Annotated in this window: 57 protein-coding genes and 1 pseudogene (2 of these 58 cut by a window edge); 30 read left to right on the forward strand and 28 right to left on the reverse strand. The window is 76.1% G+C overall.

The genetic code is table 11. The features are described 5' to 3' along the window. The 3 genes from ACWPWW_RS06225 to ACWPWW_RS06235 all read left to right on the forward strand — a co-directional run. Positions 1 to 525, forward strand: the 3' portion of a protein-coding gene (locus ACWPWW_RS06225) for a carbohydrate ABC transporter permease (RefSeq protein WP_454049467.1). It extends 573 nt beyond the left edge of the window; only the last 525 of its 1098 coding nucleotides appear in the window; its start codon lies beyond the left edge, outside the window; the stop codon is at positions 523 to 525. Then, positions 522 to 1442 carry a carbohydrate ABC transporter permease gene (locus ACWPWW_RS06230; RefSeq protein ID WP_454049468.1) on the forward strand — a complete coding sequence of 307 codons (921 nt, stop codon included), beginning with the start codon at positions 522 to 524 and terminating at the stop codon, positions 1440 to 1442. The genes ACWPWW_RS06225 and ACWPWW_RS06230 overlap by 4 nt, the downstream gene beginning before the upstream one ends. 89 nt (positions 1443 to 1531) lie before the next feature. After that, complete coding sequence (locus ACWPWW_RS06235; protein ID WP_454049469.1) at positions 1532 to 2566, forward strand: LacI family DNA-binding transcriptional regulator; 1035 nt, start codon at positions 1532 to 1534, stop codon at positions 2564 to 2566. 122 nt (positions 2567 to 2688) lie between these two features. Here the strand turns inward: ACWPWW_RS06235 and ACWPWW_RS06240 are convergent, their stop codons facing one another. Beyond that, positions 2689 to 5958, reverse strand: coding sequence for a proline dehydrogenase family protein (locus tag ACWPWW_RS06240; RefSeq protein ID WP_454049470.1), 3270 nt, complete (start codon positions 5956 to 5958; stop codon positions 2689 to 2691). A gap of 230 nt (positions 5959 to 6188) precedes the next feature. On the opposite strand from ACWPWW_RS06240, the gene ACWPWW_RS06245 reads away from it, so the two are divergent. From ACWPWW_RS06245 to ACWPWW_RS06270, 6 genes are all read left to right on the forward strand, one after another. Further along, positions 6189 to 7013 carry a helix-turn-helix domain-containing protein gene (locus tag ACWPWW_RS06245; RefSeq protein WP_454049471.1) on the forward strand — a complete coding sequence of 275 codons (825 nt, stop codon included), beginning with the start codon at positions 6189 to 6191 and terminating at the stop codon, positions 7011 to 7013. Next, positions 7010 to 7792 (forward strand): aldo/keto reductase, encoded by a 783-nt coding sequence (locus ACWPWW_RS06250; protein ID WP_454049472.1) that lies wholly within the window; start codon positions 7010 to 7012, stop codon positions 7790 to 7792. The genes ACWPWW_RS06245 and ACWPWW_RS06250 overlap by 4 nt, the downstream gene beginning before the upstream one ends. After that, complete coding sequence (locus tag ACWPWW_RS06255; protein ID WP_454049473.1) at positions 7789 to 8769, forward strand: M15 family metallopeptidase; 981 nt, start codon at positions 7789 to 7791, stop codon at positions 8767 to 8769. The genes ACWPWW_RS06250 and ACWPWW_RS06255 overlap by 4 nt, the downstream gene beginning before the upstream one ends. 133 nt (positions 8770 to 8902) lie before the next feature. Then, positions 8903 to 10204 carry a Glu/Leu/Phe/Val family dehydrogenase gene (locus ACWPWW_RS06260; protein WP_454049474.1) on the forward strand — a complete coding sequence of 434 codons (1302 nt, stop codon included), beginning with the start codon at positions 8903 to 8905 and terminating at the stop codon, positions 10202 to 10204. Between the two features lie 65 nt (positions 10205 to 10269). Continuing rightward, complete coding sequence (locus ACWPWW_RS06265; RefSeq protein WP_454049475.1) at positions 10270 to 11304, forward strand: LLM class flavin-dependent oxidoreductase; 1035 nt, start codon at positions 10270 to 10272, stop codon at positions 11302 to 11304. Positions 11305 to 11350: 46 nt separating this feature from the next. Then, positions 11351 to 11713 (forward strand): META domain-containing protein, encoded by a 363-nt coding sequence (locus ACWPWW_RS06270; RefSeq protein ID WP_454049476.1) that lies wholly within the window; start codon positions 11351 to 11353, stop codon positions 11711 to 11713. A 32-nt stretch (positions 11714 to 11745) separates the two neighbouring features. Here ACWPWW_RS06270 and ACWPWW_RS06275 read toward each other — a convergent pair whose 3' ends face one another. The 13 genes and pseudogenes from ACWPWW_RS06275 to ACWPWW_RS06335 form a co-directional block, all read right to left on the reverse strand. Then, a complete protein-coding gene (locus ACWPWW_RS06275) occupies positions 11746 to 12276 on the reverse strand; it encodes a hypothetical protein (RefSeq protein ID WP_454049477.1) in 531 nt (176 codons plus the stop codon). A 29-nt stretch (positions 12277 to 12305) separates the two neighbouring features. Continuing rightward, on the reverse strand, positions 12306 to 13079 hold the full coding sequence (locus ACWPWW_RS06280; protein WP_454049478.1) for a hypothetical protein: 774 nt from the start codon (positions 13077 to 13079) through the stop codon (positions 12306 to 12308). After that, complete coding sequence (locus tag ACWPWW_RS06285) at positions 13076 to 14299, reverse strand: hypothetical protein (RefSeq protein WP_454049479.1); 1224 nt, start codon at positions 14297 to 14299, stop codon at positions 13076 to 13078. The genes ACWPWW_RS06280 and ACWPWW_RS06285 overlap by 4 nt, the downstream gene beginning before the upstream one ends. Further along, positions 14299 to 14562, reverse strand: coding sequence for a hypothetical protein (locus ACWPWW_RS06290; RefSeq protein ID WP_454049480.1), 264 nt, complete (start codon positions 14560 to 14562; stop codon positions 14299 to 14301). The genes ACWPWW_RS06285 and ACWPWW_RS06290 overlap by 1 nt, the downstream gene beginning before the upstream one ends. Positions 14563 to 14821: 259 nt before the next feature. Beyond that, a complete protein-coding gene (gene hemQ / locus ACWPWW_RS06295; protein WP_454049481.1) occupies positions 14822 to 15559 on the reverse strand; it encodes a hydrogen peroxide-dependent heme synthase in 738 nt (245 codons plus the stop codon). Continuing rightward, positions 15556 to 16764, reverse strand: a complete 1209-nt coding sequence (locus ACWPWW_RS06300) for a ferrochelatase (RefSeq protein WP_454049482.1) — start codon at positions 16762 to 16764, stop codon at positions 15556 to 15558. The genes hemQ and ACWPWW_RS06300 overlap by 4 nt, the downstream gene beginning before the upstream one ends. A gap of 91 nt (positions 16765 to 16855) precedes the next feature. After that, positions 16856 to 17833, reverse strand: coding sequence for a carbohydrate ABC transporter permease (locus tag ACWPWW_RS06305; RefSeq protein WP_454049483.1), 978 nt, complete (start codon positions 17831 to 17833; stop codon positions 16856 to 16858). Beyond that, positions 17830 to 18762 (reverse strand): carbohydrate ABC transporter permease, encoded by a 933-nt coding sequence (locus ACWPWW_RS06310; protein WP_454049484.1) that lies wholly within the window; start codon positions 18760 to 18762, stop codon positions 17830 to 17832. The genes ACWPWW_RS06305 and ACWPWW_RS06310 overlap by 4 nt, the downstream gene beginning before the upstream one ends. Position 18763: 1 nt before the next feature. Beyond that, positions 18764 to 20155, reverse strand: coding sequence for an extracellular solute-binding protein (locus tag ACWPWW_RS06315; protein WP_454049485.1), 1392 nt, complete (start codon positions 20153 to 20155; stop codon positions 18764 to 18766). Positions 20156 to 20198: 43 nt separating this feature from the next. After that, positions 20199 to 21845 carry a glycoside hydrolase family 13 protein gene (locus ACWPWW_RS06320; RefSeq protein WP_454049486.1) on the reverse strand — a complete coding sequence of 549 codons (1647 nt, stop codon included), beginning with the start codon at positions 21843 to 21845 and terminating at the stop codon, positions 20199 to 20201. Positions 21846 to 22126: 281 nt separating this feature from the next. Continuing rightward, a pseudogene (locus ACWPWW_RS06325) lies at positions 22127 to 23139 on the reverse strand (LacI family DNA-binding transcriptional regulator). A gap of 82 nt (positions 23140 to 23221) precedes the next feature. Further along, positions 23222 to 23737 carry a flavodoxin domain-containing protein gene (locus tag ACWPWW_RS06330; RefSeq protein WP_454049487.1) on the reverse strand — a complete coding sequence of 172 codons (516 nt, stop codon included), beginning with the start codon at positions 23735 to 23737 and terminating at the stop codon, positions 23222 to 23224. Between the two features lie 124 nt (positions 23738 to 23861). After that, the gene (locus ACWPWW_RS06335; protein WP_454049488.1) at positions 23862 to 24365 is read right to left on the reverse strand and encodes a MarR family winged helix-turn-helix transcriptional regulator; all 504 of its coding nucleotides are present in this window, start codon (positions 24363 to 24365) and stop codon (positions 23862 to 23864) included. Positions 24366 to 24461: 96 nt separating this feature from the next. Here ACWPWW_RS06335 and ACWPWW_RS06340 point away from each other — a divergent pair, with 96 nt between their 5' ends. The 3 genes from ACWPWW_RS06340 to ACWPWW_RS06350 are packed head-to-tail and all read left to right on the forward strand — an operon-like array spanning position 24462 to position 26122. Further along, positions 24462 to 25025, forward strand: a complete 564-nt coding sequence (locus ACWPWW_RS06340; RefSeq protein ID WP_454049489.1) for an NYN domain-containing protein — start codon at positions 24462 to 24464, stop codon at positions 25023 to 25025. Between the two features lie 33 nt (positions 25026 to 25058). Further along, positions 25059 to 25637 (forward strand): DUF1697 domain-containing protein, encoded by a 579-nt coding sequence (locus ACWPWW_RS06345; RefSeq protein ID WP_454049490.1) that lies wholly within the window; start codon positions 25059 to 25061, stop codon positions 25635 to 25637. A 38-nt stretch (positions 25638 to 25675) separates the two neighbouring features. Beyond that, complete coding sequence (locus ACWPWW_RS06350) at positions 25676 to 26122, forward strand: HIT family protein (RefSeq protein WP_454049491.1); 447 nt, start codon at positions 25676 to 25678, stop codon at positions 26120 to 26122. A 24-nt stretch (positions 26123 to 26146) separates the two neighbouring features. Here ACWPWW_RS06350 and ACWPWW_RS06355 read toward each other — a convergent pair whose 3' ends face one another. Then, a complete protein-coding gene (locus ACWPWW_RS06355; RefSeq protein ID WP_454049492.1) occupies positions 26147 to 26968 on the reverse strand; it encodes an SDR family NAD(P)-dependent oxidoreductase in 822 nt (273 codons plus the stop codon). Positions 26969 to 27130: 162 nt separating this feature from the next. Here ACWPWW_RS06355 and nhaA point away from each other — a divergent pair, with 162 nt between their 5' ends. Further along, positions 27131 to 28525, forward strand: coding sequence for a Na+/H+ antiporter NhaA (nhaA, locus tag ACWPWW_RS06360; protein ID WP_454049493.1), 1395 nt, complete (start codon positions 27131 to 27133; stop codon positions 28523 to 28525). A 4-nt stretch (positions 28526 to 28529) separates the two neighbouring features. On the opposite strand, the gene ACWPWW_RS06365 is transcribed toward nhaA, so the two are convergent. From ACWPWW_RS06365 to ACWPWW_RS06380, 4 genes are read right to left on the reverse strand one after another with little or no spacing between them, the layout of a single operon-like run. Next, positions 28530 to 29024, reverse strand: a complete 495-nt coding sequence (locus ACWPWW_RS06365; protein WP_454049494.1) for a DsbA family protein — start codon at positions 29022 to 29024, stop codon at positions 28530 to 28532. A 36-nt stretch (positions 29025 to 29060) separates the two neighbouring features. Further along, a complete protein-coding gene (locus tag ACWPWW_RS06370) occupies positions 29061 to 30092 on the reverse strand; it encodes an NAD-dependent epimerase/dehydratase family protein (RefSeq protein WP_454049495.1) in 1032 nt (343 codons plus the stop codon). Next, positions 30089 to 30601, reverse strand: a complete 513-nt coding sequence (locus tag ACWPWW_RS06375) for a hypothetical protein (protein WP_454049496.1) — start codon at positions 30599 to 30601, stop codon at positions 30089 to 30091. Before ACWPWW_RS06375 ends, ACWPWW_RS06370 begins: the two co-directional genes overlap by 4 nt. After that, positions 30598 to 30789, reverse strand: coding sequence for a hypothetical protein (locus ACWPWW_RS06380; protein ID WP_454049497.1), 192 nt, complete (start codon positions 30787 to 30789; stop codon positions 30598 to 30600). Before ACWPWW_RS06380 ends, ACWPWW_RS06375 begins: the two co-directional genes overlap by 4 nt. A 145-nt stretch (positions 30790 to 30934) precedes the next feature. Between ACWPWW_RS06380 and mqo the strand changes: the two genes are divergently transcribed. The 4 genes from mqo to ACWPWW_RS06400 all read left to right on the forward strand — a co-directional run bounded on the left by mqo (position 30935) and on the right by ACWPWW_RS06400 (position 34982). Next, positions 30935 to 32527, forward strand: coding sequence for a malate dehydrogenase (quinone) (gene mqo / locus ACWPWW_RS06385; RefSeq protein ID WP_454049498.1), 1593 nt, complete (start codon positions 30935 to 30937; stop codon positions 32525 to 32527). A 27-nt stretch (positions 32528 to 32554) separates the two neighbouring features. Then, complete coding sequence (locus ACWPWW_RS06390) at positions 32555 to 33160, forward strand: flavodoxin family protein (protein WP_454049499.1); 606 nt, start codon at positions 32555 to 32557, stop codon at positions 33158 to 33160. 225 nt (positions 33161 to 33385) lie between these two features. After that, positions 33386 to 34108, forward strand: coding sequence for a histidine phosphatase family protein (locus tag ACWPWW_RS06395; RefSeq protein ID WP_454049500.1), 723 nt, complete (start codon positions 33386 to 33388; stop codon positions 34106 to 34108). Continuing rightward, positions 34101 to 34982, forward strand: a complete 882-nt coding sequence (locus tag ACWPWW_RS06400) for an NAD(P)H-hydrate dehydratase (protein WP_454049501.1) — start codon at positions 34101 to 34103, stop codon at positions 34980 to 34982. The genes ACWPWW_RS06395 and ACWPWW_RS06400 overlap by 8 nt, the downstream gene beginning before the upstream one ends. A gap of 37 nt (positions 34983 to 35019) precedes the next feature. Here ACWPWW_RS06400 and ACWPWW_RS06405 read toward each other — a convergent pair whose 3' ends face one another. Genes ACWPWW_RS06405 through ACWPWW_RS06415 form a run of 3 tightly spaced genes read right to left on the reverse strand, consistent with a single transcriptional unit; the run spans position 35020 to position 37254 of the window. Further along, a complete protein-coding gene (locus ACWPWW_RS06405; protein WP_454049502.1) occupies positions 35020 to 36204 on the reverse strand; it encodes a CU044_5270 family protein in 1185 nt (394 codons plus the stop codon). Beyond that, the gene (locus ACWPWW_RS06410) at positions 36201 to 36779 is read right to left on the reverse strand and encodes an RNA polymerase sigma factor (RefSeq protein ID WP_454049503.1); all 579 of its coding nucleotides are present in this window, start codon (positions 36777 to 36779) and stop codon (positions 36201 to 36203) included. The genes ACWPWW_RS06405 and ACWPWW_RS06410 overlap by 4 nt, the downstream gene beginning before the upstream one ends. 19 nt (positions 36780 to 36798) lie before the next feature. After that, the gene (locus tag ACWPWW_RS06415) at positions 36799 to 37254 is read right to left on the reverse strand and encodes a peptidase inhibitor family I36 protein (RefSeq protein ID WP_454049504.1); all 456 of its coding nucleotides are present in this window, start codon (positions 37252 to 37254) and stop codon (positions 36799 to 36801) included. Between the two features lie 85 nt (positions 37255 to 37339). Here ACWPWW_RS06415 and ACWPWW_RS06420 point away from each other — a divergent pair, with 85 nt between their 5' ends. Both ACWPWW_RS06420 and ACWPWW_RS06425 read left to right on the forward strand, forming a co-directional pair. After that, positions 37340 to 37822, forward strand: a complete 483-nt coding sequence (locus ACWPWW_RS06420; RefSeq protein WP_454049505.1) for an NUDIX hydrolase — start codon at positions 37340 to 37342, stop codon at positions 37820 to 37822. Between the two features lie 77 nt (positions 37823 to 37899). After that, a complete protein-coding gene (locus ACWPWW_RS06425; RefSeq protein WP_454049506.1) occupies positions 37900 to 38295 on the forward strand; it encodes a hypothetical protein in 396 nt (131 codons plus the stop codon). Between the two features lie 13 nt (positions 38296 to 38308). Here the strand turns inward: ACWPWW_RS06425 and ACWPWW_RS06430 are convergent, their stop codons facing one another. Together ACWPWW_RS06430 and ACWPWW_RS06435 are read right to left on the reverse strand one after the other, a co-directional pair. Further along, positions 38309 to 39685: an ATP-binding protein gene (locus tag ACWPWW_RS06430; RefSeq protein WP_454049507.1), complete on the reverse strand. Its 1377-nt coding sequence runs from the start codon at positions 39683 to 39685 to the stop codon at positions 38309 to 38311. Continuing rightward, positions 39682 to 40335: a response regulator transcription factor gene (locus ACWPWW_RS06435; RefSeq protein ID WP_454049508.1), complete on the reverse strand. Its 654-nt coding sequence runs from the start codon at positions 40333 to 40335 to the stop codon at positions 39682 to 39684. The genes ACWPWW_RS06430 and ACWPWW_RS06435 overlap by 4 nt, the downstream gene beginning before the upstream one ends. A gap of 93 nt (positions 40336 to 40428) precedes the next feature. Here ACWPWW_RS06435 and ACWPWW_RS06440 point away from each other — a divergent pair, with 93 nt between their 5' ends. Genes ACWPWW_RS06440 through ACWPWW_RS06450 form a run of 3 tightly spaced genes read left to right on the forward strand, consistent with a single transcriptional unit; the run spans position 40429 to position 43530 of the window. Beyond that, on the forward strand, positions 40429 to 41694 hold the full coding sequence (locus ACWPWW_RS06440) for a LolA family protein (protein ID WP_454049509.1): 1266 nt from the start codon (positions 40429 to 40431) through the stop codon (positions 41692 to 41694). Then, positions 41691 to 42665: an ABC transporter ATP-binding protein gene (locus ACWPWW_RS06445; RefSeq protein WP_454049510.1), complete on the forward strand. Its 975-nt coding sequence runs from the start codon at positions 41691 to 41693 to the stop codon at positions 42663 to 42665. The genes ACWPWW_RS06440 and ACWPWW_RS06445 overlap by 4 nt, the downstream gene beginning before the upstream one ends. Next, complete coding sequence (locus ACWPWW_RS06450) at positions 42652 to 43530, forward strand: ABC transporter permease (RefSeq protein WP_454049511.1); 879 nt, start codon at positions 42652 to 42654, stop codon at positions 43528 to 43530. The genes ACWPWW_RS06445 and ACWPWW_RS06450 overlap by 14 nt, the downstream gene beginning before the upstream one ends. A 10-nt stretch (positions 43531 to 43540) precedes the next feature. On the opposite strand, the gene ACWPWW_RS06455 is transcribed toward ACWPWW_RS06450, so the two are convergent. Continuing rightward, on the reverse strand, positions 43541 to 43927 hold the full coding sequence (locus ACWPWW_RS06455; RefSeq protein WP_454049512.1) for a DUF1304 domain-containing protein: 387 nt from the start codon (positions 43925 to 43927) through the stop codon (positions 43541 to 43543). Positions 43928 to 44003: 76 nt separating this feature from the next. Here ACWPWW_RS06455 and ACWPWW_RS06460 point away from each other — a divergent pair, with 76 nt between their 5' ends. The 4 genes from ACWPWW_RS06460 to ACWPWW_RS06475 all read left to right on the forward strand — a co-directional run bounded on the left by ACWPWW_RS06460 (position 44004) and on the right by ACWPWW_RS06475 (position 46141). Further along, entirely contained in the window at positions 44004 to 44354 is a 351-nt protein-coding gene (locus ACWPWW_RS06460; RefSeq protein WP_454049513.1) for an ArsR/SmtB family transcription factor, read from the forward strand. Then, positions 44351 to 44839 (forward strand): SRPBCC family protein, encoded by a 489-nt coding sequence (locus tag ACWPWW_RS06465; RefSeq protein ID WP_454049514.1) that lies wholly within the window; start codon positions 44351 to 44353, stop codon positions 44837 to 44839. The genes ACWPWW_RS06460 and ACWPWW_RS06465 overlap by 4 nt, the downstream gene beginning before the upstream one ends. 125 nt (positions 44840 to 44964) lie before the next feature. Beyond that, positions 44965 to 45693 (forward strand): YoaK family protein, encoded by a 729-nt coding sequence (locus tag ACWPWW_RS06470; RefSeq protein ID WP_454049515.1) that lies wholly within the window; start codon positions 44965 to 44967, stop codon positions 45691 to 45693. A gap of 67 nt (positions 45694 to 45760) precedes the next feature. Then, positions 45761 to 46141, forward strand: coding sequence for a VOC family protein (locus ACWPWW_RS06475; RefSeq protein ID WP_454049516.1), 381 nt, complete (start codon positions 45761 to 45763; stop codon positions 46139 to 46141). Positions 46142 to 46162: 21 nt separating this feature from the next. On the opposite strand, the gene ACWPWW_RS06480 is transcribed toward ACWPWW_RS06475, so the two are convergent. Further along, the gene (locus ACWPWW_RS06480) at positions 46163 to 46591 is read right to left on the reverse strand and encodes a PadR family transcriptional regulator (protein ID WP_454049517.1); all 429 of its coding nucleotides are present in this window, start codon (positions 46589 to 46591) and stop codon (positions 46163 to 46165) included. A 988-nt stretch (positions 46592 to 47579) separates the two neighbouring features. Between ACWPWW_RS06480 and ACWPWW_RS06485 the strand changes: the two genes are divergently transcribed. Further along, a complete protein-coding gene (locus tag ACWPWW_RS06485) occupies positions 47580 to 49031 on the forward strand; it encodes a lipase maturation factor family protein (protein ID WP_454049518.1) in 1452 nt (483 codons plus the stop codon). 6 nt (positions 49032 to 49037) lie between these two features. Here ACWPWW_RS06485 and ACWPWW_RS06490 read toward each other — a convergent pair whose 3' ends face one another. Then, entirely contained in the window at positions 49038 to 49343 is a 306-nt protein-coding gene (locus ACWPWW_RS06490) for a hypothetical protein (RefSeq protein WP_454049519.1), read from the reverse strand. Positions 49344 to 49389: 46 nt separating this feature from the next. Here ACWPWW_RS06490 and ACWPWW_RS06495 point away from each other — a divergent pair, with 46 nt between their 5' ends. From ACWPWW_RS06495 to ACWPWW_RS06505, 3 genes are all read left to right on the forward strand, one after another. Beyond that, positions 49390 to 49614, forward strand: coding sequence for a hypothetical protein (locus ACWPWW_RS06495; protein WP_454049520.1), 225 nt, complete (start codon positions 49390 to 49392; stop codon positions 49612 to 49614). A 49-nt stretch (positions 49615 to 49663) separates the two neighbouring features. After that, positions 49664 to 51199, forward strand: coding sequence for an ATP-dependent DNA ligase (locus ACWPWW_RS06500; RefSeq protein ID WP_454049521.1), 1536 nt, complete (start codon positions 49664 to 49666; stop codon positions 51197 to 51199). Between the two features lie 140 nt (positions 51200 to 51339). After that, positions 51340 to 51897 carry a M15 family metallopeptidase gene (locus ACWPWW_RS06505; RefSeq protein ID WP_454049522.1) on the forward strand — a complete coding sequence of 186 codons (558 nt, stop codon included), beginning with the start codon at positions 51340 to 51342 and terminating at the stop codon, positions 51895 to 51897. A 51-nt stretch (positions 51898 to 51948) separates the two neighbouring features. On the opposite strand, the gene ACWPWW_RS06510 is transcribed toward ACWPWW_RS06505, so the two are convergent. Then, positions 51949 to 54968: the 3' portion of a hypothetical protein gene (locus ACWPWW_RS06510; protein ID WP_454049523.1), read on the reverse strand. It continues 1840 nt past the right edge of the window; 3020 of the gene's 4860 nt are visible here — the last part of the coding sequence; the start codon falls outside the window, past its right edge — the gene reads right to left on this strand; its stop codon occupies positions 51949 to 51951.

The following is a 54968-nucleotide window of genomic DNA, read 5'->3' on the forward strand; positions in this document are numbered from 1 at the left end:
TTCCGCTGGACCGGCTACAACGCGCTGATCCTGCTCGCCGCGATGCAGGCCATCCCCCGCGACATGTACGAGGCGGCCACGCTCGACGGCGCGAACCGGCTGCGGCAGTTCTTCTCGATCACCGTCCCGATGGTCCGGCCCACGATGATCTTCGTCATCCTGACGTCGACCATCGGCGGCCTGCAGATCTTCGACGAGCCGCGCATGTACGACGCGACCGGCCTGGGCGGGAACAACGGGCAGTGGAAGACCGTGACGCTCTACCTGTACGAGCTGGGCTGGAACAAGCAGCAGCTCGGACGCGCGGCGGCGGTCGCCTGGCTGCTGTTCCTCATCATCATCGTCTTCGCGCTGGTCAACAACCTGCTGACCCGGCGGATCGCCTCGGCCGACGACCTCAGCCGCAGCGCGAAGGCCGCCCGCCGCCGGCAGCGCCGCGCGGGTCGCGACCTGACGCGGCGGATCACCCAGACAGCCGACGCCGCGGTGCCCGCCGCAGCCCCGATCGAGGTGGACCCCCGATGAGCGCCCCGTCCCTCCCCGTCATCGAGCAGACCGCCGGCAAGGGCGCGGCACGTGCCGCCGCGCGCCGTCGCGGGCGTGGCAACGCGGGCGGCGCCGACCGTCGTCCGGGCTGGGTGACCTACGTCGTCCTGGTCGCGTTCGTGCTGATCTCGGCCTACCCGCTGTACTACACGCTGCAGCTGGCGTCCTCGACGTCCGCCACCATCGCGCAGAACCCGTTCCCGGGCCTGCTGCCGGGCGGCGAGCTGCTCACCAACCTGCAGCGCGTGTTCGACGCCGACATCGACCTGGTGCGGGCGACGGGCAACTCGCTGGTCGTCGCCGTCGTGACGAGCGCCTCCGTGGTGTTCTTCTCGACGCTGGCCGGCTACTCGTTCTCCAAGCTGCGGTTCCGGGGCCGGGGGCCGCTGCTCGTCTTCGTGATCGCGACGATGGCCGTCCCCACCCAGCTCGGCGTCGTGCCGCTCTACATCGTCATGCGGGAGCTCGGGCTGACCGGCAACCTGCTGGCGGTCATCCTCCCGGCGCTGGTCACCGCGTTCGGCGTGTTCTGGATGACGCAGTACCTCGACTCCGCCCTGCCGTACGAGCTGATCGAGGCCGCCCGCGTCGACGGCGCGTCGATGTTCCGGACGTTCTGGTCCATCGCGCTGCCCGCCGCCCGGCCCGCCGCGGCGATGCTGGCGCTGTTCACCTTCATCACGTCGTGGACGAACTTCTTCTGGCCGTCGATCGTGCTCGGTACGCAGAACCCCACGCTGCCGGTGGCGCTGAAGCTGCTGCAGGCCGGGTTCTTCCAGGACCTGCCGCTGATCATGGCGGGGGTCGTGCTCTCGATCATCCCGCTCCTGCTCCTGTTCGTCGTCGCCGGCCGCCAGCTGGTGGCGGGGATCATGGCCGGGGCCGTCAAGGGCTGACCGCTACGCTTCCGCGCGGGGGCCCCGTTCCCGGGTCCCCGCGCAGGGCGCGCCCGCCACCCACACCTGACCCGAGGGGGCGATCGACCGTGGTCGACCAGTCAGCCATCCCGTCGGCCACCCACCCGGTCCCCACGCTGGAGCAGGTCGCCGAGCGCGCCGGCGTCTCCCGGTCCACCGCCTCCCGCGCGATCAACGGCGGGCTGCGCGTCTCGCCCGAGGCGATGGAGTCCGTCGCCGCAGCCGTGGCCGACCTCGGGTACACCCCGAACCGCGCCGCCCGCTCCCTGGTGACCCGGCGCACGGACTCCGTCGCCCTGGTGGTCCCGGAGCCGGACGAGCGCGTGCTGTCGGACCCGTTCTTCGCCGGTGTGCTGAACGGCGTCGCGACACCGCTCGCGCAGTCGGACCTGCAGCTGCTGCTGGTCATCGCCCGGCCCGGCGAGTCCGAGCGCACCGCCCGCTACCTGCGCGCCGGGCACGTCGACGGCGCGATCGTGGTGTCGCACCACCGCGACGACGCCATCGACCGGGCGCTGCAGGGCTCGAGGGTGCCGACCGTGTTCATCGGCCGGCCCCTCGCCGGCGGCGAGGACGCCGCGGTGGTCGACACCGACAACCTGCTCGGCGGGCGGATCGCCACGGAGCACCTGATCGCCTCGGGGCGGCGCCGGATCGGCACCATCGCGGGCCCGGCCGACATGTCCGCCGGCATCGACCGCCTCGCCGGGTGGCGGGCGGCGCTCGGCGACGCCGGGCTGCCGGCCGACGCCGTCGTGCACGGCGACTTCACCGTCGACGGCGGTGCCGTCGCGGCGCGCGAGCTCCTCGCGCGGCACCCGGACGTCGACGCGATCTTCATCGCCTCCGACCTGATGGCCGCCGGCGCGCTGCCGGTGCTCGCGGAGCACGGCCGCGAGGTGCCGGGCGACGTCGCCGTCGTCGGGTACGACAACTCCGGCCTGGCGACGACCACCAAGCCGAACCTCACGACGGTGACGCAGCCGGTGATCGCGATGGCACGGGCGGCGGGCGAGGAGCTGGTCGCGCAGCTCCAGGGCCGCCCCGCCCGGCACGAGCCGCAGATCTTCGAGCCGGAGCTGGTCGTCCGCGGCTCCGCCTGAACCGGCGCCCGCGCGAACCGGCGCCCGCGCGAACGGGCGCCCGCAGGAGGTCGAGGGTCCTGCACGAGGCCGAGGGGCGCACCCCTCGGCCTCCCCGCGCACCCTCGACCCCGCGGGACCCGTCAGCGCGTCGGGTCGATGTGCCCGAACCGGTGGCGGGTGCGGCTGACCGCCTGCTCGCGCAGCACGGTGAGGAGCTCCCGCCGCCCGCTGGCCACCACGGGCGCGTCGAGCACCGTGACCTCGCCGGTGCGGGCGACGGCCGCGGCCCGCAGGCCGGGGGCGCTGCCCACGACCCGGACCCGGCCGGTGACCTCCCCGCCGGCGACCCGCGAGGCGAACGCCGCGTCGGGCTCGTCCGCCGCGCGGCTGACGGTCACCGGGACCCCGGCCGTCCGCGCGGCCGACAGCACGCGGCGCACGTCCCGCTCCGCCGCGTCCGCGCCGACCCGGACCGTCAGGTGCGGGACCGGCCGGTAGCGCAGCGTGTTCTCCTCGGCCGCGAGCCCGGAGGGGTCGTGGCTCACGCCGAACTCGGAGCCCCACCACCGTGCGTCGTCCTGCTGCGCCCACGCGACCCAGGCGTCGTCGTCGAGGGCCGCGACGTCGGCGTCGTCCGACCAGGTGCCGAGCTGGGCGACGTAGGACGGCCCGCCCGCCTTGGCGCCGGGCCCGACGACGGACGCCTTCCAGCCGCCGAACGGCTGCCGCTGCACCACGGCGCCGGTGATGTGCCGGTTGACGTAGGCGTTGCCCACCTCGACCCGGTCCAGCCAGTGCTGGATCTCGGCCTCGTCGAGCGAGTGCAGGCCGCCGGTCAGGCCGAGCGCCACCGCGTTCTGCACCGCGATCGCCTCGTCCAGGGTGTCGACGCGGATCACGCCGAGCACCGGGCCGAAGCACTCGGTCAGGTGGAACCACGAGCCGGGCCGGACGCCGTGCTTCACGCCGGGCGTCCAGAGCCGGCCCTCCTCGTCGAGCTGCCGCGGCCGCACCAGCCAGCCCTCGCCCTCGTCCAGGGTGGTGAGCGCGCGGAGCAGCTTGCCGGACGCGGGCTCGACGAGCGGGCCCATCGTGGTGCCGAGGTCGTCGGACCAGCCGACGCGCAGCGACGTGACGGCGTCGGCCAGCTGCCGGCGGAGCCGGTCGGACGTGCCGGCCGACCCGACCAGGATCGCCAGCGACGCGGCGGAGCACTTCTGGCCCGCGTGCCCGAACGCCGACCGGACCAGGTCCGCCACCGCCAGGTCCACGTCCGCGGACGGGGTGATGATCAGCGCGTTCTTCCCGGAGGTCTCGGCGAGCACGTCCAGGTCGGGGCGCCACCCGGCGAACAGCTGCGCGGTCTCCAGCGAGCCGGTGAGCACGACCCGCGCGACGTCCGGGTGCGTGACGAGCCGCCGGCCGACCTCGCCCTCCGGCGACAGCACGACCTGCAGCGCGGGCTCGGTGACGCCCGCGGCGTCGAGCGCCCGCTGGATCGCGGCCCCGGCCACCCGCACGCTGCGGGGCGTCTGCGGCGCCGGCTTGATCAGCACCGGCGAGCCGGCCGCGAGCGCCGCCAGCATCGAGCCGACGGGGATGGCGACCGGGAAGTTCCACGGCGGCGTGACCACCGTGACGCCGTGCGGGCGGAACCGCGCGCCCGGCACCGTGCCGTCGGCGAGCTCGTCGGCGCGGTCGGCGTAGTACCGGGCGAAGTCGACGGCCTCGCTGACCTCGGGATCCGCCTCGGCGACGGTCTTGCCGCCCTCGTGCACCATCGTCGCGACGAGGTCGCCACGGACGGCCTCGAGCTCGTCGGCGGCGCGGCGCAGGACGGCGGCGCGCTCGGCCGGCGGGCGGGCCGACCAGGCGGCGGCGGCACCCGCGGCCCGGGCGACGACCGCGTCGACCTCCTCGGTGGTGGCGACCTCGACGGCGCCGGCCGGCGGCTCGACGTCCTCGGCGACCAGGCGCGCGGCCCACTCCCGGGACTCGGCGACGGCGGGGTCGGTGTCGGCCGCGTTGCGGAACGCCCCGGGGGCGACGGGACCCGCCGCGGCGTCCGACTCGGCGCGCGGCAGCCGGCGGCGCCCGGTCGGGACCGTGTCCGCCCCGGCCACCGAGGCGAGGAACGCCTGCTCCTGCCCGCCGATGCCGCGGTCCACCTCGGCCAGGTCGGCCCCGGACTCGGCGAACAGCGCGTGCAGGAAGTTCTGGTGCGCGGAGTTCTCCTCCAGGCGGCGCACCAGGTAGGAGATCGCGACGTCGAAGTCCTGCTTCGCGACCACCGGGGTGTAGAGCAGCACCTGGCCGACCTCGCGCTGCACCGCGCGCGCCTGCGCGGGCGCCATGCCCTGCAGCATCTCGATGTCGAGCGCCTCGGCCACGCCCCGCTCCCCCGCCAGCAGGTGGGCGTACGCGACGTGGAACAGGTTGTGGCTGGCGACGCCCACCCGCAGCGCGTCGGTGCGGTCGGCCGCGAGCGCCCGGCGCACCAGCCGGACGTAGTGCGCGTCGACGTCGGGCTTGCCGGCGTAGGGCGCCTGGGCCCAGCCGTGCAGCTCGGCCTCGACCTGCTCCATCGCGAGGTTGGCGCCCTTGACCAGGCGCACCTTGAGCCGGGCGCCGCCCGCCTCGACACGGCGACGGGCGATGGCGGTGACCGCGTCGAGGGCGTCGGAGGTGTCGGGCAGGTAGGCCTGCAGGACGATGCCGAACTCGTGGCCCTGGACGGCGAGGTCGGACACCAGCTCGTCGAACACCCGCACGGTCAGCGCGAGGTCGCGGTACTCCTCCATGTCCAGGTTGAGGAAGGTGCCGTGCTCGGCGGCGGTCCGGTACAGCGGGCGCAGCCGCTGCACGACCCGGCGGACGCTGCCCTCGGTGTCCCAGGTGGACAGCTGGCTGGCGACGGCCGAGACCTTGACCGAGACGTAGTCGACGTCGGGGCGGGCGACCAGCTCCGCGACGCGCTGCAGGCGGCGGTTCGCCTCGTCCTCGCCGAGCACGGCCTCGCCCAGCAGGTTGAGGTTGAGCCGGAACCCGTCGCGGCGGGCGCCGGCGATGTGCGGGCCGAGCCCGGGGCCGGCGTCGGCGACCAGGTGCCCGACCAGCTGCCGCAGCCGGATCCGCGCCGCCGGCACGACGGCGGCGGGCAGCAGCGGGGCGACGCGGGCGCCGAGACCCAGCAGCGCCCGGTCCGCCACGCCGAGGAACCCGGCCGCGTCGGCGGCGCGGTGGCCGAGGTCGGCGAGCTCCGCGGCGGCCACGCGCACGTCCTGCGGCCGGGCGACCCGGTCCACGAACCGGACGGCGAGCTCGAGGCCCGCGGGGTCCGCGACCAGGGCGGCGAGCCGGCCCGTCGCGCGACGCTCGGCGGGTGTCTCGTCGGCGGCCGTCGCCGCCATCCACCGGTGGGCCAGGGCGACTGCGTCGGTGGTCAGGCGGTCGTGGGGCCGAGCAGGCGCAGCGGGAGCATCGGGGGCGGCGGACCCGGGGCGGGGGCCGGGTGGTCGGTCGTCGTCATGGCGGGATCCTTCCCGAGCGGTGCGGCACGCGTCTTGCACCGATCGCCCGGACCTGGGCGGGCGATCCGTGACACGAGACCGTCACGCGCACCACCTACGCTGCCTCCGACATGGAACGCCGTCCACCCCTGCCGAGCGCCGCCTCCCCCGAGGCAGGCGCGCTGCTGCGTGCCCTCACGCCCGCCCTGCTCCGGCTGTGCGACGACCTCACCGGCACGATGTTCTGCGCGAAAGACGTCACCGGCCGGTACGTCGTGGTCAACGACGCCTTCGTGCGCCGGACGCCGGAGCGCTCGCGCCGCGCGGTGGTCGGCCGCACCGCCGCCGAGCTGTTCCTGCCGCACCTGGCCGAGCGGTACGACGCCCAGGACCGGGAGGTGCTCGAGACGGGACGGGCGCTGCACCGCGAGCTCGAGCTGATCCGCCGCCCGGGCGGAGCGCCCGGCTGGTACCTCACGTCCAAGGAGCCGGTCCGCGACGACGCGGGCGCCGTGGTCGGCCTCGTGAGCATCTCGCAGGCCCTGCGCGCGGGCGACGCCGACGCGGCCACCGTCGCCGCGCTGTCCCGGGTGGCGGCGTACGTGCAGGGCCGGCTCACCGACCCGCCGACCGTCGCCGAGCTGGCCGAGGCCGCGGGGTGCTCCGCCTCCACGCTCGACCGCCGGGTGCGCCGGGTCTACGCGCTGTCCCCGCAGCAGTACGTGCTCCGCGCGCGGCTCGACCACGCCGCGGCGCTGCTGGGCGGGTCGGACCTGCCGCTGGCCGAGGTGGCCGCCGCCGCCGGGTTCTACGACCAGGCGTCGTTCACCCGGACGTTCGGGCGGCTCACCGGGGAGACGCCGGCGCAGTTCCGCCGCGCCGCCCGCTCCGGCCCGACCGGTGGCGACGCGCTGCCGTGGCCGCGGACGGCGTCGTGGGGAACGATGGACGCATGACCCATCCCCAGATCCCCACCATCACCCTGCCCGGCGGCGAGATGCCGCTGCTGGGCCTCGGCACGTGGCAGGCGGAGGGCGGTGACGCCGAGCGCGCCGTGGTCGCCGCCCTCGAGCACGGCTACACCCACATCGACACCGCCACCGGCTACGGCAACCAGGCCGAGGTCGGCCGCGCGCTGTCGCTGCGGGACATGGACCGCGACGCCGTGTTCCTCACCACCAAGCTGCCGCCGGACCACGCGGGCCGCGAGCGGCAGACCCTCATGGAGTCGCTGGCCGAGCTCGGCACCGACCACCTGAACCTGTGGCTGATCCACTGGCCGCCGAACAAGCAGGCGACCCCCGCGACCTGGGAGCAGTTCATCGCCGCGCGCGACGAGGGCCTCACCCGGTCGATCGGCGTCTCCAACTACTCGATCGCGCAGATCGACGAGCTGATCGCGGCGACGGGCGAGGCGCCGGCCGTGAACCAGATCCCGTGGAGCCCGTCCGACTGGGACGCCGACCTGGTCGCCCAGCACGCCGAGCGCGGCGTGAAGATCGAGGGCTACAGCGCCTTCAAGCGGACCGACCTGGACGACCCGGTGCTCACCGAGGTCGCCGAGGCGCACGGCGTCACCACCCGGCACGTGGTGCTGCGGTGGCACATCGACCACGGCATCGTCGTGATCCCGAAGTCGGTGAACCCGGAGCGGATCGCCGAGAACCTGAAGGCGCTCGACTTCACGCTGTCGGCCGACGAGCTCGCGCGGATCGACGCGCTGGGCGGCAGGTGACGGGTCCGGCCGAGCACCCGACGACCCGGCGCGCCGCGTCGGGTCGTCGGGCGCGCCGCGCCGGCCGCGCGCGGCTCGCGGTCGCGGCGACGACGAGCGCCCTGCTGGTCGCAGCCGTGGCCGTCGCCGGGGTGCAGCTGCACGCCGGGCGGGAGCGGGCCGCGCAGGACGAGCGCCGGGCGGAGGCCATCGGCCTGAGCGCCGACCTGGCCCGCGCCGAGGACGACTTCCTCGCGGACCGCGGGACGGCCGCCGACCAGGACGCGGCCCGCCGGGCGTCCGACACGGTCCGGGCACTGGCGGAGCAGCGCGCCGCGGAGGCGGAGGCCGCCCGCGTGGCGGCCGAGCAGGCGGCCGAGGCCGCCCGGCTCGCCGCTGAGCAGGAGGCGCAGGAGGCCCAGGAGGCGCAGGAGGCGGCCGAGCGGGCCGCGTCCGCGCCCGCGTCCGGCGGCACCGCCCGCTCAGGCATCGCCGGCTACGTCGACGGCCGCCCGGTCGACGCGGCGGGGAACGTCCTGTGGGTGACCTCGGTGCCCACGGCGGACGGCGACGGGTCCAACGGCCGGATGCCGATGTCCAGCATGTGCCAGGTGCCCTGGGGCACCGACCAGCTCGGGTTCGCCCAGTACCTGCGGTGCGACGCCGCCGACGGCCTCACCGCGCTCAACGCGGCGTTCACCGCGCAGTTCGGCGCCCCGCTCGACATGGACCTCACCTACCGCTCGTACGAGGACCAGGTCGCGATGAAGGCGGCGTTCGGCGGGCTCGCCGCCACCCCCGGGACGTCGTCGCACGGGCTCGGCACCGCGCTCGACGTGCAGGAGTGGCCGGGCACGTACGGGTTCGGCACGGCCCGCTACGACTGGCTGGTCGCGAACGGCCCCGCCTACGGCTGGTACGCCCCCGCGCGGGTCCGCCAGGGGCAGCCCTACGCCGAGTACTGGCACTTCGAGTACGGTCCCGGCCGCAGCTCCTGACCCGGCCGGCCGGCTGACCGGTGCCCGCAGCACCGCTGTGGCACAGTGGCGACGGACCCGGCGGCTCGGGTCGAGGGACGGCGACGATGCCGCACCCGCGGGCCGCCGGCGAGGACGCCCAGGAGGCACCTGCATGACCGCCACAGCCCCCGCGCCGGGAGCAGCCACGTCGCCCACCCCCGCGACGGCCCCGCGCACCTCTCCCCTGACGACGGCGCTCGCGCAGCTGTCGTCCGCCGTCGACCTGCTCGGGTTCGACGAGGGGGTGCACCAGATGCTCGCCACGCCACGCCGCGAGCTGCACGTCGCCGTGCCGCTGCGCCGGGACGACGGCCGGATCGAGCTGCTCGCCGGCTACCGCGTGCAGCACAACATCTCCCGCGGTCCCGGCAAGGGCGGGCTGCGCTACGCCCCGGGCGTCGACATCGACGAGGTGCGCGCGCTCGCGATGTGGATGACCTGGAAGTGCGCCGTCGTCGACCTGCCGTACGGCGGCGCGAAGGGCGGCGTCGCCATCGACCCGCGCGGCTACTCCTCGCCGGAGCTTGAGCGCGTGACCCGGCGCTACACCTCCGAGGTGATGCCGATCATCGGCCCCGAGCGGGACATCATGGCGCCCGACGTCGGCACCACCGAGCAGACGATGAGCTGGGTGATGGACACCTACTCGGTCGCGTCCGGGTACACCATCCCCGCCGTCGTCACCGGCAAGCCGCTCGCCGTCGGCGGCTCCCTCGGGCGCGCGACCGCGACCTCCCGCGGCGTGGTGCACGCGACCGCAGCCGCCCTGGCCGACGCGGGCGTCGAGCTGTCCGAGGTGACCGCCGCCGTGCAGGGCTTCGGCAAGGTGGGCTCGCACGCCGCGCGGTTCCTCGCCGAGGGCGGCGCCCGGGTGCTGGCCGTCAGCGACGCCGAGGGCGGCGTGCACAACCCCGCGGGCCTCGACGTCCCGGCGCTGCACGCGCACGTCGCGACGACCGGCACCGTGGCCGGGTTCCCCGGCGGCGACCCGATCGACAACGCGGGCCTGCTCGCGCTCGACGTGGACGTGCTGATCCCCGCGGCGACGGAGGACGTGCTGGACGAGCAGACCGCGCGCACCGTGAAGGCCCGCTGGGTCGTCGAGGGCGCCAACGGCCCGACGACCAGCGCGGGCGACCGCGTGCTCGCCGAGCGCGGCGTCGTCGTCGTCCCGGACATCCTCGCGAACGCCGGGGGCGTCGTGGTGTCGTACTTCGAGTGGGTGCAGGCGAACCAGGCGTACTGGTGGACCGAGCGGGAGATCGAGGACCGCCTGGAGCACCGGATGCGCTCCGCGTACGCGGCCGTCGCGCAGCGGGCCCGCGCCGACGGCATCACGCTCCGGGACGCGGCGCTGGTGATCGGGGTGCGGCGCGTGGCCGAGGCGCACCAGCTGCGCGGCCTCTACCCGTGATGTGACGTGCGACGCGGCCGGGCCCCGGCGGGAAGCAGGGCCGGCCCGGCCGCGTTGGCGCAGGTGTGAGCACCGAGCCGAACCCCGTCCCGCTGTCCGTCCTCGACCTGGCCCCCGTCGGCGCCGGACGCACCAGCGCCGACGCGCTCGCCGACTCCACCGCCCTGGCCCGGCGCGCCGACGCGCTCGGCTACCGGCGGTTCTGGGTGGCCGAGCACCACTCGATGCCGGCCGTGGCCAGCACCTCGCCCGGCGTGCTGCTCGCGCACCTCGGCGCGTCGACCGAGCGGATCCGGCTCGGGTCGGGCGGCGTGATGCTGCCCAACCACCCGCCGCTGGTGATCGCCGAGCAGTTCGCCATGCTCGAGGCGCTGCACCCCGGCCGCGTCGACCTGGGCATCGGACGCGCGCCCGGCGCGGACCCCGCGACCGCCGCCGCCCTGCGCCGCACCGTCGAGGGCTTGGGCGCCGAGGACTTCCCCGCCGAGCTGCTCGACGTGCTGCACCTGCTCGGCCAGCTGCCCGCCGGCCGCGCGGCCAGCGCCGCCGCGTCCCGGCTCACCGCGACGCCCGCGCCGGGCGGCACGCCCGAGGTGTGGCTGCTCGGGTCGAGCACGTTCAGCGCACAGCTGGCCGGCGAGCTCGGGCTGCCGTTCTCGTACGCGCACCACTTCGGCACCGGCATCACCACGCAGGCCGCCGAGGTCTACCGCGCGTCGTTCCGCCCGTCGGCCGTGCTCGACGCCCCGCACCTGATGGTGTCGGCGTCGGTGATCGTCGCCGAGTCGGACGAGCGCGCCGAGTGGCTCGCCGGTCCCAGCAAGGTGATGTCCCTGCTGCTGCGCAGCCGCGGCGCCCTCGCACCGATCGAGACGCCCGAGACCGCCGAGCAGATGCTCGCCTCGATCGACCCGGACCAGCTGCGCGAGTTCTTCTCCCGCGTCGCCGGCACCCAGGTCGCCACCACGGCGGACCGCGCGGCCGAGCGGCTGCGCGAGCTGGTCGCGCGCACCGGCGCCGACGAGCTGATCGTCACCGCCACCACGTACGACGTCGCCGACCGCATCGCGACGCTGGAGGCCCTCGCCGCTGCCTGGTGACCCGCCGGCCGTGGCCGGACCGCACCCGCCGTGCCACCATCGGGGCATGGACGAGGTGGTCGGGCGCACGTGGCGGTTCGTCGAGGTCGCCGGGGTGGCGCTCGACGACGGACCGGAGCGCGCGCACCCGGCGCTGACGTTCTCCGGCGACGGCCAGGTCTACGGCACCGGCGGCGTGAACCGGTTGCGCGGGACGTGGGCCTACGCCGACGGCACGCTGACGTTCGGGCCGGTGGTGACGACGCTGATGGCGGGGACGCCCGAGCACATGGCGCGCGAGCGCGCGGTGCTGGACCTGCTCGGCGGGCCGGTCGGCGTGGCCGTCGCGGACGGGGCGCTGCTGCTGACCGACGGCGAGGGGCGGGTCAGCCGCCTGCTGCCCGCCCCTGCCGAGGGTGCCGAGGTCTGACGCCGGGAGACCCCGGGCGGCGGCGAACCGGATCAGGCGGCTCCTCCGATCATCGGGAACGCGGCCAGCGGCGACGATCGCACGTCGCCACCCGCCTCGACGTGCTCGGCCTGCGCCCGCAGCACCGGCACCAGCACCTCACCGCCACCCGTGCCGCACCGCTCCAGCGTGTCCGCCAGCAGCCGCAGCAGCTCCGGCTCGCGCGAGCGCTCCACGTACTGCGTCAACGACAGCACCAGCACGTACAACCGCCGACGACTCCCCGGGTACCGCACCCGCACCAGCAACGTCCCCACACCGGTCATCACCAGGTCCACGGACGTCTCCGGACCCAACGACGCCGACCGCCGGTAGCACCGCCACCGCACCCACGTCACCGTCCCCGCCACCGGGTCCACCCACGTCGACCGCCAGGTCACGACGAGCATGAACAGCGCCAGCAACGGAAGGGCGAGCACCGCGAACACCCGGTTCTCGGGGTCGGTCACCGCGCCGTGCACGCTCACCGCGACAGCACCGATCACCGCGAACAGCAGCCACCTCTTCAGGGATGCCGATCTCAAGTCCGGGAAGTACACACCATGCGGCCCCGTCACCGGTCCCCCTCGTCCACGAGGGCTCCGGCCGCGACCGCCTCGACAGCCAGCGCACGGACCCGCGCGACCAGCGCTGCGCGGGAGGTCGGCACCGCGGTCGGTGGCTCGGCGCTGCCCGACCGGGCAGTCAGGAGCCAGGCACCACCGGGCCCCGTGAACACACCGGTCAGCACCGGATCAGGCTCCGTCGCGGTGCGCACGACCACGTCGGCGCGCAAGGCCGCCGCGCCCAGGCGATCGATCAGCCCCGGCGGTGGCTCCGCGACGTCGGTCACCGTGACCGCCGGCCCGCAGCCGTCACCGGTCTCGGCGTGAACCGCGGCGCCGACGAGCAGGTCGCCGAGGTCCTCGGTGGCCGCGAGCGCGAACCGGTGGAACCCGTCCTCGCTGACCTGCTCGAGCAGCACGACCTCGCCGACGACGTGCGCGTACCAGAAGTCCTGGCCGCGAGCGGTGCTACGGGCCACGCAGACCACCGCCCGGGCGACCTGACGCAGCGCCACGACCGACAGCACGTCCTCACGGACCTGGACCTCGACGGCCTCGTGCCCGGCGGCCGCGGCGATCGCCTCCTCCGTCGGCTGGTCCAGGACGCCCCGGGCGCGCAGAGACCGGTACGCGGCGCGGCACGCCGGCACCCGTTCGGCGTCGGGCAGCGCGTCGAGGTGCGGCCGGATCACGACGCCCGGCCCGGCGCGCAGGACCTCGAGCTCCTCGTCGGTCAGCACCTCGACCGGCACGGCCACCGGAGCCGGCTGCGGCGCGTTCACAGCGCCCCGAACGACAGCACGCTCAGCGCGCCCTTGCCGAAGTCGGACACCGCGTCGCTCACCTTGCCGAGCTGGTTCCCCGCCCAGTCCACCGCCGCGTCCCTGGTGCGGTCCCACACCTCGCCCGCGACGTCGACCACCCGGTCGCGCGCGGACGTCAGGAAGCTGCCGATGGCCTCGCGGTTGTCCCAGACGAGGTTGCCCAGGCTCCACGCCCCGTAGGCCAGCACCGCGGCACCGGCGACCGTGATGCCCACCGGGTTCGAGAGCAGCAGGACTCCGGCCGCGCCCGCGGCACCGGCGGCGCCGAACCCCCGTGTCGCCCACCCTCGTGCCCCCGTGTACCCACCCCCGGTGCGGACGTCGACGAGCCCGGTCACGATCGTCACCGGCAGGAACGCCTTCCCCACGAGCCCGGCGGCGCGTGACCCGACCACCTTCCCGAGCACGCCTCCGCCGGTCCTGCCGAAGCGGAACTCCTTCAGCGCACCCGCCGCCCGGGCCTGCATGCGCAGGGTCGCTCGCGGGCGACCCTCGACGGGGGCGTACACGGAGCGCACGTAGCGGGCGTAGGTCGCGGACTTGGCGCCGAGCCGCCAACCGTCCTTCGCGACCTGGCCCGACGCAAGGGCACCCTCGGGGAGCCCGAGCGGGCGTGCCACGGCCCCGCCAGGCCGCCGCGACACCACCCGTCCCGCCACGTCCCAGTCGCCCACCCGGACGGTGTCGAGCTCGGCCCGGACCTGCCGGTCGGCGGCCGACCGCCGGTCGGCCAGCTCCTCGAGCCTCTGGCCCGCGATCCGCACGTCCGACCGGGCGTCGTCGCGCGCGTCGTCCCAGCGTCGGCGGGCGGAGGGGGCCATGTCCCGCGGCTGGATCTGCCGCATCGAGAGCTCCACGCCGGCGGCATGGCGCCGCGCACGCTCACGCTCGGCCTCCTCGGCGATCTCGTCCACCTGCTCGGCGTAGGTGGTCAGCGCGTCCCCTGCGAGCCCCAGCCTCTCGACCAGCCGGCTCAGGTTCTCGACGCAGGTGTCCCCCGACTGCCTCCAGGCGTCCGCGGCGACGCCCGCCCACGCCGCGTCGGTGATCGTGCTGGTGTGCGAGCGCACGTACCACTGCACGTCGGCCAGCTCCCTCGTGGCGGCGTCGAGCCTCCCGGCGAGGTGCCGGAGGTTCCCGAGGTCACCCGCGCCGGGGTCGTCGTCCGTCCAGGCCATCAGCCGTCCACCCGCAGCCCGTGGTCCACGGCGACCCACGCGTCGGCCGCGTCGCCCGCCGCCTCGCCGAGGTGGTGGAGCGCGTCGGCGGCGTCCGTCAGGGAGGCGTCGGCCGACGCCAGGAAGTCCGCGAGCGCGTCGTCCACGCTGTGGCTGCCGCTCGACCCCGCCGACGACCGGGGTGTGCCGGGCACCTGGTGGACGAGAGACCGCAGTCCCGTCCCGGCCTCCGCGAGGGCGGCGGGCTCAACGACGAGGTCCACGCGACACCCCCTCGACGACCGGTGAGGGGACGCGCCCGTCAGGATGGGCCGCACGTCTGCGGTCGAGGATGGTGACGGACGAGCGCACGGTCGCCTCCTGGGAGAGCACCCGCAACGGCACGGCGCGCGCAGCACACGTACCGGACGACGGATGTCGGACGGTCGGATGATGCGGCTGAACTCTCGACGTTACCGCCGTCCGCTCACCACTCAGTTCCCGGGTCCGCGGCGTGCGTGCCGCTCGCGCACCGGAGCGGCGCTACCCCCGCGGCTGCCGCTCCGCCCACTCCGCGAGCTCGACGCGCGGGCCGGTGTAGAACGGGATCTCCTCGCGCACGTGCCGGCGGGCGCCGGTGGCCCGCAGGTCGCGCATGAGGTCGACGATGCGGTGCAGCTCGTCCGCCTCGAAGCCGAGCACCCACTCGTAGTCGCCGAGCGCGAACGCCGACAGCGTGTTCGCGCGCACGTCGGCGTAGTCGCGGGCGGCGTGGCCGTGCTCGCGCAGCAGCTCGCGGCGCTCCTCGTCGCTCAGCAGGTACCACTCGTAGGACCGCACGAACGGGTACACGCAGAGGTAGTCGCGCGGCGCCTCGCCGGCCAGGAAGGCGGGGACGTGCCCGCGGTTGAACTCCGCCGGGCGGTGCATCGCGGCGACCGACCAGACGGGCAGCAGGTGCTCGCCGAGCTCGCTGGCGCGCAGGCGGTGGAACGCCTCCTGCACGGCCTCGATGGTGGGCGCCCACCACCAGACCATGAGGTCGGCGTCGGCGCGCAGGCCGGCGACGTCGTACCAGCCGCGGACGACGAGCCCCTCGGGGGCGTCCGGCCCGGTCAGCGCGGCGAGCGCGGCGTCCACGACCCGGGTGCGCTCGGCGGCGTCGGCGGGCAGCGACGAGGAGGTCTCGAACACCGCGTACATCGCGTACCGGATGGCCGCGTTGATCTCGTCGGCGGTCTCCGGGCTGTGGCCGCCCTCGGGGGTCGTGGTGGTGCTCATCGTGCTGCTGCTCCTTCGTCGGCGCTGGTGTGGTCCGCCCGCTGCTGCGAGATGGTCGGGAGGCCGCTGTCGACGCCGGCACGCTGGAAGCAGCAGCCGACGGCGCACCGGTCCGGCCACGCGCCCAGCGCGCCGACGGTGACCCGCTCGGGGTCCTCGCCGCGCTCGGCGGCGGCACGCTCGAGCATCAGGTCGACCAGGCCGGCGACGAACGGCGCCCGCGTGGACGCCGACCCGGCGCGCACGGCGGTGATCCCGAGGTCCTTCGCGGTGGCCATCGCCTCGGTGTCGAGGTCGTACGCGACCTCCATGTGGTCCGACACGAACCCGATGGGCGACATCACGACGGCGGTCGTGCCGGTTGCGGCGCGCTCGGTCAGCACGTCGTTGATGTCGGGCTCCAGCCACGGCTGCGACGGCGGGCCGGACCGGGAGCAGAACGCCAGGCTCCACGCGGGCTCGACGCCGAGGTCGGCGGCCACGAGCGCGGCGACCTCGCGGCACGCGTCCTCGTGCTGGGCGACGTAGCCGGGACGTGCGGCGGCGGACCCGGCCTCCATCACCAGCGGGATCGAGTGCGTGACGAACAGCAGCGGCGCCTCGGCGGCGACGTCGGCGACGGGCCGGCCGGTCTGCGCGGCGAGGTCGGTGAAGGCCTCGACGACGGCGTCGGCGTTGGCCCGGACGAAGCCGGGGTGGTTGAAGAAGTGCCGCAGCTTGTCGACGCGGACGCCGGCCGCCGCCTCGGGGTCCTGCGGGGTCTCGTCGCAGCCGGCGGCGCCCGCGAGCGCCTGCGCGACGTGCTCGCGGTACTGCCGGCAGCCGGAGTAGGACCCGTACGCGCTGGTCACCAGCGCGAGCACCCGGCCGGTGCCGTCGGCGCGGAGCCCGGACAGGGCGCCCTCGGTGTACGGCTCCCAGTTCCGGTTGCCCCAGGCGAGCGGGGTGTCGATCCCGCGGGCGTCGAGCTCGGCCCGCAGCGCGGCGAGCAGCGCCCGGTTCTGGTCGTTGATCGGGCTGCGGCCGCCGAAGAGCGCGTAGTGCTGGCTGACCTCGACCAGCCGTTCCTCGGGGATGCCCTTGCCGCGGGTCACGTTCCGCATGAAGGGGAGGACGTCCTCGGGCTTCTCCGGGCCGCCGAACGAGAGCAGGAGCACGGCGTCGTACGGTGCGAGCGACGACGCCGTCAGGGTGGGGGAAGACACCCCCTCATCATCCCATCGTCGCGGGGAGCGGCCCGTCGAGCGGCGGGGGCCCGGGACGTGACGTTGTCACGACGTTGCGTCAGAATCCGCGTCAGCCCTTCACGGCGCCGCCCAGCCCGGCCCCGCGCAGGAACAGCCGCTGGAACACCAGGAACAGCAGCACCGGGATCAGCGTCGAGATGGCCAGCGCCGCCATCAGCACCCCGAGGTCCGTCGTGGCCTGCAGTGACGGCAGCCGGACGGAGAGCGGCTGGATGTCGGGGTCGCGCAGCACCAGCAGCGGCCAGAGGAAGTCCTTCCAGGACGCGATGATCGCGAACACCGACACCACCCCGAGGATCGGCCGGCTCATCGGCAGCACGACCGACCAGAACAGCCGGAACGGTCCGGCCCCGTCCACGCGCGCGGCCTCGAACACCTCGCGGGGCAGGCTGTCGAAGAACCGCTGCACCAGCAGCACGTTGAACGCGCTGGCCCCGGCGGGCAGCCACACCGCCCAGTACGAGTTCATCAGCGACCGGCCCCACAGCGGCGGGTCCAGGATCACCAGGTACAGCGGCACCAGCAGCACCACCGCGGGCACGAACAGCGTCGCGAGCACCGCGCCCTGCACCAGCCGCGCGTACCGCGGCCGCAGCACCGACAGCAGGTACCCGCCGGTGGTCGCCACCAGCAGCTGGCCGGCCCACGCGCCGGCGGCCAGCACGACGGTGTTGAGGAAGTACCGGCTGATCTGCACCTCGTTCCACGCCGCGCCGAGGTTGGACCACGCGACGCCGTTCGGGAACACGTCGAGCGGGGTCCGCAGGATGTCCTGCGTGGGCGTGACCGCGAACTTCGCGAGCAGCAGCAGCGGTCCGAGCCCGCACAGCACGAGCAGCGCGAGCAGGACGACGTGCGACACCCGCATCGACCGGCGGACGAGCGGGCGGCGCCAGTCGGCGGGCGACAGGGCGGCGCGGTCGCCGTCGTCGGGGCGCGGGCCCCGGCGGCGGGCAGGGCGGCGGGCCGGCGCCGGGACGGGGTCGGCCGGCGGGATCGCGGTCGACGGGACGGTCGAGGTCGTCATGAGGTGCTCCAGGACCGGGTGAGGCGGAAGTAGACGACCGACAGCACCGCGAGCACGACGGCCAGCATGAGGCTGAGCGCCGTCGCCGCGCCGTAGTCGCCGCCGAGGCTCTGGCCGAACGCGTACCGGTAGACGAGCAGCAGCACCGTGATCGTCGCGTTGGCCGGGCCGCCGTCGGTGAACAGGTACGGCTCGAGGAACACCTGCGCCGTCCCGATGATCTGCAGGATGAACGTGATGAGCAGGACCCCGCGCAGCTGCGGCATCGTCACGTGCCAGACCTTGCGCCACACGGACGCCCCGTCGACCTCGGCGGCGTCGTACAGCTCCCCCGGCACCGAGGTGAGCGCGGCGAGGTAGATGATGATCGTGCCGCCCGCACCGGCCCACGTGGCCTCGAGCACCAGCGACGGCATCGCCCACGTGGCGTCCTGCAGCCAGGGCACCGGCCCGATCCCGGCCCAGCCGAGCACCGTGTTGAACACGCCCTCGGGCCGGGCGTCGAAGAAGAACTTCCACAGCAGCACCGCGACCACCGGCGGCACGACCACGGGCAGGTACGCGAGCGCGCTGAACAGCCCCTTGCCCCGGCGGACCTCGCTCATCAGCACGGCCGCGACCAGCGGCACCGGGTAGCCGATCAGCAGCGCCAGCACGGCGAACCACAGCGTGTTCCGCACGGCCGTCCCGAGCAGCGGGTCGGTGAGCACGGTCCGGAAGTTCTCCAGCCCCACCCACGCGGTCGTGACGAGGTTGGTCTCCTGCAGGCTCATCACCACCGCGCGGCCGATCGGCAGCCAGGAGAACACCCCGAAGACCAGCAGGAGCGGCAGTGCGAAGACGAGCGTGCTCAGCCCGCCGCGGCGGACCCAGGTGACCGGGGTCCGCCGCGGGCGGGTGGCACGGGCGTCGTGGGGCAGGGACGCCACGTCAGCCCGCGTTCTTGTCGAGGATCGCCTGCACGTTCGCGTCCGCCGTCTCCAGCAGGGCGTCGATGTCGGCGCTCTCGTCGGTCAGCACCGCCTGGACCACCGTGTCCAGCGCGCCGTACAGCTCCTGGGTGGAGGCGGACGGCTCGGGGACGAGCGGCTGGTCGAAGATCACGTCGGTGAACCCGGTCATCTGGTCCAGCGGCACGTTGATCAGGTCGGCGATCCACTCCTGCGACTGCGCGTACTGCTCCTGGCTGAAGATCGGCAGCACCGGGGTCCCGACGGGCTGGTCGGAGGCGATCAGCGTCTCGGCGTCCTGCACGGCCGCGTCCTGCTCCGTGAGCTTGCGCAGGTAGTAGAAGTCGATCCACTTCACCGCGGCGTCCTTCTGCGCCTCGTCGGCCGACGTGCTGACCGCCGCGAGCGTCCCGCCGCCGAGCACGCCGGCGTCGTCGCCCTCCAGCGGCACCGCGGTCAGCCCGTAGTCGTCGGGGTTGATCGCGTTGGTCTGCACCAGCGACGTGTAGACGTCGGACCCGGACGTGTACATGCCCACCTGGCCCGCCGCGAACGCCTGGTTGATGCTCGACCAGTCGAGCAGGAAGTTCGCGCCCATGGAGCCGTCCTCCCAGCGGAGGTCGTGCAGATACTCCAGGGCCTCCTTCGTGCCGTCGTTGTCCAGCGTCGCGGTCACGGTGCCGTCGTCGGCGACCTCCTGGACCCGGCCGCCCCGGGCGTAGGTGGCGACGGTCAGCTGCCAGCCGCCGGTGTTGTCCTGCGTCATCGTGGCGTAGCCGGCCTGTCCGGTGGCGTCGGCGATGGCCTTGGCGTCCGCACGGACCTCGTCCCACGTCGTCGGCGGGTCGTCGGGGTCCAGGCCCGCCTGCGCGAACAGCGCCCGGTTGTAGTGCAGGCCGATGCCGTAGACCGACTTCGCCGGGATGGCGTACACCTTGCCGTCCGCGCCCGTGCCCGCGTCGAGCACGTTCGGGTTGAAGTCGCCCGCGTACGGCAGCTCGGAGAACTGCGCGTCGATGTCGGCCAGCTGACCGTTCTCGATGAGCGTCTTGCCGTCGGTGAACGGGATCTCGAACACCGTCGGCAGCGTCCCGCCGGCGAGCTGGGCGGCGAAGGTCGTCGCCTTCCACTCGTACTCCTCCGGCTGCACGTCGATGTCGGGGTTCGCCTCCTCGAACTGGGCGACCTGCTCGTCGAACGCGTCGAAGGCCTCCTTCTCGGAGCCGGGCAGCAGGCTGACCACGCGCAGCACGGTCTTCCCGCCCGACTCGGAGTCGCCGGAGTCGTCGTCGGAGCCGCTGCTGCAGGCGGCGAGCAGGGTGAAGGACAGCGCGCCGGACAGGGCGATCGCCGTCGTGCGTGAGGACCTCATCGTCACTCCTCGGGTCGGGTGGTGCTGGGGTGGGTGGAAGGGATCAGGCCGCGCGGAGCCAGACGGCCGTGTCGGGGGGCAGCGCGGCGCCGTCGGTGGTGCCGCTCGCCAGGAGGACCCCGCCGTGCGACGGGAGCGGCGCCGTCGTGCCGGACAGGTTGACGACGCAGAGCACGTCGCCGCGGGCGAACGCGAGCACGCCGTCCGGGACGTCGGGGAGCCAGCGCAGGTCGCCGTCGCCCAGCCCCGGCTCCGTCCGCCGCAGCCGGAGGGCGGCGCGGTGCAGCGCGAGCATCGACCCGGGGTCGGCGTCCTGGGCGGCCACGGTGCGGGTGCCCCAGTCCGCGGGCTGGGGCAGCCACGGCGTCGTCGCACCGTCCGGGCCGAACCCGTACGGGGGCGCGTCCCCCGACCAGGGCAGCGGCACCCGGCAGCCGTCGCGCCCGGGGTCGACCCCGCCGGACCGCGCGTGCATCGGGTCCTGCACGGCCTCGGGCGGCAGGTCCTCGACCTCGGGGAGACCGAGCTCGTCCCCCTGGTAGAGGTAGAGCGAGCCCGGCAGCGCCGCGGTCAGCAGGGCGGCCGCCCGCGCTCGCCGGGTGCCCAGGTCCAGGTCCGTCGGCGTGCCCGCGCGCTTGGCGGCGAACGCGAAGCCCGACTCCGCGCGGCCGTACCGGGTCACCGGCCGGGTCACGTCGTGGTTCGACAGCACCCACGTCGCGGGCGCGCCGACGTCGCGGTGCGCCCGCAGCGTCCGGTCCACCGACGCCCGCAGCGCCGCCGCGTCCCAGGGCTGGGCCATGAAGTCGAAGTTGAACGCCGTGTGCATCTCGTCGGGCCGCAGGTAGGCGGCGAACCGGGCGGTGTCCTCGAGCCACACCTCCCCGACCAGCACCCGCGTGCCGGGGTAGGAGTCGGCGACCTTCCGCCAGCCCCGGTACACCTCGTGCAGCTCGTCGCGGTCCACGTGGGGGTGGCCGCCGGGCGGGACGACGGCGCCGGGCGCGGGCACCTCGGGCAGCGCCGGGTCCTTGACCAGCAGGGCCGCGGAGTCGATCCGGATGCCGGCCACCCCGCGGTCGAACCAGAACCGCAGCACGTCCTCGTGCTCGGCCCACACCGCCGGGTGCGTCCAGTTCAGGTCCGGCTGCTGCGGGGTGAACAGGTGCAGGTACCACTCCCCCGGCGTGCCGTCCGCGTCGGTCGTCCGCGTCCACGTCTCGCCACCGAAGTCCGAGACCCAGTGCGTCGGGATGCCGTCGCCGTCGGGACCGGCGCCCGGGTGGAACCAGAACCGCGCGCGCTCCGGCGAGCCCGGCGGCGACGCGAGCGCCGCGCGGAACCACGGGTGCTGGTCGGAGACGTGGTTCGGGACGACGTCGACGATCGTGCGGATGCCCAGCGCGAGGGCCTCGCCGATCAGCGCCTCCGCGTCCGCGAGCGTGCCGAACGCCGGGTCGATCGCGCGGTAGTCCGCCACGTCGTAGCCGCCGTCGGCCATCGGCGAGGCGTACCAGGGCGTGAACCACAGCGCGTCGACCCCCAGGTCCCGGAGGTACGGCAGGCGGCTGCGCACGCCGGCCAGGTCGCCGGTGCCGTCGCCGTCGCCGTCCGCGAAGGAGCGGACGTACACCTCGTAGATGACGGCGTCGCGCCACCAGGTGGGGTCGTCGCTCGGGGGATGCACCACGTCGTGCCCTCGGTTCTCGCGTACCGCTCCGTCGCGGTCGTCGATGACCGCACAGCAGCGACACTAAATCCGACGACACGTACCGCGCAAGAACTCGACAGGGCCGTTACCGAAACGCGACCAACGACGGACCCGTCCACCCGGACGCCGGCCGCGACCCGCCGGAGCCTCCGCCCGGCGAGGTCGTCGGACGCGCGCGAGGTCGCCAGTCCTGCGGGACGGCCGCGTGCAGGAGCGCCGACCTCGCGCGCCGGGGGGCCGGCGGGCCGGCGCGCGGCCGGTCAGGCGGCGGGGGCGGGGGCGGTGCTGCCGCGGACGACGAGGCTCGGGCTCGAACAGGAGGCTCGTCGGTCGACACCGGCTGGCCCGCGATCAGCCCGACGAGCAGGTCGATCGCCGCCCGGCCCATCGGCTCGATCGGCTGGCGCACGGTGGTCAGCGGCGGCTCGGTGCAGCTCATCAGCAGCGAGTCGTCGTAGCCGACCACCGACACGTCCTCCGGCACGCGGCGGCCGGCACGACGCGCGGCCCGGACGGCACCGAGCGCGAGCGGGTCGCTGGCGCACACCAGCCCGGTGACCCCGCGCTGCAGCAGGCGGGTCGCCGCGGCCTGGCCGCTCTCCAGCGAGTAGGCGCTGCGGGCGACGAGGTCGTCGTCGAGCTCCAGGCCCAGGCGCGCGACGGCGGCGTGGGCGGCGTGCAGCTTGCGCTCGGACGGGACGTGGTCGACCGGCCCGAGCAGCAGCCCGATGCGGGTGTGCCCGAGCGAGGCGAGGTGGCCGACGGCCTGCTCGACGGCGACCTCGTCGTCGCACGACACCCGCGGGAACACGAGCTCCTCGATCGAGGCGTTGATCAGGACGACGGGCAGGCCGCGCTCGGCGAGCAGCGCGTAGTGGGCGTGCTCGGCGCCGCGCTGGGCGTAGTTGCCGCCGGCGAACACGATGCCGGAGACCTGCTGGGTCAGGAGCAGGTCGACGTAGTCGGCCTCGGACACCCCGCCGGCCGTCTGGGTGCAGAGCACCGGCGTGTAGCCCTGCTGGGCGAGCGCGCCGCCGACCACCTCCGCGAACGCCGGGAAGATCGGGTTCTGCAGCTCCGGCAGCACCAGCCCGACCAGGCGGGCCCGCTCGCCGCGGAGCTTGGTGGGGCGCTCGTACCCCAGCACGTCGAGCGCGGTCAGCACGGCCTGCCGGGTCGCCTCGGAGACGCCGGAGCGGCCGTTGAGCACGCGGCTCACCGTCGCCTCGGACACCCCGACCTTCTGCGCGACCTCCGCGAGCCGACCTGCCATGCGCGCAAGCGTACGACGGGACCGCGCAAGTTCCTTGCAGCACGCGCGACGGCGGTGCCGGGCGGGACGGGCGGGACGGGCGTCAGGCGGTCGCGGCGTGCTGCGGCGCGACGGCCCGCAGGTGCTCGGCGATCTCGTGCCCCCAGGCCTCGACCGCGGCGAAGTCCCGGTGGTCGCCCTCCTTGGCGCGGGCGCCGGCGATGATCGCCCGCTCGGCGAACGCGAGCTCCGCCCGGACCAGCCGGCCCGCGAACGCGCGGTGGCCGACGGCGCCGACGTCCCGCATCAGGGCGAGCAGCTCGTGCGGGCTGTTGGCCCGCGCGGCGGGCTGGGTGGCCAGGCCGGAGGAGAACACCCAGACCGGCCGGTCCCGCAGGTCGTCGGCGAGGCGTGCGGCCAGGTCCCGGGCGGCCGGCAGCCAGTGCGCGGTGTAGACGGCGGAGCCGAGCACCACCGCGTCGTAGCCGGTGACGTCGGCGACCTGCTCGGGCGCCGCCTCGTCGACGACGTGGCCGCCGGCGCGCAGCACGCCGGCGATCGCCGAGCCGATCTCGGCGGTGGCCCCGTGGCGCGAGGCCACCGTCACCAGGATCTGCATCGCTCTGCCCTCCAGCGGCTGTCGTGGCGGTCGACCGGGCCCCCTGCCGGTCCGTTCCCGCCGGCTTCCATCGTCCGTGCCCGGACCGGCCCGGTCGTGGGCCGGAGGTCCCCTGCGACGGTGATCAGCCGATCGGCTCGGCCGGACCCGGCTCGGCCCGGTCGAGCTCCGCGATCCCGGCCTGCGCGGCGCGCAGGTCGCCGGCGACGCGGGTGAGCGCGGCGAGCTGGTCCGGCCCGAGGGCGCCGCCGACGTAGTGCGCGATGGCCTGCACGTGCCGCCGCCCGACCTCCCGCTGCAGCGCGGCGCCGCTCTCGGTGAGGGCGACGACGACGCCGCGCCCGTCGCCGGCGGCCGGGGCGCGCCGGACCCAGCCGGCCTCCTCGAGCCGTTCGACCATGCGGCTGAGGCTGGGCTGGCTGAGCAGGCTGGACTCCCCGAGGTCGCGCAGGCGCAGGCCGTCCGGGGCGGCGGACAGCGTGTAGAGCACGTCGTACTCGCGCAACGACACCGTGTCCCAGATGGGGTCGCGCTGCAGCCGGCGCATGATGGCGACCTGCGCCCGGAAGAGCTCCTCCCACGCCTCGGCGGCAGCCCGCACGTCCACCTGCGCTGCCGGCACCGTCATCGCCGCTCCGTCCGTCGATCCATGCGTACGCATCTACCTTCCCTCAACCGCGGCGTCCGCGCCCCTGTTCCGCCGGTCCTCCCCTACGCTGGCCCGATGCAGAACGACGGCGTCCGCTCGACGTACGTGCTGGTCGACGGCGAGAACATCGACGCGACCCTCGGCTCGTCCATCCTCAACGGCCGACCCACCCCGGAGCAGCGGCCCCGCTGGGAGCGGGTGCTGGAGTTCGCGCACCGGACCTGGGGCCAGCAGCCGAAGGGCCTGTTCTTCCTGAACGCGACCAGCGGCACGCTCCCGATGTCGTTCGTCCAGGCGCTGCTCGCCATCGGCTACCAGCCGATCCCGCTCGCGGGCGAGGGCAAGGTCGTCGACATCGGCATCAAGCGCACGCTCGAGGCGCTCGCGACCCGCGAGGGCGACGTGCTGCTCGCCTCGCACGACGGCGACTTCGCCCCCGAGATCGAGGCGCTGCTCGGCGGCGACCGCCGCGTCGGGCTGCTCGCCTTCCGCGAGTTCACCAGCACCGCGCTGTCGCACCTGTCCGAGCGCGGGCTCCAGGCCTTCGACCTCGAGTCCGACGTGCGGGCGTTCAACGTCACGCTGCCCCGCCTGCGGATCATCCCCCTCGACGAGTTCGACCCGCTGCGCTACCTCTGACGCGCTGTCGGCGGCGGGGTGCACAGTGGGCGCATGCCCCACCCCGCCGCCGACGCCGTCACCCCCGACGCGCGCGTCCTCGTCCTGCTGCGCGCCGTCAACGTGGGCGGGCACGGCGCGCTGCCGATGGCCGACCTCCGCGCAGCCGCGGCCGACCTCGGGCACACCGACGTCGCGACGCACCTGGCCACGGGCAACCTGCTGCTCACGCCCGCGCCCGGTTCCCCCGCGACCGCCGACGGCCTCGCGACCCGGCTGGCCGCCGACCTCGCCGAGCGGTTCGGCCGGCCGCTCGCGCTGACGGTCCGCACCCGGGCACAGCTCGACGACGTCGTGGCGGCCGACCCCTACCCCGATGCCGCCGCCGAGGACCCGTCGCACCTGGTCGTCGTGTTCCTCGACGGTCCGGCTCGCGCCGACGGCCCCGTCGACCTGGCCGCGTACGGCCGCGAGCGCGGCACGTGGCGCGGACGGGAGGGCTACGTGCACTACCCCGACGGCATCGGGCGGTCGAAGGTCACCGCCGCGGTGCTCGACCGGCTCGCCGGTCGCAGCGGCACGGCCCGGAACTGGCGGACCGTCCTGGCCCTGCAGGACAAGCTGCAGGCCTGAGCCCGGCGGTCTCGCGCGGGCTCGGTACCGTGGGCCGCATGAGCACCCTGTTCACCCGCATCATCGACGGCGAGATCCCGGGCCGGTTCGTGTGGGCCGACGACCGCGCCGTCGCGTTCGCCACCATCGCGCCGATCACCGACGGGCACGTGCTGGTGGTGCCGCGCGCCGAGGTGCCGTCGTTCACCGACGCCGACGACGACCTCCTCGCGCACCTGACGCACGTCGCCAAGGCGATCGGGCTCGCGCAGCAGGCGGCGTGGGACGCGCCGCGCGCCGCGCTGCTGGTCGCCGGGTTCGAGGTGCCGCACCTGCACCTGCACGTGCTGCCCGCGTGGGGCGAGGCCGAGCTGAGCTTCGCCAACGCCCGCCACGACGTCCCCGCCGAGCAGCTCGACGCCGCCGCCGAGCGCCTCCGCGCGGCCCTCCGCGCGACCGCCCACGCCGCGCAGGTCCCGGCGACCCGCACGTCCCCCGCCCTCTGACGCGCCGGGTGGCGGGCCCGCGGGTCAGGCCACCGGGTCGTCGTCGCCGTAGGGGGCGAGGCGGAGGGTGCGGGCGTCGGTGGCCAGGATCCGGTCGGTGACCTCGGCCAGGGTCCCGGGCGTGTCGGTGCCCGCGCGCACGAACCGCCCGGAGAGCGCGTCGAGGCGTCCGGACCCGAACGCGTCCACCAGGTCGACGGTCGCCTCGACCGGGGTCCACTCGCTGCGGTCGTCGTGCAGCGGCATCGCCTGCGTCATGTCGGTGACGACCACGCCGGGCGCGACGTCGAGCACCCGCACCCCGCGGTCCGCGTACTGCCGGTCGAGCATCGTGGTCAGCCGGGCGAGCGCACCCTTGCTGATGCCGTACCCGGTGTAGACGGGCGACGGCCGGTGCCCCGAGCCGGAGTTGATGTTGACCACGTGCCCGGACCCGCGCGCCAGCATCCCCGGCAGCACCGCGTGGCTGACCAGCAGCGGCCCCCGCACGTTCGTCTCGATGACCCGCCACACGTCCTCGACGTCGTCGGCGACCAGGTCGACCTCGGCGCGCTCGATGACCCCGGCGTTGTTCACCAGCAGCCCGACCCCGCCGGCGTCGGCGAACGCCGCCTCGACCCGGGCGACGGCCTGCTCGACGGCGGCGCGGTCCACGACGTCCACCTGCTCGACCACCACCACGGCGTCCTCGCGCGCCGCGCGGGCCTCGGCGGCCACGGCGTCGAGGTGCTCGCGGGTCCGGCCGAGCAGGGCGACGTCCCAGCCCGCCCGCACCAGGCCGAGCGCGAGGCCCCGCCCGATCCCTCGTCCGGCTCCGGTCACGATGGCGGTCCTCGGCTGCGTCATCCCCCCATCGTCCCGCATCCGCGCAGCCGGCCCGCGCAGCAGACGGTCCGCCCCCTCCCGCCGGTGCCGTGCGCGTCGGCATACTGGCGGGGCGCGCGGCGTTCGCACCGGGAGGTGGCCGCTGGTCGCCCATCAGCCCGTTCACCTCATGAGGAGCCGCCCGTGGCCACGGACGCCGCCGAACCCACCCGTGCCGTCCCGGCGACGCCCGGACCGGCGCTGCGCGTGCGGCTGCCGTCCGTCAGCCCCTCGGTCCGGAGCTTCCTCGCGACCGAGGCGGGCAGCGCGATCTTCCTGCTGGTCGCCACGGTGATCGCGCTCGTGTGGGCGAACTCGCCGCTCGCCCCCTGGTACGACACGCTGTGGAGCACGTCGGCGGGGTTCCACCTCGGTCCGGTCGGGCTGGACCTGGACCTGCACCACTGGGTCAACGACGCCGCGATGGCGGTGTTCTTCTGCGTGGTCGGCCTCGAGATCAACCGCGAGGTGACCAGCGGGGAGCTCCGCGACCGCCGGACCATCGCGGTGCCGGCGCTGGGGGCGCTCGGCGGGCTGGCGGTGCCGGCGCTGATCTACCTGGCGTTCAACGGGGGCACGGAGGCGGCGCACGGCTGGGGCGTCGTGATGTCGACGGACACGGCGTTCCTGGTCGGCATCCTGGCGCTGTTCGGGCCCGCCTGCCCGGACCGGCTGCGGCTGTTCCTGCTGACGCTGGCGATCGTCGACGACATCGGCGCGATCACCGTGATGGCCGTGTTCTACAACGACGGGGTCGACATGGCCGCGCTCGGCGTGGCCGCGGCGCTGGTCGTGGCGCTGGTGGCGCTGCGCTGGCTCCGGGTGTGGCGCCTGACGCCGTACGCGCTGATCGGCATCGCCCTGTGGTGCGCGGTGAACGCGTCGGGCGTGCACGCGACGCTGGCGGGCGTGCTGGTCGGCCTGCTGCTGCCGTCGCGCGCGATGGCGCGCGAGCACGTCGACGCGGTGCCGCAGTGGGCCGACGGGCTGGTCGCGGACACGACCGCCGACCGCGAGCGGCTGACCGAGCTGGCGGCGCGCGCCGCGGTCCCGACCAGCGAGCGGCTGCAGCGCGTCCTGCACCCGTGGTCGGCGTACGTCATCGTGCCGGTGTTCGGCCTGGCCAACGCCGGCGTGCGCCTGGACGGCGAGGCGCTGCGCGCGGCCGCGACGTCGCCGGTGACCATCGGCGTGGCGGTCGCCCTGGTGGCCGGCAACACGATCGGCATCACCGGGGCGGCGACGCTCGCGATCCGCACCGGCCTGGGACGGCTGCCGGGCCGGGTGCGCTGGGGCCACCTGGTGGGCGGCGCGGTGCTGGCCGGCATCGGGTTCACCATCTCGCTGTTCATCGCGGAGCTGGCGTTCGAGGGCGCGATGCGGGAGCAGGCCAAGATCGGCATCCTCGCGGGGTCGCTGGTCGCGGCCGTGCTGGGCACGGTGCTGCTGCGCATCCTCGGCGACAAGCTGCCGCTCTGCTCCCCGGACGAGGAGCTGCCGACCGGCCTGCCGCCCCGGCCGTGGGTCGCCGGGTCCTGACGGCTCAGACCGCGGCGGCCACCGCGTCGCGCAGCGCGCCGAGCTCGACCGGCCCGCGGTACCGCTCGCCCTGGACCAGCAGCGTCGGCGTGCCGCGGATGCCGAGGTCCAGCCCGCCGACGTAGTCGGCCTCCACCTGGTCGGCGAACCGTTGCGCGCCCGGTCCGGCCGCGAGCGCCGGGTCGATCCCGAGCCGGGCCGCGACGGCCTTCAGGTCGGGCTCGGTCAGCCGGTCCTGCTGCGCGAACAGCGCGCGCTGCATCTCCCAGAACCGGCCCTGCTCGGCGGCGGCCTCGGCGGCCAGCGCGGCGATGAGCGCGTGCGGGTGCACCTGGAACAGCGGGAAGTGCCGCCAGACCAGGCGCACCCCGCCGTCCGACTCCTCGACGAGCCGTCGGAGCACCGGCTCGGCGGACCGGCAGTACGGGCACTCGAGGTCCCCGTACTCGGTGACGGTGACGGGCGCGGCGGGGTCCCCCAGGACGAGGCGGTCGGTCATGGGACCAGCATGCCCGCCGGGCCCCCGCCCGTGCCGTCAGCGCGGCCGCATCGGCGGGCTCGCCGTGCCGGCCCCGCGGACCACGCCGGCGAGCAGCTGCCGCATCGCCTGCACGCCGGTGTGCCGCGGGCGGAACGCGAGCTCCCGCTCGGCCCGCCCGGTGTCGAGCACCGGCACGGACGCGCCGAGGTCGAACCAGCCCGGCCCGATCGGCGCGAGCCGCGCGAACCAGGCGGCGGTCAGCGCGGCGCGCACGGGCGCGTGCGGCACCTCCCGCCACTTCCCGCGGGACAGGACGTCCGCCACGTCGGCAGCGCGGATCAGCCCGGGGCCCGCGATGTTGTACGGCCCCTCGGCCTGCCGCACGATCGTCTCGCGCAGCGCCTCGGCCAGGTCGTCGGCGTGCACCGCCTGCACCCGCACCCCGGCCGGCCACGGCAGCACCGGCAGCCTCCCGTCGAGCAGGCGCGCGGGCACGAACGGCCCGAGGAAGTACCGCTTGATCTCGTGGCCCGCGGCGTGCTGGAACACGAGCGCGGGCCGCACCCGGGCGATCCGCAGCGACGGGTGCCGGACCTCGGCCTCGTCCAGCAGCCGCTCCACCGCGACCTTGTCCACGCTGTACTGCGACGACCGCACGCCGCCGGTGTCCCAGGTCTCGTCGCGCGGCTCGTCCGTGTACGACGGGCTGTAGGCACCGACGGACGACACGACGACGAGGTGCGGGACGCGCGCCTCGACGGCCGCGGCCAGGACCCGCCGGGCGCCGTCGACGTTCACCCGGCGCAGCTGGTCGCGGTCGTGGCTCGGCTGGATGAGCCAGGCGAGGTTCACGACGGCGTCGGCGCCGCCGAACGCCCGCCGTAGCCGCTCGACGACCGGCCCGTCGGGTCCGCGCTCCCCGATGTCGACGGCCGTCCACTCCGTGGTGTCGTACGGCGCAGGGGGCGGTCCCTGCGGGGTCCGGCGCACCACGCCCGCGAGCGACGTGACCGTCGGGTCCTGGCGCAGGCGGCGCAGCAGGGCCGTGCCGACGTTGCCGCTGGCACCGACGACGACCACCCTCACGTGGGCTCCCCGGGGGTGCCGTCCTCGGCGAAGGCCTGCTCGCGGGCCACGGCGCCGAGCCGGGTCAGCGTCGCGATCTGGTCGTCGGCCTGCGCGATGAGGCGGCGCAGGTGCTCGCCGTCCAGCCCGAGCTCCTCGGACCAGATCTCGAGCGTCTCCCACAGGCCGCGCTTCGCGGACACCGCGCCCCGCATCAGGTCCAGCTCGAGCACGGCCGACAGCGGCGACGCCGTGGTCAGGCGGCCGTTGGGCTTGAGCCGGCCCACCCGCTCGCCGACGGCGACGCCGACGCGCTTGACCAGGCTCGGCTCGACGCCGAGCCGGTAGGCGGTGTCCCGCAGCCACTCACGCTCGTCGGTGACCTCCTGGGCGATCCGGCCGAGCGCGGGACCCAGCGGGGTGTCCGCGTACGCGTCGGCCATCCGGCCGAACCGCGCGCTGCCGCCCACCGCCCCGGCGAGGTGGTCGCCGAGGTAGGAGTCGAGCAGCGTGCGGTCGAGCCGCCTCACGGGGTGGCGGCGCCGCCGCCGTCGGCACCCTCGGCGCGCGGGTTCAGGTTGCCCGGGTCCGCGTCCGGGTCGCCCTGGTCCTCCTCGCCGACCGCCTGCTCGCCCGTGCGCGGGTTGAGCATCTCCGGGTCGGTGTCGGGGTCCTCGGCGGGGTCGTAGCCCTTGCTGGTGGTGTCGTCGGTGCTCATGGGCCCACGCTGGCACCACGCGCGGCGGCTCGCACGCCGAACGCTCAGGTCGCGTGCGCGCCGGCGGGCGGAGGACCTCGGTCCCTGGTGTCCGCGTACCGGGGATGGTGCGCGAGTGCTCCTCCGCGCTGGTTACCATCGAGGGGTGCCCTCAACTGCTGAGCCGGTCGACGTCGTCCTGGTCGGTGGCGGGATCATGTCCGCCACCCTCGCCACGCTGCTGTCGGACCTCGAGCCCTCGTGGCGGATCGAGATCGTCGAGCGCCTGGACGGGATCGCGCTCGAGAGCACGGACGCCTGGAACAACGCCGGCACCGGGCACGCCGCGCTCTGCGAGCTGAACTACACGCCCGAGCGCGCCGACGGCTCGATCGACATCGCCAAGGCCGTGACGATCAACGAGCAGTTCGAGCTGTCCTGCGCGCTGTGGGACACGCTGCGCGCGGAGGGCCGGCTCCCCGACGACGGGTTCCGCTCGCCCGTGCCGCACCTGACGTTCGTGCGCGGCGCCGCCGACGTCGACTACCTGCGCCGGCGGCACGCCGCCCTGACCGCGCACCCGCGGTTCGAGCACCTCGAGTACTCCGAGGACCCCGCCACGATCGCCCGCTGGGCCCCGCTGGTCATGGACGGGCGCGACCCCGGGGAGCCGGTGGCGGCCACCCGTGCCGACGACGGCCTGGACATCGACTACGGCGCGCTCACCCGGCACCTCGTGGACGACCTCGTGGCGCGCGGCACGAACGTCCGGCTGCAGCACGAGGTGCGGCGGATCCGCCGGCGCCGCGGCGGCTGGCGGCTGCACCTGGTCGACCGTTCCTGGAACGCCAGCCCGAAGCGGTCCACGCTCGACGCGCGGTTCGTGTTCATCGGTGCCGGCGGCGGCGCGCTCAAGCTGCTGCAGGCGTCCGGGATCGACGAGATCAAGGGCTACGGCGGCTTCCCGATCAGCGGGCAGTTCCTGCGCACGACGGACCCGGTGCTCGTCGAGCGGCACCGCGCCAAGGTCTACGGCAAGGCCGCGGTCGGCTCGCCGCCGATGTCGGTGCCCCACCTCGACACCCGTGTGGTCGGCGGGGAGCCGGCGCTGCTGTTCGGCCCGTACGCGGGCTGGAGCATGAAGTTCCTCAAGCAGGGCTCGTGGACGGACCTGCTCCGCACGGTGCGGCCGGGCAACCTGGTCCCGCTGCTCGCCGTCGGGCTGCACAACCTGGACCTGCTGAAGTACCTGATCGGCGAGGTCCTGGCGACGCGCACCGCCCGCCTGCGGTCGCTGCGCGCGTTCCTGCCGACGGCCCGCGACCGCGACTGGGAGCTGATCACCGCCGGCCAGCGGGTCCAGGTCATCAAGCGCGGCGAGGGCGGCGGCGTGCTGGAGTTCGGCACCGAGCTCATCACCGCGGCGGACGGCTCGATCGCGGGCCTGCTCGGCGCCTCCCCGGGCGCGTCGACCGCGGCGTCGGCGATGCTCGACCTGCTGCGCCGCTGCTTCCCCGACCGGATGGCCGGCTGGCAGCCGCGGCTCGAGCAGCTGATGCCGGTGCTGGCCGACCCGGCGACGGCCACGGACGGCACGGTCGCCGAGGCGCCCGACGCGGACCCCGACCTGGGCACGCACGACCCGTCGAGCCCGGGCTCCGCGACCCCGGGCGACGCCGGCGCGGCGGGTGCGGCCCGGCCGGGTCGCCGTCCCGCGCGGCCCTCGCTCCCCCGGCGGCGGGACACCCCGGTCGCCTGATCGCGCCGGCGGGTGCACGGTGGGGCGATGAGAGCCGTCGTCCTGAACTGCACGCTGAAGCCGTCGCCGCAGCCCTCCAACACCGGTGCGCTGGCCCACGTCGTCATCGACGCGCTGGCCGACCACGGGGTGACGACCACGACGTTCCGCCTCGCCGACCACCACCTGCCGCCCGGGGTCGAGTCCGACCTGGGCGACGGCGACGAGTGGCCGGCGATCCGCGGCGCGATCCTGGAGGCCGAGATCCTGGTGGTGGCCACGCCGACGTGGGTCGGCCGGCCGTCGTCCTACGCCCAGCGCATGCTCGAGCGGCTGGACGCGATGATCTCCGAGACCGACGAGGACGGCCGGCCCGTCGCCTACAACCGGGTGGCCGGCGTGGTGGTCACCGGCAACGAGGACGGCGCCCACCACGTGATCTCCGAGATCACCGGCGGGCTGATCGACATCGGGTTCACGATCCCGCCGCAGGCGTGGACCTACTGGAACCGCGGCCCCGGCCCGGGCCCGGAGTACTCGGACACCGAGGAGGGGCACGAGTGGAGCCACTCCACCGGTCGCGCGATGGCGCAGAACCTGGTCGGCGTGGCCCGCGCCCTGGCGGCCGCTCCCCTGGGCCCGCCGGCGAGCTGAGAAGGGGTGGTCCGCCCGAGCCGCCCCCTGCGGGCTCGGACGGACCACCGCACGCGCGTCGGGTGCCCCTCCGCACCGTCCGCCGTGTCGTCCATGAAGTCCGCCGGCTGCGCCGATCCGTCACATCAGCGACGTGTGACCTCAGTCACAGAGTGTCACGACCGCTCGCAGACGGTCGCGGCGCTGCGGATGCGGGTCCGCCGTGCCCCTGCCACGGTGGGGCGCATGACCAGCGAACTCCTGCTCGTCCGGCACGGCGAGAGCCTGGGCAACGTCGCGGCGACCCACGCCGAGCGCACCGGTGCCGAGACGGTCGGCGTCGAGACCCGCGACGCCGACACCCCGCTGTCGGCGACCGGCGAGGAGCAGGCCCGGGCCCTGGGCGCGCACCTGGCGACGCTCGCGCCCGACGCCGCGCCGCAGGCGCTGTGGTGCTCGCCCTACGTCCGGGCCCGGCGGACCGCCGAGCTGGTCGTCGAGAAGGCCGGCCTGGACCTGCGCCCCGTCGTGGACGAGCGGCTGCGCGACCGGGAGCTCGGCATCATCGACGGGCTCACCCGGCACGGGGTGGACGAGCGGTTCCCCGACGAGGCCGCCCGCCGGGACCGGCTCGGGAAGATGTACTACCGGCCGCCGGGCGGCGAGTCGTGGTCGGACGTCGCGCTGCGGCTGCGCTCGGTCGTCGCGGACATCGAGCGCCGCGAGGAGGGCCGGCGCGTGCTGGTCGTGTGCCACGACGCCGTCATCTGGCTGCTGCGCTACGTCTGCGAGGGCCTGACCGAGGACGAGCTGATGGCGCAGGTCGCCGACCGCAGCATCCGGAACGCGTCGCTCACGGTGCTGGTCGGCGGGCCCGGCGGCTGGCGGGCCGAGCGGGTCGACGACGTCGGGCACCTGGCCGAGGAGGACGCCGCGGTCACCGAGCACCCGGGGCAGGGCGATGAGTGACGCGGCCGTGCTGACCCCGGCCCTGCTCCGCGGCTGGCCCCTGCCGCCGCGGGAGGGCACCAAGGACGCGCGCGGCGGGGTGCTGGTGATCGGCGGCGCCCGCCGCACGCCCGGCGCCGTGGCGCTGGCCGGCCTGAGCGCGCTGCGGATCGGCGCCGGGCGGCTGACGCTCGCGGTCGCCGAGTCCGTGGCACCCGCCCTGGCCGTCGCCACGCCCGAGGCCGGGGTGCTCGGCCTGCCCGAGACCCCCGACGGCTCCCCCACCGGCGAGCCGCCCGCGCACCTCGCGGACGAGCTGGGCCGCGCCGACGCCGTCGTGCTCGGGCCGGGCCTGGACGAGCCGGAGGGCGCCGCCGCGCTGCTCCGGGTGGTCCTGGCCGCCCTGGCCGACGCCGGCGACGACGGGCCGGCGCTGCTGCTCGACGCGTTCGCGCTCGGCGTGCTGCCCGGGCTCGGCGACGACGCCGTGCTGCCGGCGGGCCGCACGGTGCTCACCCCGAACCTCGCCGAGGCGGCCCGGCTGCTCGGCACGGACCGTGACGCGGTCGCCGCCGAGGACGCCGCGGTGCGCGTCGCTGAGCGCTGGGGCGCCGTCGTGACCTGCGCCGGGACGGTCGCGCACCCGGACGGGCGCCGCTGGGAGTCCGCGACGGGGTACGCCGGGCTCGGCACCTCGGGCAGCGGCGACGTGCTGGCCGGGGTGATCGCCGGGCTGCTTGCGGGCGACGCCCCGCCCGAGCAGGCGGCGTCCTGGGGCACCGCCGTCCACGGCGCGGCGGGCGACCGGCTGGCCGCGCGCGTCGGTCCGCTGGGCTACCTCGCGCGCGAGCTGGTGGACCAGGTGCCGGCGCTGCTGGTCGAGCTCCAGGCCTGAGCCGCACCACGGGGGCCGGCGGAGCCGGCCGGGGTGCTCAGCCCCGACCCGCCCAGCCGACCTCGGCGACCCGGTCCGCCGCGAGCTCGTACCGGAACGTCGTCACGGTGGGCTCCGTGATGTCCATGGCGGGCGAGGACAGCGTGACCTCCTCGCGGCCCGACAGCCGGCCCGTCTCCGCGTCGAGCAGCAGCACCCGGACGACGGGGTCGACGTCCGGCGCACCCGCCGGCACCGAGACGCCGACGGCACGGCGACCGGCACGGTCGGTCACCTCGCCGACCAGGCCGACGCCGGGCTCCTCGGCCAGCACCGACCACACCGCCGACTCCAGCGCCGAGGGCAGCACGTACGCGTCGAGCACCGTGAGCCCCTGGTACACGCACCACGCGCCGTCGGCGGTGCCCGGTCCGCAGCCGATGGGGTCGCCGCCCGCCAGCTCGAGCAGCTGCCCGCGCAGCACGGCCGGCTCCAGGGAGAGGTCCGCCGCGCGGTCCGGGTCGTCGGTCCCCGCGGGGATCCGGTCGACGGCCGCCTCCTCCGGCGCCGTGTCCACCGGCTCGAGCATGCCGTCCGCACGGAGCTCCGCACCCCGCCACTCGGCCGCCACGAGGGAGCCGTCGGCCGACAGCCAGGTCTCGCGGACGGTCGGGTCGATGGTCGTGTCGGCGCCGCCGTCCCCCGTGGCGGTGGTGCTGCTGAGCCAGCTCTGCGACAGGACGTGCTGCACGGTCCCCGCGGCCTCGGGGTCGGTCTGCGCCGCGGCGGCGTCCGCGAGCGTCAGCAGGGTGTCCCGCGCGGGCTCGACGGCCGCCGAGGCCAGCTCGGCCGGCGGCACCGGGTACGCCAGCATCGGCGGGGACCCGACGGCGACCGCCCTCGGCGCGCCCTGCGGGGGCAGCAGCGCGATCGAGACGCCCGCGACGGCCGCGGCCGCGACACCGGCGGCGACGGCCCAGCGCCGGCGGGCCGGACGGCGGGTGGCCGGGCGCCGCAGCGGGACGACGGGCGCCCCGGACGCGTCGTCTCCGGCCTCGCCGGCCGCGTCGACGTCGCCGCCACGCCCCAGGATCGCCGCGATCGCGCCGTCGTCCTCGGCGCGTCCCGCGGCGGGCGGCGCGTCCGGCGCCCCGAGCCCGTGCGCGTCGAGCAGGTCCCGCAGCGCGGCGACCTCGGCGCGGGCGAGCCGCTCCGCCTCCCGCTCGTCGTGGTCCTGCGTCATCGGCCCCTCCTCCCGAGGTCGGTCGTCGTGTCGTCGTCGGCGGCGAGCGCCGCGGCCAGCCGGGCCCGTGCCCGCGACAGCCGGGACGTGAGCGCGGTGAGCGAGCAGCCGAGCACCTCGGCCGCCTCGCCCGGGGTGAGACCCGCCCACACGGTCAGGGACATCGCCTCGCCCTCGGCGGGCGGCAGCAGCGCGAGCAGCCGGCGCGCCCGGTCGTCCCCCGCGAGCCGGTCGGCGGGGTCGGGGGGCGCGGGACGTGCCGGCTCCGCGACCGCGACGCTGGCGACCGACCGCAGGACGCGTGCATGCTGCTCGCGCACGCGCAGGATCTTGTGGCGGGCGACCCCGAACACCCACGGCCGGAGCTGCTCGGGCGCCGCGGGGGCGTCGGCCCAGCGCCGCCAGAGCACCAGGAAGGTCTCGGCGACGACGTCCTCGGCCTGGTCGTCCGGGACCTGGCGCCGGGCGTACCCGCGGACCTGCGGCGCCAGCAGCCGGTAGGCGACGGCGAACGCCGCAGCGTCGCCCTCCGCCGCGGCGGCCTCCTCGGGCTCGCCGTCGCCGCCTTCCCGCACGTCGTCCTCAGGTCGCTCGTCAACACGTCGTCGTCCCCATCGTACGGATCGAGATGCTGGGGGCGGACACGCCGCCCGACTGCGCGCCGGCGTCCCAGCACTGCACCGCGCCGCTCGCCCCGGCCCCGGCGAACGTCTGGACGTCCACCGTCATCCGGTTCCAGACGGAGCGTGCGGTGCCGATCACCGTGGCCTGGGTGCCGCCCGTCCCGGTCGACCAGAACGCCCCGGAGAAGCTGGTCCCCGACCACAGGCAGAACCGCAACGCCTGGCACTGGTCGCTGCTGCGCCCCGCCACCTCCACCGACCCGGGCGTCTCCAGGGCGGCGGCGCCCGGCTCCGAGGCGCTGGCGCCCGGCTCCGAGGCTGCGGCGCCCGGATCCGGGGCGGCGGCGCCCGCGGCGGGCGCGAGGGCGCAGAGCGTGAGCAGGACGGCAGCGGTCAGGGCGGGGCGCAGGGCACGGGTGGTCTTCACATCCCGTGACATCCCCGTCCGCGTCGACCTCGTCACGCGCAGCCGTGATGAGGTCGGTCACACCGCCGTGGCAGAGTCGGGACCCGTGACGCACCGCTACGCCCCGGACGACCACCTCGGCCACCGCTCCCTGCTGGTCGCCGCCGCCTACGTCCTGCTGCTCCGCGACGACCAGGTGCTGCTGCAGCTGCGCCGCGGCACGGGGTACCTGGACGAGCACTGGGCGACGCTCGCGGGGCACGTCGACCCCGGCGAGTCCGTGCACGAGGCCGCGGTGCGGGAGGCCGTCGAGGAGGCGGGCGTCCGGATCGACCCCGCCGACCTCGAGCCGCTGACCACGCTGCACCGGTTCGAGCGCGGCGGGCCGGCCGTCGAGCAGCGGTGCGACGTGTTCTTCGTGGTCCGTCGCTGGTCCGGCGAGCCGACCCTGGTCGAGGCGGACAAGGCCGCGGCGATGCGGTGGTTCCCGCTCGCGGCGCTGCCCGACCCGGTCGTCCCGCACGAGCGGCTGGTGCTGGACGGCCTGCGCGGGGGCGCGCTGCCCGCGGTGCTGTCGCTGCCGTCCTGACCGGGCCCGCACGCGGCCCGCACGGGGCTTGCACGGGGCCCGCACGTCCCACCGCGCCGGCGACGTAGGGTCGCCCGGTGCCCGAGGACCTGACGACGCGCGCCCCCGAGACCGACCGGCCGGCGCTCACCGCCTGCGCCCTGTGCGCCGGCGAGACGCTCGGCGAGGGCGACGCGCTACCGGGCGGCCAGCTGGCGCGGCTGCGCGCGCTGGCCGGCCGCGGGGTCGCACGGCTCACGCTGGTGGACTGCCTGGACGCGTGCGAGCGGGGCGACGTCGTCGTCGCGCGGCCGGGCGCGTCCAGCCGGCGGGCCGGCGCGTCCCCGGTCTGGTTCGAGCGGCTCGCCGGCGACGGCAGCACCGAGCAGCTCGCCGGCTGGCTGCACGCCGGCGGCCCGGGCCGGGCGCCGGTGCCCGCGGGCCTCGCCGGGCTCGTCGTGCGGCGCGACGACCCGGTCCCGCCGGCACCCTGACGGGCCGGCGGGCTCAGCCCAGCCGCAGCTCCGCGCGCAGCCCCGGTGCGCCGTCGGCCCGGTCGCGCAGCCGGACGTCGCCGCCGTGCTCGCGCGCGATCTCCCGCGCGATGGCCAGCCCGAGGCCGCTGCCGCCGCCCGCGCGCGACCGCGCGTCGTCGAGCCGGACGAACCGCTCGAACACCCGGTCCCGGTCGTCGGCCGGAATGCCGGGGCCGTCGTCGACGACCACCACCGTGCGGTGCGCGACCTCGACCCGCACCTGTGCCGTCGCGTGCCGCAGGGCGTTGTCGACGAGGTTCCGGACGACCCGGCCGAGGGCGACCGCGTCGCCGCGGGCCGTCCCGCCGCCCTGCACCTCGACCGTCACGGCGGACCGGGTGCGGTCGCCCTCCCGCCCCGCCACCGCCAGCGCCACCGCGTCCCGGGCCACCGCCGCGAGGTCCACGTCCGCGTCGGGCACCGGCCGGGACCCGAGGCGGGCCAGCAGCAGCAGGTCGTCGACCAGGGCCTGCATCCGGCGGACCTCGGCGCCGAGCTCGGTCACCAGCTCGTCGCCCGCGTACGCGTCGGGGTGCGCGCGCGCCACGTCGAGCGTGGCGCCGAGGGCGGCGAGCGGGGTGCGCAGCTCGTGGGCGGCGTCGGCGACGAACGCCCGCTGCCGCCCGGCCGCGACCTCGAGCCGGTCCAGCATCTCGTTCAGCGTGCGGGCCAGCGCACCGATCTCGTCGTCCGTGCCCGGCTCGGGCAGGGACCCCGGCCCGCCCGCGCGCGCCACCTGGGCGGCCGCCGACCGCAGCCGCTCCACCGGGCGCAGCGCGCGCCCAAGCGCCACCCAGATGGCGCCGGCGAACAGCGCCGTCAGCACCGGCACCACGCCCGCGAGCGACAGCCGCAGCGCCCGGACCAGCCCCTCGACCTCGGCCACGGGCACGGTGGCGACGACGACGGTGCCGGTGGTGCCGCCCTCCGGGACCAGCACCGCCGCGCGCGCCTGCGCGTCGTAGGCGGACGCGTCCGTGCCGACGACCAGGGGCTCCGGGCCGACCGCCTCGGCCCGCAGGCCGGCGAGGACGTCGGCGGGCAGCACGGGCAGCGTGCGGCTCGCGGTCGGCGACGTCGCCACCACCCGCCCGTCGGCGTCGAGCACCTGGACGATCTCCCCCGGCTCGGCCACCGGCAGCGCGTCGGGCACCCGGTCCCCGGCCACCAGGCCGGCCACGGTCGCGGCGCGGTCGCGGACGACGTCGTCGAGCGCCGCCACCCGGCTGCGGGACAGCACGGTGCTGAGCACCACCGCCCCGACCACGAGCGCGACGCAGAGCAGGCCCGACGTCAGCACGGTGAGCCGGGCGCGCAGCGACCACCGGCGCTCCGCCGGCGACCTCATCCCGCCGCCCGGTACCCGGCGCCGCGCACCGTCAGCACCGCGTCCCGGCCGAGCTTGCGACGCAGGTAGCCGACGTACACCTCGACGACGTTGCCGTCCTCGCCCGGGCCGTCCCAGACGTGGTCGCGCAGCTCGACCTTGCCGACCACCCGGTCCGCGTGCCGCATGAGGTACTCCAGCAGCGCGAGCTCCCGGGCGGTCAGGTCCACGGGCACGCCGGCCCGGGTCACGGTCCGGGCGGCCGGGTCGAGCACGAGGTCGCCGACCGCGAGGACCGCGGGCCGCACCTGCGGCGGACGGCGCAGCAGCGCGCGGATCCGCGCGACGAGCACCACGAACGAGAACGGCTTGGTCAGGTAGTCGTCCGCGCCGACGTCCAGCCCGTCGGCGACGTCGTGCTCCCCGTCCTTCGCGCTCAGCATGAGCACCGGCGTCGTGACACCCGCCGCGCGCAGGCCGGTGACGACGTCGTAGCCGTTGCGGCGCGGGAGCATCACGTCCAGCACGATCGCGTCGTAGTCGCGGTCGGTGGCCAGCTCCAGCCCGGTGGCGCCGTCGTACGCGACGTCCACCGCGAACCCCTCCGCGGTGAGCCCCCGGCGCAGGGCGCTCACCAGCCCGCGCTCGTCGTCGACCACCAGGACCCGCACGGTGGCAGCATCCCACCCCCGGCGCCGTGGGCGGCGGCCGGGCGCCGCGCGGCTCTCAGCGCAGCCTCAGCCGGGGTGGCGCACAGTGGGGACATGTCCGAGACCCAGCCCCGTGCTCCCCGCACCCTGTCCCCCCGCGCCCGGTGGGCCGTCCCCGGCGTCGTCGCCGTCGCGGTGGCCGCGGCGGTCGGCGTCCCGGTGCTCGCGTCCGCCGACTCGGACGGCCTGCCCGACGTGACGCCCGAGCAGCTGCTCGCCCGCGTCGCCGAGGCCGAGCCCACCCCCGTGCAGGGCACCGTCGTCTACACCGCGCGCCTCGGGCTCCCCGAGCTGCCGGCCGAGATGACGGGTGCCGACCCGCTCAACCTGCTGGGCGGGTCCTCGACCCTGCGGCTGTGGTCCGACGGGTCGGACCGGTCCCGCGTCTCGCTGCTCGGCGCGACCTCGGAGTACTCCGTGGTGCGCGACGGCGCCGAGGCCTGGACCTACTCCTCGACCGACGACGCCGTCACGCACTTCGCGCTCGACCCGGCCGACCAGGCGCGGTACGACGCCCTGGCCGAGCAGCTCCGCGCCGGAGCCACCCCGCCCGCGGGCGCGGACCTCCCGACGCCCGAGGAGGCCGCCGCCCAGGTGCTGGCGCACGCGGAGGAGGACGCCGACGTGACGGTCGACCAGCCGACCACCGTGGCGGGCCGCGACGCCTACCAGCTGGTGGTCAGCCCGACCGACGACGCCACGCTCGTGTCGCGGGTGGTCGTCGCCGTCGACGCCGAGACCTCCGCGCCCCTGCGGGTGCAGGTGTGGGCCACGCAGGACGGCGAGGCCCCGTCGCTCGAGGTCGGGTTCACCGACGTCGCCTTCACGGCCCCCGACGACGCCGTGCTGGCGTTCTCGCCGCCGGCCGGCGCGACCACCGAGGAGGTCGTCGTGCCGCTGCCCGAGGCGGACCCGGCCGCGCTGCCGGAGGGCTGGGACCCGGAGGCCGACCCGGCCGCGATGCTCCCCGAGGGCGTCACGGTCACCGGCTCCGGCTGGTCGACCGTCGTCACCGTGGCCGACCTCGACGTCGCCGGCCTGCTGGGCGGGAGCGCGGAGTCGCTGGCCGCCGTGCCGGGCGCCGACCGCGTGCTCGGCTCCGAGGAGGCGCAGGACCTGGTGCAGCAGTTCGTCCCGAGCGACGAGGAGGGCCGCCCGGCCAAGCCGTCGCTCGACGGCACCGCGCTCTACGACCAGCTCACCCAGGTCGTGCCGGAGGGCCGGCTGCTCAGCTCGACCCTGCTGAGCGTGCTGGTCACGGACGACGGCCGGGTGCTGGTCGGGTCGGTCCCGGCCGACACGCTGCGCGCCGCGGCATGACCGCACCCACGGCCGCGCTCGACGGTCCGGACGACGACCTCGCCGTCCGGACCGCCGGGCTGACCAAGCGGTTCCGGTCGGGCCAGGTCGCCGTCGACGGCGTCGACCTGCGCGTCCCCCGCGGCGCGGTCTACGGGTTCCTCGGCCCCAACGGCTCGGGCAAGACGACGACCATCCGCATGCTGCTCGGGCTCGCGCGGCCCACCGCGGGGCGCGCGTGGCTCCTCGGTGCGGCGATGCCCGAGGACGCCACCCGCGTGCTGCCCCGCGTCGGCGCCCTGGTCGAGGGTCCCGCGTTCCACCCGTACCTGACCGGCCGGGCCAACCTCGCGCGGCTCGACGCGGGCGACGCCACCGCCGACCCGCGGACCTCCCGCCGCCGGGCGGACGCCGCCCTGGACCGCGTCGGGCTCACCGCCGCGGCGACCAAGCCGTACCGGCAGTACTCGCTGGGGATGAAGCAGCGGCTCGGCCTGGCCGCCGCCCTGCTGCAGCCGCGCGAGCTGCTGGTCCTCGACGAGCCGACCAACGGCCTCGACCCGCAGGGCACCCGCGAGGTGCGGCACCTGGTCCGCGAGCTCGCGGACGGCGGCGCGACGGTGCTGGTGTCGTCGCACCTGCTCGCGGAGATCGAGCAGGTGTGCACCCACGTCGGGATCATGAGCCGCGGGCACCTGCTGCTGCAGGGCGAGCGGGCCGCGCTCACCGAGGGGCGGGCCGCCCGGCTGGTCGTGACGACGCGCGCCGCGCAGGTCGCCGCGGCGGCCGAGGTCCTGGCCGGGCTCGGGCTGACGGAGGTCGAGGCGTCGGGCGCGCAGGTCACCGCGCTGCTGGGCCCGACCCCGCCGGAGAAGGCGTCGGCCGCGCTCGTGCACGCCGGGGTCGACCTGGCCGGGCTCGAGGTCGCGCGGCCGAACCTGGAGCAGGTGTTCGTGGAGCTGACCGGGGAGGGCTTCGATGTCGCGCGCTGAGACCGTCCGCGAGCCGGTGCCCGCCCGGGCCCCCGCCGCCGCGCCCGTGGCGTTCGGTCGCCTGCTGCGTTCCGAGCTGCGCCTGGTGCTTGGCCGGCGGCGGAACCTCGTGCTGCTCGCGGGGCTGGCGCTGGTGCCGGTCGTGATCGGCACCGTGCTGCTGGTCACCCGCGACAGCGCCCTGTCCGGGCAGGGACCGGCGTTCCTGTCGCAGGTGACGGCGAACGGGCTGTTCCTGGTGGTGGCGGCGCTGTTCCTCTGCCTGCCGTTCCTGCTGCCCCTCTGCATCGGGATCGCCTCCGGGGACGCGGTCGCCGGGGAGGCCGCCACGGGGACGCTGCGCTACCTGCTGGTGGTGCCGGTGCCCCGCGGCCGGCTGCTCGCGGTCAAGGCGGTCGCCGCGCTGACGTTCGCCGCGGCCGCCGTGCTGGCCGTCGCGGTGACCGGGCTGGTCGTCGGGGCGGTGTTCTTCGGCCTGCACGACACGACGCTGCTGTCCGGGGACACCGTGGGGGTCGCGGACGGCGTGCTGCGCGTGGCCGGGGTGGTGGCCTACGTCGGGTTGTCGCTGACCGGGCTGGTGGCCGTCGGGCTGTTCTTCTCCACGCTCACCGAGGTGCCCGTCGGCGCGATGGCCGCGACGGTCGTCGTCGCCGTGGTGTCGACCGTGCTGGACTCGCTGCCGCAGCTGTCGGCGATCCACCCGGGGCTGCTGACGCACCACTGGTTCGACTTCGCCGAGTTCCTGCGGGTGCAGGTGGACTGGGGCGTCGTCGGCTCGGGCCTGCTGGTGCAGGTGGCGTGGGTGGCCGTGTTCGGCTCGCTGGCGTGGGCGCGGTTCACCACCGCCGACGTCACGTCGTAGCGGGCGGCCCTCAACCCAGCAGGCCGACCACCGTCGCCACGACCGCCAGGAGCGGGAACGCACCCTGCACGACGGCGGAGCGCGCCTTGTCCCGCGACGAGAGCAGCAGCACCAGCGCCGCGGCGAGCATCGAGCCCGTGGCCGCCAGCACCAGCGCGGCACCGACCCCGGTCGACCCGGTCGCCGCCACGACGACGCCCACCGCGGCGACCACGGCGAGGAACAGGTTGTAGAAGCCCTGGTTGAACGCGAGCTCCTTCGTGGCCTCGGCGCCCTCCGGCGTCGTCCCGAAGACCGCGCGGGTGCGGGCCGAGGTCCAGGTCAGGGACTCCAGCGTGAAGATGTAGACGTGCACGAGGGCCGCGAGGGCGGCGAGCACGAGTCCGGCGGCGATCACGGGCCCAGTGTGCTCCCGCGGCTGCCGCACCCGGGGGTCTTGTGGCGTGCGCCACACCCGAGTAACGTGCAACCACATGGTTGTACGTCAGCTGGACCCCGCGGAGGTGGACCGCGTGTTCGCGGCCCTCGCCGACGCCACCCGCCGCGACATCGTCACGCGGGTGCTGCGCCACGAGGAATCGGTCAGCGCGCTGGCCGCCTCGTACGCGATGAGCTTCGCCGCCGTGCAGAAGCACGTGGCGGTGCTCGAGCGGGCGCACCTCGTGGTCAAGCAGCGGCACGGTCGCGAGCAGATCGTGCACGCCGACGTCGCGACCATCCGGGCAGCCGCACGGCTGCTCGACCGGCTCGAGGAGATCTGGCGCGGCCGCATCGACCGCATCGGCGACCTCCTCGGGGAGACGCACGGAGGGGATGCCAGATGACGGTCGTGGACACGAGCAAGGACAGCGACGCCCTGACGCTGACGATCGTGGCGGAGTTCGACGCGCCGCCGGAGCGGGTGTGGCGGGTCTGGTCCGACCCGCGCCAGCTCGAGCGCTGGTGGGGGCCGCCCACCTGGCCGGCGACGTTCACCGCGCACGACCTGGCCGAGGGCGGCCGGGCGTCGTACTACATGACGGGCCCGGAGGGCGAGAAGGCGCACGGCTGGTGGCAGTTCCGCACCGTCGACGCCCCCCGCTCGCTGGAGTTCGAGGACGGGTTCGCCGACTCCTCGGGCGCACCCGACACCTCCATGCCGACGACGGTGGCCCGCGTCGAGCTGACCGCCACCGACGCCGGCACCCGGATGACCATCGAGTCCCGGTTCCCCAGCGCGGAGGCGATGGAGCAGATGACCGAGATGGGGATGATCGAGGGGATGACCGAGGCGATCGGGCAGATCCCGGCGCTCCTGGCCGAGGGCTGACCCCGCCAGGGCCCGTGCCGCCGGACCTTCGTCGCAAGTCATGGGATGTCCCGGGGGGACACTGGAGAGGTGGACGACGACCTCTCTGCCACCACGGCCTGCACCTCCCCCGAGAGGTGCAGGCCGTGAGGGTCCGCACCCGTCCCGAGCACCCGGTCACCGGAGCCGCCCTCGCGGTCGTCGGCGGGTTCCTGGACGCGTACACGTACGTGGCGCACGGCGGCGTCTTCGCGAACGCCCAGACCGGCAACGTCGTGCTGGTCGCGATGGAGGTCGCGCAGGGCCGGTGGGCGCAGGCCGCGGCGTACCTGCCGGTGATCGGCGCGTTCGTGGCGGGGCTGGTGGCCGCGGAGACGCTGGCGGCGCACCGCCGGGTGCTGCGCGACCCGACCCGGGCGGTGCTCCTGGTCGAGATCGCGGTGCTCGTGCTCGTGGCCCGCCTGCCCGCGTCGCTCCCCCCGGTCGCGACGACGACAGCGGTCGCGTTCGTCGCAGCGTTGCAGGTCAGCACCTTCCGGCTGGTCCGGGAGACGAGCTACAGCACCACGATGACCACCGGGAACCTGCGCTCGCTGGTCACCGCGACGTACGAGTGGCTGTCCGGGTACGACCGGACGCAGCGGGTCGTCGCGCGGCGGCTGGCGCTCATCGTGCTCGCCTTCGCGAGCGGCGCGGGGATCGGCGCCCTCGCCAGCGCCCCGGACGCGCTCGGCACCCGGGCGGTGCTGCTGGCCGCGGCGGTCCTGGCCGGCGTGCTGGTGGCGATCGAGACGCACACCCGCCGCACGGCGGCGCCCGACGGCGACGGAGCGCCGGCGCTCGCCCACGCCTCGGCCGGCACGGACGGCGACTGATCGCGGCGGGACCCTGGTGCCGGGGCCCGGTCGGCCGCTAACCTCCCACGGACACCAGGAGGACACCGTGCACCGCAGCCGGATCTCGACCCTGCTCATCGACGCCCCGCACGCCGAGGCCGCGGCGTCCGTCGCGTTCTGGTCGGCCGCGACCGGGGTGGACGCGCGGGCCGTCCCGGGTGAGGAGCAGTTCACCCACCTGGACGACCCGGTGCCCGGCCTGGTGACGGCGGTCCAGTCGATCGGCGAGCCCGGGCGCTACCACCTCGACATGGAGACCGACGACGTCGCGGCCGAGACCGAGCGGCTGCTCGCGCTCGGCGCGGTGGAGGTCGGGGCCTGGCTGGACTGCCGCACCCTGCGGGTCCCGGGCGGCCACCTGGTCTGCGTGATCCCCGTGCACAGCGCCCAGGAGGAGTTCGCCGCCCGGGCGCACGTCTGGCCCTGAGCGGCGGGCGGTTCCGGTGGGTCAGTCCGTCGGCTCGTCGCCGGCCAGCAGCCGGTAGACCGCCTTGCGGGCGTCGGCGAGGATCTCCGCCGCGCGCTCCCGCTGCGGCTCCGTGCCCCCACGGGCCACCGCCCGGACCGCCTCCGCGAGCTGGCCGAGGCCGTCCCGCAGGTCGACGCCCTGCTCGGGGTCGTCCGTCGCGAACGGGTCGGGCCAGCCGGCGGACTCCCGCTCGACCAGCGCTCGGCCCTCCTCCGTCAGGGTCGCGAGCTTGCGGCCCGCCGACGCCGTGAGGGTCAGCACCCCCTCGTCCTCCAGCAGGTTCAGCGTCGGGTACACCGCGCCCGGGCTGGGCCGCCACCGGCCACCGCTGCGCTCGGCGATCGCCTCCATCAGCTGGTAGCCGTGCATCGGCTGCTCGACCAGCAGCAGCAGGATGGCGTTCCGCACGTCACCGCGCGGGCGCCTGCCCCGACGACCGCCGGGACCACCCGGACCGAACCCGGGCCCGAAGCCGCCGAACCCGCCGGGCCCGAACCCGCCAGGACCGAACGCGCCGGGGCCGAACCCGCCGGGCCCGAACCCGCTCCGCGGACCGCGCCCCCCGAAGCCGCGCGGCCCGTGACCGTGGTGCCCCTCGTGCGACCCGTGCGGGCCGCGACCGGACCGCTCCTGGCGGCCCTCGCTCTCATTCGTCTCATCGTTGTATCGCATGACGCTAACGATATATCGCTACTGCCCCAAGTCAACCCCTGCCTCCTCCCGCGCGGCGGGCGACGCCGAGACTGCAGCAGGCGCGGGGTTCAGCGCGGGGAAGGCCGCAGCTGCCGCAGTCTCGCCGCGCGCGCGAAACGCGTGCGAGACGCGGTCCGCGCGCAGGCAGGCGGGGCGAGCGCGCAGGCAGGCGGGCCGAGCGCGCACGGTGCGATCGGCACGAGCCGGGCGGGCGACGCCGAGACTGCAGCAGGCGCGGGGTTCAGCGCGGGGAACGCCGCAGTTGCCGCAGTCTCGGCGCGCGTGCGAACCGCGTGCGAGACGCGGGCCGCGCGCAGGCAGGCGGGGCGAGCGCGCACGGTGCGATCGGCACGAGCCGGGCGGGCGACGCCGAGACTGCAGCAGGCGCGGGGTTCAGCGCCGGGAATGCCGCAGCTGCCGCAGTCTCGGCGCTGACCCCGCGGCGGAGCAGAGGTGCGGCAGCACCTGCGGGCGGGTGCGGGTTCGGGCGCGGGCGGGTTCGGGCGGCTGCGGGTTCGGGCGCGGGCGGGTGTGGGTTTTCCGGCGGGCTGGGGGCGGGCGGGGCGGGTGGGGGTGCGGGCGAGCGGGCTGGGGGCGGGTGGGGATGCGGGCGAGCGGGCTCGAGGCGGGCGGGGCGGGTGGGGGTGCGGGCGGCGCGGGGGGCGGCGACGCTGGAGCAGGGGCACGGAGGGAGGCCGGACGCATGGAGTGGTTCGACGCCGAGCGCTACACGATCGCCCGCGAGATCGCGCAGCGCGGCGTGGCCGCGGTCTACGTGATCGCGTTCGTGGTCGTGCTGCGGCAGTTCCGGCCGCTGCTGGGCGAGCGCGGCCTGCTGCCGGTGCCCGAGTTCACGGCGCGGGTGCCGTGGCGGGCGTCGCCGAGCCTGTTCTCCTGGCGCTACACCGACCGGCTGGTGGTCGTCGTCGGCTGGGTCGGCGTCGTGGTGGCGCTCGCCCTGGTCGCCGGGCTGCCGCAGCAGGGTCCGCCGTGGGTGCCGCTGCTGGCGTTCGCCGTGCTGTGGGTGCTGTACCTGTCCGTGGTCAACGTCGGGCAGACGTTCTACGGGTTCGGCTGGGAGTCGCTGCTGCTCGAGGCGGGGTTCCTGGTGGCGTTCCTGGGGTCGGACGCGGTCGCCCCGCCGTGGACCGTGCTGGCGCTGCTCTGGTGGCTGGTGTTCCGGCTCGAGCTCGGCGCGGGGCTGATCAAGTGGCGCGGGGACCCGGCGTGGCGCGACCTGACGGCCCTGTACTACCACCACGAGACCCAGCCGATGCCGGGGCCGGCCAGCCGGCTGTTCCACCTGCTGCCGAAGCCGCTGCACCGGGTCGAGGTCGCCGCGAACCACCTCGCGCAGCTGGTCGTGCCGTTCGGGCTGCTGCTGCCGGGCCCCGTCGCGAGCACGGCCGCGGGGGTCATGGTCGTCACCCAGCTCTGGCTGGTCCTGTCCGGCAACTTCGCCTGGCTGAACTGGCTGACCATCGTCCTGGCGGCCTCGGCCGTCGACGACGGGTCCTGGGCGGCGGTGCTCGGGCTGGTGGGCGTCGACGTCACCAGCGCCCCGACCACGGACCCGCCGCCGTGGTTCGTGGTGGTGGTGCTGGCGGTCAGCGCGCTCTGCGTGGCGCTGTCCTGGTGGCCGGCGCGGAACCTGGTGTCCCGGCACCAGCGGATGAACGCCTCGTTCAACGTCTTCCACCTGGTCAACGCCTACGGCGCCTTCGGCACGATCACCCGCCGCCGCACGGAGGTCGTCGTCGAGGGCACCCAGGACGTCGACCCCGGGCCCGGCTCGACCTGGTCGGAGTACGGGTTCAAGGGCAAGCCCGGCGACGTGCGGCGGCTCCCCCGGCAGTACGCGCCCTACCACCTGCGGCTGGACTGGCTGATGTGGTTCCTGGCGCTCGGGTCGTCGGCGCAGCTGCGGTGGTTCGTGCCGTTCCTCGGCAAGCTGCTGGAGGCGGACCGGCCGACGCTGCGGCTGATGGCGCACGACCCGTTCGACGGCGCGCGGCCGCGATGGGTCCGCGCACGGCTGTACCGGTACCGGTTCGCGACCCCGGCCGAGCACCGTGCGACCGGCGACCGGTGGGTCCGGGAGGACGACGGCCTGATGGTCGACGCCGTCAGCCGCGACATGCTGCGCCGGCGCTGACGGATCTCAGAACGGCGGGTCGTCGCTCGGCCCGCCCGCACCGCCGGTCCCGTCCCCTGCGCCGTCCCCGCGCGCACCGCCGTCCCCGTCCTCGGGCAGGGTGGCGTGCAGCTCCGGGTACGCGCGCCGTTCCGTCATCGCGACCGGTCGCATCCCCGGGGCGTCGATCTCGGCCCCCGGGCGCACCTCGTAGACCTGCCCGGTCGGCGTGGTCCGGACGAACTCCCCCGGCGGGAACCGGGACGCCGGGTCGGGCGCGTCCTGGGCGACGCGGACGGGGTCCGGTTCGGCCTCCGGGACGCCGCCCGCCACCGGCGCCGCGGCCCGGGCACGCAGGGCACCCGTCGTCCGGTTCGACGTGACCGAGATGGCCGGCGGTGCCGGCGGAGCGGCGGCGCCGAACCGCCCGCGCTGCCCGTCGCCGGACGCGGCGAGGGCCCTCGCCGTCCTGGCGCACAAGCGGGCCGCGGTGGTCCGGCTGCGCGACGAGCGCACGATCGACGACATCGTCCTGCGGGAGGTGCAGGCCCAGCTCGACGCGGAGGAGGTCCGGCTGAGCCGCGGGGCACCGGCCGCGGAGTAGCCCCGGCGACGCCGCGCGGGTGTCAGCCCCGAGCGGCAGGATGACGTCCGTGCTGCTCGCCGACGTCGCCACCACCTCCGCCGGCCTGGCCGCGACCCGGTCGCGCCTGGCCAAGCGGGCCCTGCTCGTCGACCTGCTCCGCCGCACCGCCCCGCCCGAGGTCCCGGTGGTCGCGCGGTACCTCGCGGGCGAGCTGCGGCAGCGCCGCACCGGCCTCGGCTGGCGCTCGCTCCAGCAGCTCCCGGCTCCCGCGGCCGAGCCGAGCCTGGACGTGCTGGCCGTCGACGCGGCGTTCGAGCGGATGGCCGCGCTCGCGGGCCCCGGCTCCGCGGGGGCGCGCGCCGCGCTGGCCGCCGACCTGTTCGCCGCCGCCACCGCCGACGAGCAGCGGTTCCTCGCCGGCCTGGTCTCCGGGGACGTGCGGCAGGGCGCGCTGGACGCGCTGCTGCTGGACGCCGTCGCCGAGGCCGCCGGGGTGCCCGTGGCGACCGTGCGCCGCGCCGCCATGCTCGCCGGCGCCAGCGAGCCCGTCGCGGAGGCCGCGCTCGGTGCACCCTCCCCCGAGGCGGCCACCGCCGCGCTCGAGGCGTTCGGGCTGACCGTCGGCCGCCCCGTCCGCCCGATGCTGGCCGCCTCGGCGCCGGACGTCGCCACCGCCGTCGCCGGGTTCGGGGGCCGCGCGGTGGTCGTCGACGCCAAGCTCGACGGCATCCGGATCCAGGTGCACCGGGACGGCGAGGACGTCCGGGTGTACACCCGCAGCCTCGACGACATCACAGCGCGCGTGCCCGAGGTCGTCGAGGCCGCCCGCGCGCTGCCCGTGCGGTCGGCCGTGCTCGACGGCGAGGCGCTCGCGCTCGGCCCCGACGGCCGGCCGCGCCCGTTCCAGGAGACCGCGGCCCGCAGCGCGACGCGGGACGCCGAGATCGCCGCGGTCACCGCGCTGCGGCCGTTCTTCTTCGACGTGCTGCACCTCGACGGCCGGGACCTGCTGGACGCCCCGCTGACCGAGCGGCTCGCCGCGCTGGACGCCGTCGCGCCGGGTCACCTGGTGGAGCGGGTCGTGACCGCCGACCCCGACGTCGCGCAGGAGGCGTTCACCGGCTGGGTCGCGGCGGGCCAGGAGGGCGTGATCGTCAAGGACGCGACCGCTCCCTACGATGCGGGCCGCCGGGGCGGCGCCTGGGTGAAGGTCAAGCCGCGGCACACGCTGGACCTCGTCGTGCTCGCCGTCGAGCGCGGCTCGGGCCGGCGGACCGGGCAGCTGTCCAACATCCATCTCGGCGCCCGCGACCCGGTGAGCGGCGGGTTCGTCATGCTCGGCAAGACGTTCAAGGGCATGACGGACGAGATGCTCGCCTGGCAGACCACCCGGTTCCGGGAGCTGGAGGTCGCCGACGACGGCTGGACGGTGACGCTGCGGCCCGAGCAGGTGGTGGAGATCGCCTTCGGCGGCGTGCAGCGCTCCCCGCGCTACCCCGGCGGGATCGCGCTGCGGTTCGCGCGGGTGCTGCGGTACCGGGAGGACAAGCCGGCGGCGGAGGCGGACACGATCGACGCGGTCCGGGCCCTGGCCGCGGGCTGAGCCTCGGGTCCGCGCGAGCCGCCGCGTCCGGCGTGCGACCCCGGGACGAGGCCGCCGTCCCCCCGCGGGCCCACTCCGCCCCCGACGGGGCCACCCGTCGACCGACGCGGCGCACGCGCGCGCGACGGGAACGTGGACGCATGACCCCTCGCACCCGCACCACCACGGCCGCGCTCGCGCTGGTCGGCGTCCTCGCCGCGACGACCGCCGGCTGCGCGGGGACCACGCCGGCCGCGGGCGCCGTGCCCGCCGCTCCCCCGTCCGAGGTCGCCGCCGCGCTCGACGCGCCGAGCGCCGCCGGAACCCCGGCCGGGGACCCCGGTCTCACGGGACTCGACCCGGAGCTCGCGGCGCGGTTCACCGCCGCGCAGGAGGCCGCCGCCGCGGACGGCGTGGCGCTGACGCTCACGTCCGGGCGGCGCTCCGCCGAGGAGCAGCAGGCGCTGGTCGACGAGGCGTTCGACCGGTACGGCAGCCCGGAGGCGCACCGCTGGGTGCTGCCGCCGGACGTGTCCGCGCACGTGCAGGGGCTGGCGATCGACGTCGGGCCCACCGCCGGCTCGTACTGGCTGGCCGAGCACGGCGTCGACCTGGGCCTGTGCCAGACGTACGTCAACGAGGTCTGGCACTACGAGATGCTGCCGGACGGCGCCGAGGCGTGCCCCGAGCCGCACCCGGACTCGTCCTGGGCCTGGTGACGGGGCGGGCGGCGCGCGCCGGGCGCACCTCGACCCGCCGGCGCCGACCCGCTACAGCTCCACCACGTCGGCGTAGACCAGCCGCGGCACCGTCCCGGGCTCCGGTCCCGGGCCGGGCGGATCGGTGTCGAGCAGCTCGTGCTCCTCGACCAGCACCCGCCAGGCGGACCCGGCCGGTCCCGGGGTCCCCGGCCTGCGCAGCCCCGGGACCCCCGCCGCGTCGCCGTCGGGCGTCCCGGCGTCCGGCGGCAGCGCCAGCGTGCCGGTCCACGTCCCCCGGAAGCCGCCGGACTCCTCCACCGCGACCGCGACCAGCACCGAGGCCGTCGTCGCCTCCCAGTCGAGGTCGCCGCCGCCCGCCGGCCGGCGCTGGACCGTCGCGCGGACGGTCCGCGACCGCAGCAGCCGCGCAGCCCGGGCCGCCGCGTCGCCGGTCGGGCTGTCGGCCGACAGCAGCTCCCCCGGCAGCTCCGTCACCGGCGGGTCCGGCCGCAGCCAGCTGACGACGCCGCTCAGCGTGACCTGCACGTGCCGCGGGTCCGGCCGCCCGACGGTGAGCGTCCGGGTCGGCAGCGGCTGGGTCCACGCGGTCAGCGCCACGGGCGACAGCGTGCAGCCGTCGATCGCGTCGGGCTGGTAACGGGCGACGGCGAGCCGGACGAACGGCCACAGCGCGGGCGTCTCCTGCAGCGCGACGTCGACGAACCACCGCTGCGAGCCCGCGTCGTACTCGGGCCGGTACCCGAGCACCCGCACGGCGGGGTGCCGGACCACGTCGCGGAGCGGCACCGCACCGGCGACCGCGACGGGGCTGCCGGGCTCGTCGGGCCAGCCGCGGTCCCGGCCGCCGGGCACCGCGCCACCGAGCGGCGGGCGGATGCCGGTCGACTCGGCCGCGGCGGTCTCCACCAGGTCCAGCACGAGCTGGTCGAGGGTCAGCAGCGGCGGGACGGTCGGGCTCGACGTGCCGCCGCCGCGGTGCTGCACCGGGTCGGCGGCCCACAGGCTGGTCGCGCCGTCGGGCGCCTGCTGCACCTTGGTCCGACGCTCGGCGGAGCCGTCCGGCGTCCGCACCCACTCCTCGGGGTCGAACACCAGCACGCCCAGCAGCTCGCCGTCGCCGGACGAGAACCAGGGCCGGGCCAGCCACACCCGGACGCCCGACCGGCGCACCTGCCGCCACGCGAACGGCTCGTCCGGCTCCGGTCCCGAGGCCCAGCGCAGCAGCGGCACCGTGTCGAGCACCGTCGGTGCGGCGGGCCGGGCGGACGACGGCACCGTCAGCGTGACGGGCTCCCCGGAGCCGGGGTCGTCCGGCACGTCGCCGGGCGGGAAGTACTCGGCGTACCGGGTCGTGCCGCTGGGCACGTAGGTGACCCGGCGGTGGTGGGTGTCCTCGAACGTCTGCAGCATCCGGTGGAACCCGAGGCCGCCGAACGCGTGCGCGAGCGCGCCCGAGGGCTGGAAGTCGTACAGGAACAGCACCCCGGTGTCCTGGCCCTCGCCGACGGGCGACCGGACGACGACGTCGGACCGGGTCACCTGCTGCGGCCCGGGCGTCGTCGGGTCGTCGACGGTCTCGGTCCACGTCGCCCGGACGAGGAGCGTGTCGGTGCTCGACCCGTGCACGTCCACCAGCCCGGTCAGCGCCACGACCGACCTGCCCGGCGGACGCAGGAACACGCCGAGGTCCCGCAGCTCGGGCGGCCGCACCGGGACGGGCACGGCGTGCACCAGCCGCACGTCGACGGACGGCGACAGCCACCACGTCCACCCCGACGACGCCGCGCGCATCAGCGCCGCCGCGGCGACGACCTCGTCGGTGGTGAACCCGTCGGCGGGGTCCGCGACGGAGGCGAGGTGCGAGCGCCACAGCCCGAAGTCGTCCAGGGCGGCGAGGTCGAGCGTGCTCGACACCGCGACCCGCACCTGCTCCCCCGGCGGCAGCGTCACGCGCACCTCGTGCCCCACGACCCGGGCGTCCAGCACCGCACCGCGCTCCAGCACGAGCCGCAGCGGCTGCGGCGAGGGCCACGTCCCCGGGTACGGCACGGCGACCGCCTGCAGCGCGCGGGGCTCCGTCAGCACGTGCGGGGCGCCGGCCCCGGTGAACACGAGCGCGACGCCCGTGGCGTACGGGTCCGGGAGGTACGGCAGGTGCAGGGCGTCGGTGTCGTGCACGACGTACTGCCCCTCGCCCAGCGGCCGGCCCCGGTCGGCGGCGACCTGCTCGAGCGTCGCGCGCCGGCCGGGGTCGGTGTCCGCGCCCGGCCGGTCGGCCAGCGCGATGCCGGGCTGGGGCTCGGTGCCCTGCGGGTCGGTGAGGCTGGGCCGGGCGAGGTCGAGCAGCGTGCCGCGCTCCGCGAGCGCCACCGCGTAGAGCCGCTGCACCTCCGCCGCGTCGCCCGTGCCGATCGCCGCGTCGAACCGCCCGGCGGCCTCGGCCTCCAGCTGGCTCGCCTTGGGTGGCACGAGGTGCCGCTCGGCGGTCGCCCGGTCGGTCTCGACGCCGCTGCGCACGACCAGGTGCGCCGGCTGCTCGCCCGTGCCGAGCGGGTGCCGGGGAACGACCGCGGGCGCGGGCACGGGCTCCCAGCGCAGGTACGGCCGCGGCGCGGTCACCACGGGCCGGTCGCCCCGCCGCAGCGTCTCCGGCAGCTCCAGGTCGTCCACCCGGGCCAGGTCGGCGAGCAGCTCCGGGTCGACCGCCAGCTGCGGCCGGACGCGCGCCGTGCCCCGCTGCGCGAGCACCCGGGCCGCCGCGGCGACGTCGTCGAACGCGCGCTGCGTCGCGGTCGTGCGCGCCGCGCGGGTGCCCGGCTCGGTGCCGGCCGCGCGGGCGATCAGGTCGTGCAGCGTCGCGTCCACGCGGGGGTCGCCGGACAGCAGCTCGGCCGGGACCGCGAGCCGGCGCGTCGGCCGGGGAGCCGTGGCGTCGAGCACCGCCGCGCGGGTGGCCGCCGCGACGCCCGACCGGTCCCGCTGCTCGGCCGCGGCCCGGAGCCGGCCCAGGTGCGCCCGGGCCGCGTCGACCGCCACCGGGTCGGGGTCGACGCGCGGGCGCCGCCGCG

This window comes from Cellulomonas sp. Marseille-Q8402, assembly GCF_965119525.1.

What these genes read in the sequence shown, in the direction of transcription:
- ACWPWW_RS06230 (WP_454049468.1), top strand. Translation starts at nt 522, where the DNA reads ATGAGCGCCCCGTCCCTCCCCGTCATCGAGCAGACCGCCGGCAAGGGC.
- hemQ (WP_454049481.1), bottom strand. Translation starts at nt 15,559, where the DNA reads ATGAGCACCACCACGACCCCCGAGGGCGGCCACAGCCCGGAGACCGCC.
- ACWPWW_RS06505 (WP_454049522.1), top strand. Translation starts at nt 51,340, where the DNA reads ATGACCCCTCGCACCCGCACCACCACGGCCGCGCTCGCGCTGGTCGGC.
- ACWPWW_RS06440 (WP_454049509.1), top strand. Translation starts at nt 40,429, where the DNA reads ATGTCCGAGACCCAGCCCCGTGCTCCCCGCACCCTGTCCCCCCGCGCC.
- ACWPWW_RS06335 (WP_454049488.1), bottom strand. Translation starts at nt 24,365, where the DNA reads ATGACGGTGCCGGCAGCGCAGGTGGACGTGCGGGCTGCCGCCGAGGCG.
- ACWPWW_RS06345 (WP_454049490.1), top strand. Translation starts at nt 25,059, where the DNA reads ATGCCCCACCCCGCCGCCGACGCCGTCACCCCCGACGCGCGCGTCCTC.
- ACWPWW_RS06430 (WP_454049507.1), bottom strand. Translation starts at nt 39,685, where the DNA reads ATGAGGTCGCCGGCGGAGCGCCGGTGGTCGCTGCGCGCCCGGCTCACC.
- ACWPWW_RS06400 (WP_454049501.1), top strand. Translation starts at nt 34,101, where the DNA reads ATGAGTGACGCGGCCGTGCTGACCCCGGCCCTGCTCCGCGGCTGGCCC.
- ACWPWW_RS06340 (WP_454049489.1), top strand. Translation starts at nt 24,462, where the DNA reads ATGCAGAACGACGGCGTCCGCTCGACGTACGTGCTGGTCGACGGCGAG.
- ACWPWW_RS06305 (WP_454049483.1), bottom strand. Translation starts at nt 17,833, where the DNA reads ATGACGACCTCGACCGTCCCGTCGACCGCGATCCCGCCGGCCGACCCC.
- ACWPWW_RS06260 (WP_454049474.1), top strand. Translation starts at nt 8,903, where the DNA reads ATGACCGCCACAGCCCCCGCGCCGGGAGCAGCCACGTCGCCCACCCCC.
- ACWPWW_RS06405 (WP_454049502.1), bottom strand. Translation starts at nt 36,204, where the DNA reads ATGACGCAGGACCACGACGAGCGGGAGGCGGAGCGGCTCGCCCGCGCC.
- ACWPWW_RS06350 (WP_454049491.1), top strand. Translation starts at nt 25,676, where the DNA reads ATGAGCACCCTGTTCACCCGCATCATCGACGGCGAGATCCCGGGCCGG.
- ACWPWW_RS06250 (WP_454049472.1), top strand. Translation starts at nt 7,010, where the DNA reads ATGACCCATCCCCAGATCCCCACCATCACCCTGCCCGGCGGCGAGATG.
- ACWPWW_RS06330 (WP_454049487.1), bottom strand. Translation starts at nt 23,737, where the DNA reads ATGCAGATCCTGGTGACGGTGGCCTCGCGCCACGGGGCCACCGCCGAG.
- ACWPWW_RS06460 (WP_454049513.1), top strand. Translation starts at nt 44,004, where the DNA reads ATGGTTGTACGTCAGCTGGACCCCGCGGAGGTGGACCGCGTGTTCGCG.
- ACWPWW_RS06395 (WP_454049500.1), top strand. Translation starts at nt 33,386, where the DNA reads ATGACCAGCGAACTCCTGCTCGTCCGGCACGGCGAGAGCCTGGGCAAC.
- ACWPWW_RS06240 (WP_454049470.1), bottom strand. Translation starts at nt 5,958, where the DNA reads ATGGCGGCGACGGCCGCCGACGAGACACCCGCCGAGCGTCGCGCGACG.
- ACWPWW_RS06380 (WP_454049497.1), bottom strand. Translation starts at nt 30,789, where the DNA reads ATGAGCACCGACGACACCACCAGCAAGGGCTACGACCCCGCCGAGGAC.
- ACWPWW_RS06365 (WP_454049494.1), bottom strand. Translation starts at nt 29,024, where the DNA reads ATGACCGACCGCCTCGTCCTGGGGGACCCCGCCGCGCCCGTCACCGTC.
- ACWPWW_RS06450 (WP_454049511.1), top strand. Translation starts at nt 42,652, where the DNA reads ATGTCGCGCGCTGAGACCGTCCGCGAGCCGGTGCCCGCCCGGGCCCCC.
- ACWPWW_RS06355 (WP_454049492.1), bottom strand. Translation starts at nt 26,968, where the DNA reads ATGACGCAGCCGAGGACCGCCATCGTGACCGGAGCCGGACGAGGGATC.
- ACWPWW_RS06270 (WP_454049476.1), top strand. Translation starts at nt 11,351, where the DNA reads ATGGACGAGGTGGTCGGGCGCACGTGGCGGTTCGTCGAGGTCGCCGGG.
- ACWPWW_RS06315 (WP_454049485.1), bottom strand. Translation starts at nt 20,155, where the DNA reads ATGAGGTCCTCACGCACGACGGCGATCGCCCTGTCCGGCGCGCTGTCC.
- ACWPWW_RS06465 (WP_454049514.1), top strand. Translation starts at nt 44,351, where the DNA reads ATGACGGTCGTGGACACGAGCAAGGACAGCGACGCCCTGACGCTGACG.
- ACWPWW_RS06390 (WP_454049499.1), top strand. Translation starts at nt 32,555, where the DNA reads ATGAGAGCCGTCGTCCTGAACTGCACGCTGAAGCCGTCGCCGCAGCCC.
- ACWPWW_RS06285 (WP_454049479.1), bottom strand. Translation starts at nt 14,299, where the DNA reads ATGGCCTGGACGGACGACGACCCCGGCGCGGGTGACCTCGGGAACCTC.
- ACWPWW_RS06445 (WP_454049510.1), top strand. Translation starts at nt 41,691, where the DNA reads ATGACCGCACCCACGGCCGCGCTCGACGGTCCGGACGACGACCTCGCC.
- ACWPWW_RS06485 (WP_454049518.1), top strand. Translation starts at nt 47,580, where the DNA reads ATGGAGTGGTTCGACGCCGAGCGCTACACGATCGCCCGCGAGATCGCG.
- ACWPWW_RS06245 (WP_454049471.1), top strand. Translation starts at nt 6,189, where the DNA reads ATGGAACGCCGTCCACCCCTGCCGAGCGCCGCCTCCCCCGAGGCAGGC.